Source organism: Streptomyces sp. NPDC097981, from assembly GCF_040302565.1.
Lineage (GTDB): Bacteria > Actinomycetota > Actinomycetes > Streptomycetales > Streptomycetaceae > Streptomyces.
Map to the genome: position 1 here is coordinate 165151 of NZ_JBEORW010000010.1, position 45964 is coordinate 211114.

Annotated in this window: 31 protein-coding genes and 3 pseudogenes; 19 read left to right on the plus strand and 15 right to left on the minus strand. The window is 74.4% G+C overall.

Annotated elements, in window-relative coordinates; translation table 11 throughout:
• The first annotated feature begins 239 nt into the window (after nt 1–239).
• Entirely contained in the window at nt 240–1379 is a 1140-nt protein-coding gene (locus ABTY04_RS12850) for a hypothetical protein (protein WP_352213387.1), read from the plus strand.
• A 40-nt stretch (nt 1380–1419) separates the two neighbouring features.
• Here ABTY04_RS12850 and ABTY04_RS12855 read toward each other — a convergent pair whose 3' ends face one another.
• Both ABTY04_RS12855 and ABTY04_RS12860 read right to left on the minus strand, forming a co-directional pair.
• Nucleotides 1420–2097 carry a class I SAM-dependent DNA methyltransferase gene (locus ABTY04_RS12855; RefSeq protein WP_352213388.1) on the minus strand — a complete coding sequence of 226 codons (678 nt, stop codon included), beginning with the start codon at nt 2095–2097 and terminating at the stop codon, nt 1420–1422.
• Between the two features lie 11 nt (nt 2098–2108).
• Complete coding sequence (locus ABTY04_RS12860; protein WP_352213389.1) at nt 2109–3656, minus strand: IucA/IucC family protein; 1548 nt, start codon at nt 3654–3656, stop codon at nt 2109–2111.
• Between the two features lie 111 nt (nt 3657–3767).
• Between ABTY04_RS12860 and ABTY04_RS12865 the strand changes: the two genes are divergently transcribed.
• The 4 genes and pseudogenes from ABTY04_RS12865 to ABTY04_RS12880 all read left to right on the plus strand — a co-directional run.
• Nucleotides 3768–5447 (plus strand): IucA/IucC family protein, encoded by a 1680-nt coding sequence (locus tag ABTY04_RS12865; RefSeq protein WP_352213390.1) that lies wholly within the window; start codon nt 3768–3770, stop codon nt 5445–5447.
• Nucleotides 5448–5918: 471 nt separating this feature from the next.
• Nucleotides 5919–6524 (plus strand): dihydrofolate reductase family protein, encoded by a 606-nt coding sequence (locus ABTY04_RS12870; protein ID WP_352213391.1) that lies wholly within the window; start codon nt 5919–5921, stop codon nt 6522–6524.
• Between the two features lie 589 nt (nt 6525–7113).
• On the plus strand, nt 7114–8043 hold the full coding sequence (locus ABTY04_RS12875; RefSeq protein ID WP_352213392.1) for a SigB/SigF/SigG family RNA polymerase sigma factor: 930 nt from the start codon (nt 7114–7116) through the stop codon (nt 8041–8043).
• A 179-nt stretch (nt 8044–8222) separates the two neighbouring features.
• Nucleotides 8223–8478: pseudogene (locus ABTY04_RS12880) on the plus strand (hypothetical protein); the annotation flags it as partial.
• A gap of 24 nt (nt 8479–8502) precedes the next feature.
• Here the strand turns inward: ABTY04_RS12880 and ligA are convergent.
• Complete coding sequence (gene ligA / locus ABTY04_RS12885; RefSeq protein ID WP_352213393.1) at nt 8503–10560, minus strand: NAD-dependent DNA ligase LigA; 2058 nt, start codon at nt 10558–10560, stop codon at nt 8503–8505.
• Nucleotides 10561–10895: 335 nt separating this feature from the next.
• Here ligA and ABTY04_RS12890 point away from each other — a divergent pair, with 335 nt between their 5' ends.
• The gene (locus ABTY04_RS12890; protein WP_352213394.1) at nt 10896–14147 is read left to right on the plus strand and encodes a TIM-barrel domain-containing protein; all 3252 of its coding nucleotides are present in this window, start codon (nt 10896–10898) and stop codon (nt 14145–14147) included.
• A gap of 30 nt (nt 14148–14177) precedes the next feature.
• Here the strand turns inward: ABTY04_RS12890 and ABTY04_RS12895 are convergent, their stop codons facing one another.
• Complete coding sequence (locus tag ABTY04_RS12895; RefSeq protein WP_352213395.1) at nt 14178–14750, minus strand: DUF6817 domain-containing protein; 573 nt, start codon at nt 14748–14750, stop codon at nt 14178–14180.
• A 179-nt stretch (nt 14751–14929) separates the two neighbouring features.
• On the opposite strand from ABTY04_RS12895, the gene ABTY04_RS12900 reads away from it, so the two are divergent.
• Entirely contained in the window at nt 14930–15838 is a 909-nt protein-coding gene (locus tag ABTY04_RS12900) for a LysR family transcriptional regulator (protein ID WP_352213396.1), read from the plus strand.
• On the opposite strand, the pseudogene ABTY04_RS12905 reads toward ABTY04_RS12900, so the two are convergent.
• The 3 genes and pseudogenes from ABTY04_RS12905 to ABTY04_RS12915 all read right to left on the minus strand — a co-directional run.
• A pseudogene (locus tag ABTY04_RS12905) lies at nt 15821–17074 on the minus strand (MFS transporter); the annotation flags it as partial. The gene ABTY04_RS12900 and the pseudogene ABTY04_RS12905 overlap by 18 nt on opposite strands.
• Before the next feature lie 47 nt (nt 17075–17121).
• A complete protein-coding gene (locus ABTY04_RS12910; RefSeq protein ID WP_352213397.1) occupies nt 17122–17751 on the minus strand; it encodes a TetR/AcrR family transcriptional regulator in 630 nt (209 codons plus the stop codon).
• 55 nt (nt 17752–17806) lie between these two features.
• The gene (locus ABTY04_RS12915; protein WP_352213398.1) at nt 17807–18928 is read right to left on the minus strand and encodes a M20 family metallopeptidase; all 1122 of its coding nucleotides are present in this window, start codon (nt 18926–18928) and stop codon (nt 17807–17809) included.
• Nucleotides 18929–19101: 173 nt separating this feature from the next.
• On the opposite strand from ABTY04_RS12915, the gene ABTY04_RS12920 reads away from it, so the two are divergent.
• The gene (locus ABTY04_RS12920; RefSeq protein ID WP_352213399.1) at nt 19102–19344 is read left to right on the plus strand and encodes a DUF6158 family protein; all 243 of its coding nucleotides are present in this window, start codon (nt 19102–19104) and stop codon (nt 19342–19344) included.
• 13 nt (nt 19345–19357) lie between these two features.
• Here the strand turns inward: ABTY04_RS12920 and ABTY04_RS12925 are convergent, their stop codons facing one another.
• Both ABTY04_RS12925 and ABTY04_RS12930 read right to left on the minus strand, forming a co-directional pair.
• Complete coding sequence (locus ABTY04_RS12925) at nt 19358–19519, minus strand: DUF6126 family protein (RefSeq protein WP_352213400.1); 162 nt, start codon at nt 19517–19519, stop codon at nt 19358–19360.
• Between the two features lie 207 nt (nt 19520–19726).
• On the minus strand, nt 19727–21061 hold the full coding sequence (locus ABTY04_RS12930) for a helix-turn-helix domain-containing protein (protein ID WP_352213427.1): 1335 nt from the start codon (nt 21059–21061) through the stop codon (nt 19727–19729).
• 186 nt (nt 21062–21247) lie between these two features.
• Here ABTY04_RS12930 and ABTY04_RS12935 point away from each other — a divergent pair, with 186 nt between their 5' ends.
• Nucleotides 21248–22603 carry a M64 family metallopeptidase gene (locus ABTY04_RS12935; RefSeq protein WP_352213401.1) on the plus strand — a complete coding sequence of 452 codons (1356 nt, stop codon included), beginning with the start codon at nt 21248–21250 and terminating at the stop codon, nt 22601–22603.
• 205 nt (nt 22604–22808) lie between these two features.
• On the opposite strand, the gene ABTY04_RS12940 is transcribed toward ABTY04_RS12935, so the two are convergent.
• On the minus strand, nt 22809–23960 hold the full coding sequence (locus tag ABTY04_RS12940; protein ID WP_352213402.1) for a serine hydrolase domain-containing protein: 1152 nt from the start codon (nt 23958–23960) through the stop codon (nt 22809–22811).
• A 297-nt stretch (nt 23961–24257) separates the two neighbouring features.
• Here ABTY04_RS12940 and ABTY04_RS12945 point away from each other — a divergent pair, with 297 nt between their 5' ends.
• From ABTY04_RS12945 to ABTY04_RS12965, 5 genes are all read left to right on the plus strand, one after another.
• Nucleotides 24258–24461 carry a hypothetical protein gene (locus tag ABTY04_RS12945; RefSeq protein ID WP_352213403.1) on the plus strand — a complete coding sequence of 68 codons (204 nt, stop codon included), beginning with the start codon at nt 24258–24260 and terminating at the stop codon, nt 24459–24461.
• 83 nt (nt 24462–24544) lie between these two features.
• Entirely contained in the window at nt 24545–25618 is a 1074-nt protein-coding gene (locus tag ABTY04_RS12950) for a GNAT family N-acetyltransferase (protein ID WP_352213404.1), read from the plus strand.
• Nucleotides 25619–25949: 331 nt separating this feature from the next.
• A complete protein-coding gene (locus ABTY04_RS12955) occupies nt 25950–26969 on the plus strand; it encodes an isopenicillin N synthase family dioxygenase (RefSeq protein WP_352213428.1) in 1020 nt (339 codons plus the stop codon).
• Between the two features lie 192 nt (nt 26970–27161).
• Entirely contained in the window at nt 27162–28346 is a 1185-nt protein-coding gene (locus ABTY04_RS12960; protein ID WP_352213405.1) for an alpha/beta hydrolase family protein, read from the plus strand.
• Nucleotides 28347–28423: 77 nt separating this feature from the next.
• The gene (locus ABTY04_RS12965; protein ID WP_352213406.1) at nt 28424–28957 is read left to right on the plus strand and encodes a GNAT family N-acetyltransferase; all 534 of its coding nucleotides are present in this window, start codon (nt 28424–28426) and stop codon (nt 28955–28957) included.
• Nucleotides 28958–29012: 55 nt separating this feature from the next.
• Here ABTY04_RS12965 and ABTY04_RS12970 read toward each other — a convergent pair whose 3' ends face one another.
• Genes ABTY04_RS12970 through ABTY04_RS12980 form a run of 3 tightly spaced genes read right to left on the minus strand, consistent with a single transcriptional unit; the run spans nt 29013 to nt 30728 of the window.
• Nucleotides 29013–29660 (minus strand): hypothetical protein, encoded by a 648-nt coding sequence (locus tag ABTY04_RS12970; RefSeq protein WP_352213407.1) that lies wholly within the window; start codon nt 29658–29660, stop codon nt 29013–29015.
• Between the two features lie 52 nt (nt 29661–29712).
• Nucleotides 29713–29997, minus strand: a complete 285-nt coding sequence (locus ABTY04_RS12975; RefSeq protein WP_352213408.1) for a hypothetical protein — start codon at nt 29995–29997, stop codon at nt 29713–29715.
• Nucleotides 29994–30728, minus strand: coding sequence for an HNH endonuclease family protein (locus ABTY04_RS12980; protein WP_352213409.1), 735 nt, complete (start codon nt 30726–30728; stop codon nt 29994–29996). Before ABTY04_RS12980 ends, ABTY04_RS12975 begins: the two co-directional genes overlap by 4 nt.
• 217 nt (nt 30729–30945) lie before the next feature.
• Here ABTY04_RS12980 and ABTY04_RS12985 point away from each other — a divergent pair, with 217 nt between their 5' ends.
• The 5 genes from ABTY04_RS12985 (at nt 30946) to ABTY04_RS13005 (ending at nt 44138) form a co-directional block, all read left to right on the plus strand.
• Entirely contained in the window at nt 30946–31815 is an 870-nt protein-coding gene (locus tag ABTY04_RS12985) for a DUF4132 domain-containing protein (RefSeq protein WP_352213410.1), read from the plus strand.
• Nucleotides 31812–36806, plus strand: coding sequence for a DNA-binding protein (locus ABTY04_RS12990; RefSeq protein ID WP_352213411.1), 4995 nt, complete (start codon nt 31812–31814; stop codon nt 36804–36806). The genes ABTY04_RS12985 and ABTY04_RS12990 overlap by 4 nt, the downstream gene beginning before the upstream one ends.
• 140 nt (nt 36807–36946) lie before the next feature.
• Nucleotides 36947–38110: an ATP-binding protein gene (locus ABTY04_RS12995; protein ID WP_352213412.1), complete on the plus strand. Its 1164-nt coding sequence runs from the start codon at nt 36947–36949 to the stop codon at nt 38108–38110.
• Nucleotides 38107–42282, plus strand: coding sequence for a DUF5682 family protein (locus tag ABTY04_RS13000; protein ID WP_352213413.1), 4176 nt, complete (start codon nt 38107–38109; stop codon nt 42280–42282). Before ABTY04_RS12995 ends, ABTY04_RS13000 begins: the two co-directional genes overlap by 4 nt.
• Nucleotides 42279–44138 (plus strand): hypothetical protein, encoded by a 1860-nt coding sequence (locus ABTY04_RS13005; RefSeq protein WP_352213414.1) that lies wholly within the window; start codon nt 42279–42281, stop codon nt 44136–44138. Before ABTY04_RS13000 ends, ABTY04_RS13005 begins: the two co-directional genes overlap by 4 nt.
• A 222-nt stretch (nt 44139–44360) precedes the next feature.
• Here ABTY04_RS13005 and ABTY04_RS13010 read toward each other — a convergent pair whose 3' ends face one another.
• Both ABTY04_RS13010 and ABTY04_RS13015 read right to left on the minus strand, forming a co-directional pair.
• Entirely contained in the window at nt 44361–45512 is a 1152-nt protein-coding gene (locus tag ABTY04_RS13010; protein WP_352213415.1) for an oxygenase MpaB family protein, read from the minus strand.
• Nucleotides 45513–45743: 231 nt separating this feature from the next.
• Nucleotides 45744–45964 (minus strand): annotated as a pseudogene (locus ABTY04_RS13015) (hypothetical protein); the annotation flags it as partial.

Here is a 45964-nt window from a genome sequence, read left to right on the forward strand (position 1 = left end):
CGCAGACTGGCCGTCCGGACGCCGGCTGGGGAGCCGTCCGGGCCGTCATGCGCACCCTTGCCGGCATCCACGGTGACGAGGGCGTCCGTCTTGTCGTCCGGTTCGACTGCTGACCCCCGCATCGGATGAGGCCGCGGGCCCGCCCGGCACCGCATCGCGGCAGCGTAGGCGCCGTCCCGGTGAGGCGAATCCGATCACCGGGGCTGCGACGGGGGTCGTGAGGTGAGTACGGTCTGCCCATGCAGACCGACGGAGCCGGCAGGCAGCAGCGAGGGCACGTTCTTCTCATAGCGGGCGACGCCGCCGTGCGGCGACGCGCCGTTCAGGTCGCGCCCAGTGCGAATCTGGCCGCGCTCGGAGTGCTGCCCGTATCGGCGCTGCTGAACAGCCAGGTCCCCACCGACACCACGTACCTCGACGGCGCCCGGGATCCCAACACCGTGCTGATGCGGCTGCGCGCCGCCGCCGCGAGCCCCGGGCCGCTGCTCGTCTACCTCTCGGGGCGGCTCACCCTCGACCGCCGCGGGCACCGCCTCCACCTCGCGCTGGCGGGGACCACGGCCTCCACCGTCCGCTACACGGCGCTCCCGTGGGACTGGCTGGGTACCGAGCTCGGGGCCCGGACCGCCGGTCCGACCACGGTGGTGCTCGACCTCGTCGCCGACAAGTCCGCCTGGCCGGTGCTCCAGGAGTACGGGAGCCTGCCCGCCCCGCCCTCCGCCGAGGTGTACGGGGTGGTCGTTCCGCCCGCCTTCGCCGGCGGAGCGGACCGGGTGAGCGCGTACACCCGCCACTGGATCGACCAGCTGCGCCGCAGCCCCACCCGCCCCGCCGACCTGCACCTGCACGCCTTCGCCGTCGGAGCCGCCGCCCTGCCGCCCGGCACCCTCGTCCTGCCGGCGATGCGCGAGATCGCCGCGCCGGCCGCTGCCCATGCCCCGGCGCCGGCGGAGCTGGTTCCGGATCCCCGGCCGCACATCCACGCCCTCGCCTCCGGCGGACGGCACCAGGAGGCGGCCACGCTCGCCCAGGCCTGGGAGCAACACGTGCTCCAGACCCACGGGTCCACCTCGCCCGAGGCCACCCACTGGGCGGAGATCCGCGCCGACCTCGCCAGAATGGCCGGAAACTACCGGTCGGCGACCCAGCTCTGGATCAACGCAGGGCGCACCCGCCTGGAGCACCAGCCGCCGGACGCCCCCGAGGTCCTCGCGGCCGCGGCGGGCGCCCTCTACTGCTGGACCCAGCTCAAGGACCAGGCGGCGGCCCGCGACGCCGGCCCCGAACTCGTCCGCCTGCTGAGCGCCCTGCCGAGCCTCGAACCGAGACTCCTGCGGCTGACGCAGCAGCGGCTGGAAGTACTGGAGGGCAGCCGCTAGCTTGATCTTTAACGTCCGACGTCGGACGTTAAAGATCAAGCTAGGCGCCGCCGCCCGTGTCCCGACGGGCCTTGCGGGCCAGGAGGAAGCCCTGGGGGGACTTCTCGTGGCCCGCGGGCTGCCGGACCAGGCGGGCCACCTCCTCCAGGCCGGCCCCGGTGAGCAGGTCCGCGATCAGCTCCGGCGCGGTCCGGTAGACGTCCAGGTCGACGGGGTGCCCGTACGCGTGGTCAAGCCGGATCTTCTCGTCGCCCGCCTTGAACGCGATCAGCACGTGGCCGCCCGGCGCGAGCACCCTGGCGAACTCCGCGAACAGCGGCGGCAGATCCCCCGGCGGGGTGTGCACCGTCGAGTACCAGGCCAGCACTCCGCCGAGCACCCCGTCCGCGACGTCCAGCGCCGCCATCGAGCCCACCTCGAAGCGCAGGCCCGGATACATCCGCCGGGCCACCGCGACCATCGCCGGGGACAGGTCGACACCGAAGGCCCGTACGCCGAGCCCGTCCAGATGGGCCGTCACCCGCCCCGGGCCGCAGCCCAGGTCCGCGACCGCCCGGCCCGCGCCGCCTTCGTCGCGGCGCACGCACTCGGCGAAGGCCGCCAGCATGGCCCGGTCCAGCGGTCTGTCCGCCAGCTCTGCCCGCAGGAGCCTGGCGTAGTCGACGGCGACGGCGTCGTAGGACGCCCGAACGGAGTTCAGGTACGAGGTCTCCTTCATGCCCTGTGACACTAGCCCGCCCGCCCCTTCCGGTCCGCCCCGGTCAGCGGATTGTCCAGCTCCGCCCACTGGTCGCCCGGAATTCCCGGGCTCAGCCGCATCAGTGTCAGGGCCTTGGCCGGCAGCGGCGCGCCGAGCAGGGCCTCGGTGTCCGCGGTGGCCGGGAGGCCGGCGGCCTCGGCCAGCGCCTCGCCGAAGGCCGCGGCCGAGCCGGCGGTGGCGCCCAACGTCCCGGTCAGCAGGGAAGCGAACAGTTTGCGCCGCAGCAAGGTCACGTCGTCGGTGATCAGCCGGCCCGCGAGGGGCGGTACCGGCAAGCCGTGCCGGGCGAGCCGCTCCGGGCTGATCCGGATGTCGGCGAGATCGCGGTAGACCAGCCGCAGCGGGGCCCCGGACGCGGACAGGACGACGAGGAGGTTCTGGCCGTGGGCCTCCAGGGCCACCCCCAGGTCCAGCACCCGCAGGCACACCGACAGCGCGAGCCGGGCGAACTCGGCCCGCCAGGACGCCGAGTGCGCGAACGGCGACAGGGCCAGGGCCGCCACCGGCGCGACCCACTCGCCCGCCGCGGCGTCCGCGTACACCTCGGGCGGCTCGCGCAGCACCGCCGCCAGGTCCGGGCTGTGCGCGGTCGCGGCGCCCAGGGTGCGGGTGATGTGGAGCCGCCCGTCCAGCCGCTCGGACAGGGCCTGCGCGAAGGCGGACACCGCAGCCGCCGTCTCGATGGAGTAGCCGGACATGTCCCGCACGGAGGAGGTCAGCCGGGTGCTCAGCGCCGTCTTGACATGTGCGCCGCCCGCCACGGGGGAGAGGGTGCGCAGCGCCATCAGGGGATGCGCCGCGAAGCCGGGGCGCAGCGCCGCCGGCCCCCGGACCGTTTGTTTCAGGACGTGTTCCGCCTGCCACGGGTGCACCGGCAGCAGGATCCGGCCGTCCTCCCTCAGCTCGGCCGGCCAGACGCCCGTGACCAGGCATTCCTGCGCCCGTACGGCGACCAGCCCGAGCTCGACCACCGGCCGGTGCTCCGGCGCGTACGCCAGCTGCTCGGCCACCGAGAAACCGGGCCGGGAGCGGCAGTTGGGGTGGTACGGATGGCCGTCGACGACCGTCTGCTCCCACTCCCAGGCGGCGTGCGGAGCCGCATCCCCGGGGGTCGGCTGCCCCGCCCGGGACAGCGCGAGCGAGGCGGTGCTGTCGTCCAGCTCGGCGGCGAAGGAGTCCCCGTGCGGTACCCCGAGCGCCGCCATCAGGCGTCCGGCGTGCCGGTACGGGGTGCCGTCGAGCAGCACCTCGGACACGTACGGGACGGTCGCGTACAGGTCCGGCAGCGGTCCCTCCAGCCGTCTGCCGCCGCACAGCAGGAGCGCCAGGGCGCCGGGCCCCCGCTCGCGGCGCTCCACCCACGGCAGCGGTTCGAAGGCCAGCGCCCGCCACAGCCGGGTCAGCACGGCGGAGCGGGCGCCGTCGAGCGCGGCGCTGTAAGCGGAACTGAGCGCGGGGCGCACCTCGGCCAGTTCGGCGGACACGGCTTCCTCGGCAGGGGAGGCGGGGAGGTTCATGCTGGGGTCCAGGGCCCTGTTCCTCTCACGGGTGACGTGGTGATCACGTCATCATCGCGGATACTGAAGATCACGGCCGGGGGTACGCCCTGCGAACTCCCGGCGCATTGGATGGACCGAATGGAATCCGTGGACCTCAACGCCGCAGCCGACGCCTACGCCGCCACCCCCTTGTTGAACTGCCTGCTGCGGGAGGCGGCCGATCCTGCGGAGGCGTCCGGCGATGCCTCGGAAGGGCGTGTCCACCGGCTGCGCGGCAGCGGGCGGCTGCTGCGGGTGCGGGGCGGGCGCCGGCCCGTACACCCCGAACTGCGCACGGCGGAGGGCTGGCGTCCGCTCACCCACACCGAGTTGGTCAAACTCACGGCCGACGAGCTGCACCAGTACACGGGCGTGCCGAACGACGAGCTCCCGGTCGAGATCGCGGACAGCCGCGAGGCCGTCGCCGCGCTGCTCGCCGTCCGCGCCGCGGCCGCGCTCCCGCAGGACCCGTACATCCTGTCCGAGCAATCCCTGATCACGGGACACCCGTACCACCCGGCCCCCAAGGCCCGGGGCGGCGCGCCCGCCGCGAGTTGGCTGCCGTACGCGCCGGAGGCGTACGCCCGGTTCCCGCTGCTCTTCCTGGGGCTGCGCGAGGACCAGGTCGTCGAGGAGGGCGGGCCGGCCGCCGCCGACGCGATCGACTCGCTGGCCGGACTGCTCGACGGCCCGTGCCCGCCCGCCGGATACCGGTTGCTGCCCGCCCATCCGTGGCAGCTGGACCTGGTCGCCGGCTCGGCGGCCGTACGCGCGGCCTTCGCCGACGGGCGGCTGCTGCGGCTCGGCCCGGGGCGCCGCCCGGCCTGGCCGACGGCCTCGATCCGGACTCTGTACATACCCGGTGAGGGCGAGGGCGAGCGCGGGGGTGAACGCGTCCGTGACCGGGACGGCGATCTCTTCGTGAAATTCAGCCTCGACGTCCGGATCACCAACGACGTGCGTCGGCTGTGGCGGCACGACCTGCTGAAACTGCGCCGCACGGACGCCGCGGTCGAGGCCGCTTTCGCCGCTCTGCGCGGCTCCGGGTCGAACGCCGCCTGGCTCGCCGACCGCGGCTACCGGACCGCCTCCTTCGCCTTCGAGGAACTCGCCGTCCTGGTCCGCGACGGGCTGCACGCACAACTGGAGCCGGGGGCCACCCCGCTGGCGGCCGCCGCGCTCGCCGAGGGCTTCCCGGGCAGCCCGCTGGCCGCGACGACCGATCCGGCCGGCTGGTGGCGGGCGTATCTGCGCCATGTCGTGCCGCCCGTACTGGACTTGTTCGCCCGCCACGGCGTCGTGCTGGAGGCTCACCTGCAGAACAGCCTCGTCGCGGTGGACGCCCGGGGCATGCCCGTACAGGCCCTGTTCCGGGACGCGGAGGGGGTGAAGCTCCTGCCGGACGTGGAGCGCGCGGCCGCGTGGCAGCGGCTGGTCTACTGCCTGGTGGTCAACCACCTGACGGAGGTGGCGAGGGCCCTCGCCGAGGCGCACCCGGACGCGGCCGCCGCGGTGTGGCCGGCGGTGCGCGAGGAGTTCCTGCGCTACGACGCCGAACGCGGGCTTCCCGAGATCGCGGAACTCCTCTCCGCCCCTGCCCTCCCGGCCAAGACGAACCTGCTGCTGCGCTGGACCCGCGCGGACGGCGCGGACGCGCGCTACGTCCCGCTCCCGAACCCGCTGCCGGCCCAGGTCGTGTCGTCACAGCAGCGCCGGCCCGGGGGGCACCCCCCGGCGGTGGCCGGGGGAGGGACTCTGACGACAGGCTAGGGCCGTCGGAACGGTCGAAGCCGACCCGGCGGGGCCGGCTTGCTCCCGGTCCCCGGGTGGTGGCGGTCCTCGGCGGCTTGGGCCGGACTCGCGACGGCAGCCATGCCGAGTTGGGCGCGGTGCCGGCCGCCAAACGTGGTCGCGGTGGACCCGTCACCGGGACGGGCCGAGCTCGCGGCCGTTCCGGAGGTCCATGCGACGGCGCGGAGCGGCCTGTTCGGCAACCCGGACCTGCGGCCCGGGCGGTGCGCCTGGACCGGCACGGAGCCGGTGATACTCAGGAGTGCACCACGCCGGATGGATGCGGATGCCGATGTCCTGGGCGGCCTGGGCGAAGGGCCGCATGCGAGGGCGAGTTCCGGCGTGTGACCCGCATCACTGCGGCAATAACGGCTCGGAGCGATGAGTTTGCAGCCGCGTGGCCGTCTACACCCGTGTACACCGACCGAAGAAGAACGGGGAGCAGTTCCCATGCGCATCGTGATCAGTGAGTTCATCAGCCTCGACGGCGTCGTGCAGGCCCCGGGCGGCCCCGAGGAGGACACCGACGGCGGCTTCGCCCACGGCGGCTGGTCGCACCCGTTCTTCGACCCGGAGGTGATGGGCGCCGCCATCGGCGAGGCGATGACCAAGTCCGAGGCCCTGCTGTTCGGGCGCCGTACGTGGCAGACGATGGCCGCGGCGTGGCCCGAGCGGGCCGGTGACCCCTTCGCGGACCAGATGAACTCCATCAAGAAGTACGTCGTGACCCAGACGCTCGGCGAGGACGAGCTGACGTGGGACAACACCACGGCTATCCCCGGCGACAAGGCCGTTGCCCGCATCCGGGAGCTGCGCGAGACCGAGGGCGGGGACCTGGCGGTCCTGGGCAGCCCGACACTCGCGCGCACCCTGCTCGGCGAGGGACTGGTCGACGAACTCCGGCTCATGATCACGCCGGTGCTCCTCGGCGGCGGCAAGTCGATCTTCCCCGAGGACGGCCGGATGCGCACGCTGGAGCTGGTCTCCACCGTCACCAGCGGCACGGGCGTACACGTCAGCACCTACCGTCCCGCCGGAGCCGGCGCCCAGGCCTGAGCGCTGCGGCTTCCGATCCCGGCCTCCCGGGTGCGATCCGGCCAAGGCGGGTCGGGAGGCCGGGCTTCCGCTCATCGAGAGGCATGGATCAATCCGGCGGCGACCGGACCGTTGTCCGCCTCCACCGCGAGCAGGGTCCGTCGGGGGAGACCCTCCGGCGCGCCGTCACGTACCGCTGCCCCCGCGCGGTCGCCGAAGCCCCCGAACTCGCCGGCCACCGCGACCGCCCGGCGGCGCCTTTCCCGCCTGGGACCGGCTGACCTTCCACCGGGACCGTGCGGTGAGCGGGTTCCGCGTCACCTGAGGCGTGCCTGCCCGTCGGGCGGCCGCGCTCAGGACCGCCGGGCTACGTGCGATCTCCAGATCATCCGGCTCAATCCCCTCCGAGTGCGCAGGTGGAATCCGACCTGCCGGTCGCGCGCGTGCGGATAACCCGCGCGTGGACGTGCGCGGGCGTACGTGCACACGCGCGCGGGTAAGCGGACGGCCGCATTTCCGGCAATTCTTGACGTATAAGATGAAAGAGACCACCATCTACGGCAGTCAAGGTCCCGCGCCGCAAGCCGACAAGCCCAAGGAGCGAAACCCCATGCCCGCCCCTGCCCCGTCCTCCGCTTCCGAAACCACCGCAGCCGTCCCCCGTCCGTGCCGAGGCCACCAGGCCGCCCGGATCGCGGACCTGCCGCGGATCGAGGAGCCGAGGGAGGTGGCTCCCGCCGATGCGAGGGAGCTTTCGCGGGTGTTCTTCCGGCGGCTGCGCGAACTGTCCGAGGGCACGCCGGAGTACCAGTACGTCCGCAACGCGCTCATAGAGATGAACACCTCACTCGTGCAGTACGCCGTCCGCCGCTTCCGTACCCGGGGTGACGCAGGCGACATCGAGGACATCGTCCAAGTCGGCACCATCGGCCTGATCAAGGCGATCGACCGGTTCGACCCGGCCCGCGAGAACGAGTTCGCCACCCTCGCCATGCCGTACATCACAGGCGAGATCAAACGGCACTTCCGCGACACGTCATGGGCCGTGCGCGTCCCGCGCCGGCTCCAGGAGATGCGCGTCGACATCGCCAAAGCCAAGGAAGAGCTGACCACCGCGCTCGACCGCTCGCCCACGGTCGCGGACCTGGCCCGCCACCTGTGCCTCTCGGAAGAGGAGGTCATAGAGGGTCTCGTCGCCGCCAACGGCCACACCAGCGGCTCCCTGGACGCCCCGCACGCGGAGCACGGCGACGCCACGGCCGTGAGCCACACCCTCGCCGACGTCATGGGCGAGGAGGAGCCGGCCCTCGAACGGGTCGAGGACATCCAGACCCTCGCGCCACTGCTCGAACAGCTCACCGACCGCGAACGCCGGATGCTGCGGATGCGCTTCGGCCAGGAGCTGACCCAGGCCCAGATCGGCGCCGCGCTCGGCATCTCGCAGATGCAGGTCTCGCGCGTGCTGACCCGCCTCCTCGCCCACCTGCGCGCCTCCATGCTGGAGGACCCGGAGCCCGAGCCCCGGACCGCCTCTGCGTGAGGTGAATCACCTCGGCGTTCACCCCGGAACGCCCTGGGCACCCGCGGATCCGGATCGGACCCTTCCGTCGGTCGTGACGCGGCCGGCGCGGGCGGATCCCGTACCGCGCCACGGTCTCCCGCCCGGCCCCGCCGGCCGGGCAGACCGTACCCGGTACGACCCACGAGGTGTATGCGTCCATGCTCCAGGCCGAACGCGTCCACAAGGTGTTCGGAAGACGACCCGGCGCCTGCGGTCCGCGCGCTCCGCAGTGGCACCGGCCGCGACGAGCTGCGCGCCGACGGCACGACGGCCGCTGTGACCGACGCCTCATCCAGCGTCGGGCCCGGCGCGATCTTCGTCGTCATGGGTCTGCTCGAAAACGCCGCCTGCGGGCTGGAGGTACAGGGCGTCGCCCGCGCCGAGCGCGAGCGCCGAGCCGCCGAGGCTCTGGAGCCGTCGCCCCGCCGCCCGGACCGCTCAGCTGCTGAGGAACGCGGCGATCCGCTCGGCGAACGCCTCCTCGCCGAGGATCTCGATGCCCGCCTCCTCGGCCTTGGCCACCTTGCTGCCCGCCCTGGCGCCCGCCACGAGCAGCGTCGTCCGCCCCGATATGCCGCTCGCGGACTTCCCACCCGCCCGCTCGATCAGCTCGCGCACCTTGTCCCGTGTGTCATACGCCGCCAGCGCACCCGTCATCTTGCCCGTGACCACCACGCTCTGACCGGCGAGCGGACCCTCCTCTCCCGCTTCGCCGGCGGGGCGCTCCGCCTGCGGCTCGGTGAGGTTGACCCCGGCCGCGGCCAGCTTGTCGATGACCGCTCCGAGCTCCGCGAGCTGCGCGACGATCCCGGCCGCCTTGGTGTCCCCGACCAGTTCGACCTCCGTCATGGCGGCGGCGTCGGCGGCCCGGATCGCCTCCATCGTCCCGAAGTGGCGGGCGATCCGCCGGGACATGCCCCGCCCGGTGCCGACGACCCCGAGCGCGCAGAACACCCGGGCCAGCGGCCTGCCCTTCGCGGCTTCGATCTGCTCCAGCAGCTTCACGGCCCGCTTCTCGCTCCCCGCGGCCTCCGCGAGCTCCGCGTGGTCCAGCCCGAACAGGTCGGCCACGTCCCTGACCCGGCCCCCCTCGACCAGCGCCCGTACGTACGTCTCACCCAGGCCGTCGATGTCCAGCTGGTCGCGCCCCGCGGCGTACAGGATCGCGGCGATCCGCCCGCAGTCGGCCGGCTGCGCGCACCGCCACCGCTCCTGGCTCCGGTCGATCTCCCCCTGGCAGCCAGGGCAGACGGCCGGCGGATCGATCGGCCGCTCCTCGCCGGTGCGCAGCTCCACCACCGGGACCTCGATCCGCGGGATGATGTCGCCCGCCTTGTAGACGGTGACGGTGTCGCCGATCCGCAGGCCCCGGCGCTCGATGTCGGCGGGATTGTGCAGCGTGGCGTGGCGCACCACCGAGCCGTCTATCTCCACCGGTTCCAGCACGGCGGTCGGCGCCAGCACGCCGGTGCGGCCCACCGCCCAGGTCACGTCGAGCAGCCGGGTGCGCCGCTCCACCGCCGCCAGCTTGTAGGCGGTCGCCCAGTGCGGGTGGCGCGAGCCGGTCCCGGCCGCGGCCTGCTCGGCCAGGGAGTCCAGCTTGACCACGATCCCGTCGATCCCGAAGGGCAGCCCGGCGCGCAGTGCCGCGATCCGGTCGACCTGCTCCTGCACCTCGGCGGCCGTGGCCACCACCGTCAGCCCCGCGGGGGTCGCGGCGGCCGTCTGGACGCCCGCCTCGGCGACGAAGGCCATCACCTCCGCATGGGTGGTCCCCGGCAGCGCCGCGCCGTCGAGCTCGACCGCCCCGAACGCCCAGAACGTCATCTCCACCGTGTACGGGCGGCCCTTGGCCCGCAGGGTGCCGGCAGCACCGTTGCGCGCATTGGAGAACGCCCCGGCGCCGTGCGCCGCGCGTATCTCGTTGGCCCGCTCGAACTGGGCCGTCGTCAGCAGGACTTCGCCCCGCACCTCGAAGGAGGCGTCGGAGGCCAGCCTCTCGGGCAGTCCGACGATGGTCCCGATCGCATGGGACACGTCCTCGCCGCTCGTCCCGTTGCCCCGGGTGACGAGGCGGACCAGCCGGCCGTCGCGGTACCGGGCCGCCAGCGAGGCCCCGTCGAGCTTCGGCTCGACCACGTAGCCGCCCGCGACCGGCGCGCCCAGCCGGCGCACCACCGAGGCCTCCCAGTCGAGCAGGTCCTGCGGGTTGAACGCGTTCGCCAGCGAGAGCATCGCCGCCGTGTGCGCCACCTCCCCGGCCGGCAGTGCGCCCCCGGCCACCTTGCCGGTCGGCGAGGCCGGGTCGATGTGCTCCGGGTACTGCTCCTCGTAGGCCTGTATCAGGGAGACCAGAAGGTCGAACGAGGCGTCGTCGAGCGGCGAATCGCCGGACCCGTAGTACGCGGCAGAGGCCCTGATGGCCGTGCCGATCGCATCGGCGTACTCGTCACGGGTGGTGAGGGCGGGACCGGCAGGAGCGGTGGTGATCGTCATGCACCGATCCTCGCGCAGGGGTCTGACAACGCCCCCTGGGCGGCCGGGAGCCCTGACGTCGTGAACGGCGTCGGACACACCCTCGTACGCACCGCCCCGGTCGGCGAGCAGGACCGGTTGGTGATCGGCGGCGGGCAACCCGGCTCTGGACCCCGTCGTCAGGGAGCGGATCGTCTGTGCGGCCGGATGACGGGGTTACCTGAAGGATGCTCAAAGCTGCTTGATTGAAGACTACTTCGAGCAGCATTCTTCAAGTGATCTCCACGGGCCGCTATCTTGCCAGGCGCATGCCAAAGCGGTGTGTCCGTTGTCCGGACCGCACGAGGAGCTGCCCCATGAGACTCATCCGCATCCCCCGCCGCACCCGCACCCGCACAAGCACCCGCACCCGGCCGCACCCCCACGCCCGCACCCACAAGACGGCGACGCGGCAGCGCGCCTCCATGGCCGCGCTGCTCGCCGGCGCCCTCGCCGTGGCGGGCCTGGCCGCCGCCGGCCCGATGACCCCGCCGGCCGCTGCGGCCCCGGCCCCCGCCACGGCGGGCAACGCCACCGGCCTCACCCGGGCCGGGAACACCTTCACCGTCACCACGTCCGGCCGCGCGAAGGCCCGCGTGGTCGTCGCCCGCGCCGACATCTTCCGCCTCTGGATCTCGCCCGACGGCGCCTTCAGCGACGACCCGGCCGGCTCAGACCTCGCCCAGACCACCGATTTCGGCCCCGCCGACGCCGCTTTCACCGACGCGGGCACGTACTACCGGATCACCACCGGCGCCCTGAACATCCGCGTCAACAAGACGCCCCTGCAGTTCTCCGTCTACCGCGCCGACAACTCCACCCTCGTCTGGCAGGAGACCCAGCCCACCTCCTGGAGCGGCACCCAGACCACCCAGTACCTGGCCCGCGGCGCCGACGAGCAGTTCTACGGCACCGGCCTGCGCCTCGGCGAGTGGGCGCTGCGCGGCAAGACCGTCCCCGTGGCCGTCGACAACAAGTGGCGCGAGAACGACAACGCCAGCCCGGCCCCCTTCTACATGTCCACCAACGGCTACGGCGTCATGCGCAACACCTGGGCTCCCGGCTCGTACGGTTTCAACGCCCCCACCACCCTCACCCACGACGAGAAGCGGTTCGACGCCTGGTACTTCACCGGCGACTCGCTGAAATCCGTGCTCGATGCCTACACCGACGTGAGCGGCAAACCGTTCATGGCCCCGATGTGGGGCCTGGAACTCGGCAACGCCGACTGTTTCAACGCCTCCAACCCCGACTACCAGGGCGACCACAACCGCCTGCGCCACCAGACCACCCCCGACGTGGCCGGCTATGCGGCGGACGCCCGCGCCGCCGACATGCCCTCGGGCTGGTTCCTGCCCAACGACGGCTACGGCTGCGGCTACACCGCGCCGCTCAAGTCGACGGTGGACGCCCTCAAGGCCAAGGGCTTCCAGACCGGACTGTGGACCTCCACCGGTCTCGGCTCCATCGCCGACGAGGTCGGCACCGCCGGCACCCGAGGCGTGAAGACCGACGTGGCCTGGATCGGCGGCGGCTACAAGACCGCGTTCACCGGCGTGCAGCAGGCCGTCGACGGCATCGAGAAGGACTCCGACGCCCGCCGCTACGTGTGGACCGTCGACGGCTGGGCGGGCACCCAGCGCAACGCCGTCGTCTGGACCGGCGACACCAACGGCACCTGGGACGACATGCGCTGGCACGTCCCCGCCATCGCCGGCGCCGGCCTGTCCGCCCTCAACTACGCCTCCGGCGATGTCGACGGGATCTTCGGCGGCAGCCCCAAGACGTACACCCGCGACCTGCAGTGGAAGGCCTTCACCCCCGCCTTCATGACCATGTCGGGCTGGGGCGCGACGAACCCGTCCGCCGGCTACCAGGACAAGCAGCCGTGGCGCTTCACCGAGCCGTACCTCTCCATCAACCGCAAGTACCTCCAGCTCAAGATGCGGCTGATGCCGTACCTGTACACCATGAGCCGCACCGCGCACGAGAGCGGCGTGCCGAGCACCCGCGCGATGGTCCTGGAGTACCCGGACGACCCGGTGGCCCGCGGCAACCTCACCAGCGGCCAGTTCATGGCCGGAGACTCCTTCCTCGTCGCGCCGGTCGTCTCCGACACCTCCGTCCGCGACGGGATCTACCTGCCCGCCGGGACCTGGACGGACTACTGGACCGGGAAGACGTACGCGGGCCCGGGCTGGCTGAACAACTACCAGGCGCCGCTCGACACCCTGCCCCTCTTCGTCAAGGGCGGTGCGATCGTGCCGATGTGGCCGCAGATGAACCACACCGGTGAGAAGCCCGTCTCCACCCTCACCTACGACATCCACCCCCGCGGCAACTCCTCCTTCAGCCTCTACGAGGACGACGGGATCACCCGCGCCCACCAGTCCGGCGCGTACGCCCGCCAGCAGGTGGACGTCACGGCCCCGGCCGCCGGCGCCGGCACGGTCACCGTCTCCGTCGGCGCCCCCACCGGCAGCTACACGGGCAAACCGGCCGCCCGAGGCTACGAGTTCAGCCTCCACGTGGCCTCGGCGCCGGGCACGGTGACGGCGGACGGCGCCGCCCTGGCCCGCCAGACGTCCAAGGCCGCCTACGACGCGGCCGCCACCGGCTGGTTCTTCGACTCCGCCGACCGCGGCGGAATCCTGTGGGTCAAGTCCGGTTCGAAATCCGGTGCGTTCACGGTCACGGCCACCGGCACCTCCGTCCCGGCGGCCGACCCGATTCCGGTCACGTCCGCGCCCGTCCCGCAGTCGGCATGGACCCTGCTCTCCGCCGACAGCCAGGAGACCGCCGCCGAGAACGGCGCGGCGGCCAACGCCTTCGACGGCAAGGCGGAAACGATCTGGCACACCGCCTGGTCCTCGGGCACACCGGCGGCGCTGCCGCACGAGATCCGCATCGACCTCGGTGCCCGCTACGCGGTCGACGGCCTCGGCTACCTGCCCCGCCAGGACGGCGGCGTCAACGGCCGGATCGGCGGCTACGAGGTCTACGTCTCCGACAGCACCGCCGACTGGGGCTCCCCGGTGGCGACCGGAACCCTCGCCGACACCGCCGCCGCCAAGTCCGTGCCCCTGTCCCCGAAGACGGGCCGCTACCTCCGCCTCAGGGCCCTGACCGAAGCCGGCGGCCGCGGTCCCTGGACCAGCGCCGCCGAGATCGGCCTCACCGGGCGGGCCGCCCCGCTCCCGGCCGACGCCACCCTCGTCAGCGCGGCCTCCGCCCGCTGCGCGGACCTGCCGTACAGCGCCACGGCGCCGGGCACCAAGCCCGCCCTGTACACCTGCCACGGCGGCCCCAACCAACGCTGGACCCTCCAGGCCGACGGCCGGATCACCGGCCTGGGCGGGGTCTGCCTCGACGGTACGAGCGCCTCCCGGGTCACCGTCCAGACGTGCGGCGCAGCCGCCGGCCAGACCTGGCAGCCCGGGCCGGACGGCAGCCTCCGTACGCTCGGCCAATGCCTGGCCCCGGTCGGCGCCGGCACCGCGAACGGCACCGAACTCACCCGGGCCGCCTGCGACGGCAGCCCCGCCCAGCGCTGGACCTTCACGCCCTGATGTTCCTGATGCCCTGGCGCCGCCCGCGGCTCAGGGCGTACCGCCGAGCACGGCCTGGCAGTCCCGCCAGGCCGGCTCGCTCAGCAGCCCCCGCAGCCGGGTGAACACTGCGAGGAGGCCCGGCCCGTGGGCCGTACGGAACGCGGGGTCGATCCGGGCGAGGTCGAGCTCGTTCGCCGCGGACAGCTCGGCGAAATCCCGACGCGACCACCGGCCGGGGGAGTGGACCTGCCCGGTGAACCGGTCGCGGAACGCCGCGGGGACCGACTCGTCGGCGCCGAGCGTCGGCCAGGAGGCCGCCCGGTCGCAACTGGCGTAGAAATAGACGATCTCCTCGGCCTCGGCCCCGATCGCCGCCGCCAGATCGGCCCGCCGGCCGACCGGCAACAGGGCGGTGGCGAAGCCGTCCGTACCGTAGAAGGCGTGGCACAGGCCCGCGAGCCGGAGCGCCGGCCGGGCTCTCCACGCCCCGAGCTGCGCCTGAACGCGTTCCAGGTGTGCGAGCAGGGTGCCGCCCGGGTGGTCGAGGTGCGCGGCGCCGAGCTCTCGCAGCAGCGCGAGGGCACGCGCCTCGCGCACCTGGGTCTGCGTCGGTACGGGCACGGGCGTGGTCCTTCCGTCTTGGGTGGGTCGACACCCGTCCCTGCCTGCACCGGGGTCCGGACCGTGGCGCAGGCGGGGACGGGTTGCCGCCCTGGGGCCCCGCATTGATCTTGATCCACCCGTAAACCCAAGTCAATCCTCTGATTTCCTATCAAGATCCAAGCTGTAGCTTGGACCTCATGACTCTCGACGATCTCCGCGTCTTCGTGGCCGTCTGCCGGGCCGGCAGTCTCAGCGCCGTCGCCCGCGACCTCGGCTGTACCCAGTCGGCCGTCAGCCAGCACATCCGGCGCCTCGAAAAGCAGACCGGCACCGTCCTGCTGGAGCGGCACGCCCGGGGCGTCGTCCCCACCGCGGCCGGCCGCATCCTCCAGGCGGCCGCAGCCGACGGCATCGCCGGCCTCGACGGCGCCCTGCGCCGCCTGGACGACCTCGTCCGCGGGGACACCGGCTCGGTGCGCATCACCACGGGCGCGACGACCGTACGGCACTTCATGTCCGAGGCGGTCGTCGGCTTCCGGCGCCGCCACCCCCGGGTCAGCCTGGAGTTCCAGACCGAGAACTCCAGCCGCAGTTGCTTCGACGCACTCGCCGCCGACGACCTGGACCTCGCCTGGATCACCATCGGGCGGCCCGTGCGCGGCATCGAGCAGCGTCCGGTGATGGAGCTGCCCTGGGTGCTGGCAGTCTGCGCCGACGACCCCCTCGCCGCCCGGACCCGCATCGATCCGGAAGATCTGTCCGGCATCCGCCACATCCGGCTCCCGGAGAATTCCGCGTCCCGCGCCCATCTCGATGCCGCCTTCGCGGAATCCGGCATCCGGATACGGTCCGACACCAGTGTGGCCGACTGGGACACCGCCCTGCTGCTGGCCGAACTGGGGCTGGGCCACGCCGTCGTGCCCGCCCTGCCCGGCTGGCGGGTCCCCGGATCAGACGGCCCGCTGCGCCTCGTCCCGGTCCCGGCGCTGCCCCCGCTCGCGGTCGGCTGGGCCGTCCGCCGCTGGGAGGCCCTGGCCCCGCTGGCCCGGGTCTTCGCCGACGACGTCGCACGCAGCTGCACGGCGCGCGCCGCGCGGCAGCAGTGAGGCGGGCAGCAGCCCCAGGGCGGCCAGTGCCGCCAGCGCGAACAGAGCCGTCGGCGAGGCTCCCGCGCCCGCGGCGACGGCGATGCCGAGGGTCGGACCGACGTTCATCGCGGTCTGCTTGAGCCCGCCGACGACCCCGGCATAGCCGGGCGGGGCGTCCCCGACCACGGTGCCGGTGGCCGTCACCATGACGGCGGCGAACCCGGCGCCGAGCACCGCGAACGCCGCCATGACCCACGGGCCGGACCACGCACCCAGCCCGCCGACCCCGAGGACGACCAGGCCCGTACCGGTGAGCGCGGTCCGGCGCGGCCCGTACCGGCGCAGCGCCGCCCCGGCCAGCGGCGCTCCGGCGACCATGCATCCGGTCAGCGGCAGCACCAGCAGGCCGGTGGCGAGCGGATCGAGCCCCCGTACGTCCTGGAGCAGGAAGGTCACCGTGAACAGCGCCCCGAACATGCCGCCGGAGATGGCGAGCAGCAGCGCCATCGAGGCCGCGACCGGCCGGGACCGAGCCACGGCGGCCGGTACGAGGGGCTGCGCGGTGCGCCGCTCGTACCGTACGAGCGCCACCGCGAGGGCGGCGGCCCCGCCCAGCCCGAGCAGCGTCGGCGGCGCGGTCCAGCCGTGGGCGGGTACGCCGGCCAGCGCGTGCACGAGTACGGCGAGGCCCGCGGCCAGCAGGGCCGCGCCCGCCAGGGCGGGCCGCCCCGATCCGGTCCGGGGCGGCGCGGGCACCCGTACGGCGAGGGTGAGTGCGGCGATCGCGAGGGCGATCGGCACGTTCAGCACGAACACGGAACGCCAGCCCGCGTGCGCGACCAGCACGCCCCCGAGCAGCGGGCCGGCCGCGGCGGCCACCCCGATGGCACCGGTCCGGAAGGCGACCGGCCCGGAGAGCCGGTCGGGCGGGTACGCGAGCCGCAGCAGCGCGAGCGTCGCCGGTTGCAGCAGGGCCCCGAACACCCCCTGGGCGGCGCGCAGGGCGATGACCCAGCCGATCCCGGGCGCCAGCGCGATCCCGGCGGACGTCGCGGCGAAGCCGAGCACGCCGGTGAGGAGCAGCCGCGCGTGCCCGTACCGGTCGCCGAGGCGGCCGGCGATGACGAGGAACGCGGCCACGGCGAGGAGATAGGCGGTGCTGGTCCACTGGACCTGGGCCACGCCGGCCTCGAAGTCGTGGCTCAGGCTGGGCTGTGCCATGCCGAGGACGGTGCCGTCGAGGGCGACGAGCATCGCGCCGCCGACGCACGCGAGGAGTGCGATCCGCTGTCCGGGCAGGCTCACGGGCGGTCCGGCCCGAGGTGCGCGTCGAGGGCGGCGTCGACGAGCCGGCCGACATCCTCCCGGTCGGCGTCCGCCCGGCGGGCATCGCCGAGGACGAGGGGCAGGCTGCCCCAGGCCCACAGCTGGGCCACGCCGTGCAGATTGGCCCACAGCGCGGCGGCGGTGACCTCGGGGTCCCCGGAGGCACGGCAGCGGGAGACGAGCCCGACGAGCAGGTGGAACAGGGGGAGGGTGGACTCGCGGAGTTTCGGCGGCTGTTGCCCGGTGTCCTCCTGCCCCTCGCTGTCGAGCAGGTCGTGGCGGAACATCAGCTCGAACATCCCGCGGTGCTCCAGCGCGTAGCCGACGTACGCGCATCCCAGTGCCCGCACCTGCTCGCGCGGCGAGGCCGCGTGTGCCGTGGCGGCCGCGAACCGGCCGCCGAGGTCGGCGAATCCGCGCCGTGCGATGGCCGAGAGCAGGGAGTGGTGCGTGGGGAAGTGGCGCCGGGGGGCACCGTGCGACACCCCGGCCCGGCGGGCGATCTCGCGCAGGCCGAGGGAGGCGGTTCCCTCGGTCAGCACGAGGTCGACGCCGACGTCGATCAGCCGTTCCCGGAGCGGGCTCTCCTGGCTCTCCTGGTCCATGGGCCATGTCTACCAGTGGTTCGTAGACACTGTCTACTCGCGTTGGCGGTGCGGTTCACGCAACGGCGTCCACGGTGCTCGTGTGCTGGATCGCGCGCACCAGTCCGGCAACGAGGTTCGCCCGCTCGGCCATGGCCTCGATGACGATGTACTCGTGGTCGGCGTGGGCGCCGCCCCCGACTGCTCCCAGGCCGTCCAATGTGGGCACGCCCAGCGCGGCCGTGAAGTTGCCGTCGCTTCCACCGCCGACCGACCGGCCTTCGAGGCCGGGGAGCAGCCGCTGTGCGATGGCGAAGAGACCGGCCGACGCCGATTCGGGCATCGGGGGCCGGCCGACGGACCCGTGGACCGAGATCTTCGCCCCTTCGAGATGCGGAGCGAGCGCGGCGAACGCGGATTCGATGCGCTCTTTCTCACCGGCCGCCTCGACGCGGACGTCGACGACGACGGTCGCCTCCGCGGGTACGACGTTGTCGAGGGTTCCCGCGGATGCGACGGTCGGGGTGACCGTCGTGCCGATGCCGGGCCGGCCGAGCGCCGCGATGTCCAGGACCTGGTGTGATGCCTCGATCAGCGCGTTGATCCCGGCTTCGGGTTCGAGGCCGGCGTGCGAGGCCCGGCCCGCGACGGAGACCTGGAACGTGCCGCAGCCCTTCCGGCCGGTCTTCAGGGCTCCGCCGTCGGCGGCGCCTTCGAACACCAGGACGGCGCCGCAGGCAAGGGCGCGTTCCTCGATGAGGGCCCGGGAGGAGTGGGAACCGACCTCCTCGTCGGCGGTCACCAGGATCTCGACGCCTGACAGGTCGTCGAGCGCCGCCAGGCCGTGTACGGCCTGCACCAGACCGCCGAGCATGTCGAAGACCCCGGGGCCGGTCGCATGCCCGCCTTCGACCGCGAACGGACGGCGTTCGAGGGTGCCGAGCGGGAACACCGTGTCGTGGTGACCGAGGATCAGCACCTTGGGATCACCGCCGGCCGACCAGTGGACGTGCGGCCCGGCCGCGCTCTCGACGAGGACGGCCTGCCCGCCGAGGCGGCTCTCGATCACGGCGGCGACCGTCTTGGCCGATGCGCTCAAGGCGTCGAGATCGCGCGATGGAGACTCGATTTCGACGAGTGTCCTGAGGTCCTCGATCATCGCGTCGATAGTCACATCGACGGTCTTGCGCATCGTCATGGCGCAAGCGTAGCGGCCACGCCGCGGCGGAAGGCGCGGCCCCGACGGCGGGCTCCGCCCGGGCGTGGCGGCGGCTGCGGCCGGTCCGGGCGCACTGGGATCCCGGGGAAATCCGGTGGCCGGGACGAAAGAGCCGCCGGAGGGGATGATGGTGTGGAGGAGGTGTACGGGCCATGGCGGAGCATGACGGCGGTCCGACGGCGGGGAAGCTGGAGGAAGGCAAGCTGCTCAAGGAGCTGGAGGCCATCCACCGGACCCGCCACGAGACCCTGCTGTACGGGTCGGACGAGGCGCTGGTCACCCACACCCAGCGGATGAACGAGCTGGAGCACGAGTACGTACGCCGGCACCCGCAGCGCGCCCAGACGGCGGGGCGGACCCGGTCGGGTGCGCGCGCCCGGACTGGCGAGAGCTGAGGGGCGCAGGGCGTTACTTCTCGGCGTGCTCGCCCAGGTAGAACAGCAGCCAGATGAACCCGGCGAACACGTGCGTCCCGAAGATGTAGAAGAACGCGCGCAGGGCGACACCCTTCCCCTTCCACTCCTCGTGCTTCGCCTCCGCGGAGGCGCGGTGTTCGGTCTGGTCGGCCACGGCGGATCTCCGTTCGGGGGCGGGCGGCGGGTGGAGGAACAGCGTACGCGGGTCCCGGAACGCCGATGGCCACGGCCTCATCCGGTCCTCCCCTGCCTCGTTCGAGACGTATGTGTTCCGGTTGAGGCGGGGGAAGCTCAGGCGATACCAGGGGGGCGCGGCGATCATGCCGTCACCGCCCGCTCGGCGTCGGCGCGACCGCCCGCGTCAGCGCCTCGGCGGTGACGCGGGCGCCGGGCCCAGCGTGGTGGTGCCCGGCGCCGCGCGGTGGCCCAGGCCCGTGCGGTACGCGTCCAGCGCGGCCTCGATCCGGCCCGTGCGCCGCAGCAGGTCGCCCAGCAGTCGGCACAGATCCGCAAGATCTCCGCTGGCCCCGCTGCGCTCCAGCAGGGTCAGCGCCTGGACGTAGTGCTCCTCGGCGGACTCGGTCTCCCCGCGCTCCTCGGCCATGAGGCCGAGGAGCCGGTGCGCTCCGCCCGCATGCACGGCGCCGTGGCTGTCGCCCAGCTCCAGCAGTCCGGACAGCAGCTCGGCGGCCTCCTCGCAGCGCCCGAGCCGGCGCAGCACATCGGCGAGCTCCACCTCGACCTGCGCCGTGTACAGGGCGGCCCGCCGTGCGGCGAGGATGTCCCGGGCGGTGCGCAACTCGGCCTCCGCCGCGACGAGATCACCGTTCTGCGCCTGTACGTAGCCGCGCATCCAGTGGCAGTGCGCCAGATCGGTCCGCAGCCGCAGCTGCCGGTAGATCGCCTGCGCCTTGGCGAGCGAGGCGTCGGCGTCGGCCGGCCGCCCCGCGGTGAGGAAGGTGCGCGCGACCTGTCGGTGCATCCCCGCCACCAGCGCCGGATCGGCCACCTGCGGAGCCAGGGCCAGGGCCAGTTCGGCGGCGTGCGCGGCGCGGGCGTGGGCGCCCATGTCGATGTACGGGCCGATCACGGCGGCGTAGAGCAGCACCAGCGCCTCGGGGTCGGCCAGCCCGCTCGCGCCCAGCTCGTCGATGGTGGATTCCAGCAGGTAGCAGGCATAGCGGAGCTCCCCGGCCAGCAGATGCGCGACGGCCCGGCCGCGGATCGGGCGGGCGCGGCGGGGGAGCGGCTCGTCGGCCAGCAGCCGCTCGGCCGCCTCGAAGTGGTCGATGGCGTCCGGCAGTTCCCCCGATTCCAGGGCGCAGTCACCGAGGCCGAGCAGCGCCTCGGCCCGCTCCGCGTCGAGGCCGAGCCGTTCCGCGTCCGCCAGCAGCTGCCGGTAGCGGACGGCGGCCTCGGAGGCGGCGCCGTCGGCCAGCGTCTGCTGGGCGTCGGTGAGGGCCAGCCGGAGCTCGGTGGCCAGGTGGGCCGGGCGCCCGGTGGCCAGCTCCTCGTACGAGGTGCCGAGCCGCTCCGCCAGGAAGCGCAGCGCCGTCTCCGAGGGCCGGACCTTGCCGGACTCCAGGGTCGAGATGTATGCGGAGGTGTACGAGGGTTCCGCCAACGCCCTTTGGGTGAGCCCGCGTTCGGCGCGCATGCGCTGAACCCTGCGTCCGATCTCGGCCGGTTCGTCCATCAAGTCCCCCAGGTTGCTCCAACTCCCCATGGTGCAGGGGCGGCAGGCCATTGCGCACGTCCCGTGCGCGCCCTAATTTAAGCATCCGGTTCAGCGCACTTAACCGCGTGCTTAACATCCGCCTTCCGTCTTCCGCCCGGCACCCTCCGCCCAGCCTGCCGGCTTCCTTTCCCCGGGGAGAACTCCATGGACGCGTCCCTCCGCTTAACGCTGCGCGCAGCCTTCGCCGCGGCCTGTACGACGGCACTGCTGCTGGCCGGTGGCCCCGGCGGCACGGCGGCTGCGGCACCGCCTCCGATACCGGTGAAGACCGGGACCGAAGTGGAGATACCCGGGCCGCAGGACGGCACGGCCGCCGGATCCGGCCACACCCGCGTCCCTGCCGCCGGACGGGCGAGGAAGGCCCCGCAACTGTCCGAAGCCGAGCGGGCCGCCGACGGCGAGGTCGCCGAGATGGTCGACAACGGACCGACCGCCGACCGTCTCGACATCGTCGTCGTCGGCGACGGCTACACCGCCGCCGAGCAGGACCGGTTCCACGCCGACGCCCGGGCCAAATGGGCCGAGATCACCGCCGTCGAGCCGTACTCCACGTACCGGAACCTCTTCAACGTATGGACGGTCGACGCCGTCTCCCACGACTCCGGAGTCTCCGGCGACCCCACGCCGGCCACCGTCCGCGACACCGCCCTCGGCTCGTACTTCTGGTGCGAGGACATCGAACGGCTGCTCTGCATCGACCAGCCGAAGGTGGACGCGTACGTGGCGAAGGCGCCGGCGGCCGACCTGGTCCTGGTCCTCGCCAACAGCGCCAAGTACGGCGGGGCCGGATACAACGAGCCCAGCCCCACCCTCGGCTACGAGGGGATATCGACCGCCTCCGCGGGCAACGCGAAGTCCGGCCAGGTCGCCATCCACGAGACCGGCCACTCCCTGGGCAAGCTCGCCGACGAGTACTTCTACCCCGGCACCCCCGGATACGAGAAGTACGAAGGCCCCGAGCCCGCCGAATCCAACACCTCCACACTGCCCGCCGACCGGATGGCCGCCGAGCAGGCCAAGTGGTACCGCTGGCTCGGCGAGCAGTCCCCCGACGGCGGCACGGTCGGCGCGTACGAGGGCGGCGGCTACTATGTCACCGGCCTGTACCGGCCCACCGACGGCTCGATCATGCGCGTGCTCGGCAAACCCTTCAACCTGCCCGGCACCGAGGCGATGATCGCCGGCTTCTACCAGCACGCGAAGCCCGCCGCCGCGCTCGCCCCGACCGGCCGCACCCTGCGGCTGCGCCACACCGCGAAGGTCTCCGTACCCCGGCTGGCCGGTGCGGACGGCCGCCAGATCGACGTCCGCTGGTACCTGGACGGCCGGGAACTGAAGCGGTTCGCGGGCCGGACCGAGGTCGCGGTGTCCGAGCTGTGGCTGTTCGACCTGCGCACGCACAAGCTGTCGGTCACGGCCGAGGACCGCACGCCCTCGGTCCGCGCCCCGAAGCTCGCCCGCAGCCTGAAGTCCACGGCCGACTGGAGCGTCCGCCTCTAGAGCGCCCATCGAGTCGTGGTCAATGGGCCCGCATCGTCGGCGGCATCAACAAACAGCGGGCGGCACTCCCGGTCGGCGACGAGGTGGACTCTGCCGGTCCGCCCGCCCCTCGGACGTCCGGGCAGGGCGGCTTTCGACCGCAGTTTGTGCCGACGCCGGATACGTCGTCGCCCCGACTGCTGCCGCAGCCGCCCCCCCCGGCGGCTCAGGCGCCGGCCGCGTACGTCCAGAACTCGCGCATCAGGGCGGGCGGGGTCGGGCTGGTCAGCTCCAGCTGGGTGAGCAGGATCGAGACGGCGCCGGTGGCCGGGGTGATGTGGGCCGCGGTTCCGGTGCCGCCGATCCAGCCGTACCGCCCCGGCACGTTCCAGGGGTCGCGGGACGTGACGTCCACCGAGCCGCCGAACCCCCAGCCCTGGCCCTCCAGGAACAGGCCGGCGCCCGACCGCTGGGCCGGGGTCAGCCAGTCGGTGGTCATCCGCCGCACCGAGTCCGCCGACAGGAGCCTGCCCCGGTCCCCGTCCAGTGCCCCTTCGGCGAGCATCATCCGGCCGAAGGCGTACCAGTCGTCGGCGGTCGAGACCAGGCCGCCGGCGCCGGAGGGGAAGGCGGGGAGGCTGCTCCACTGCCCGTGGGGGGCATCGACCTCTTCGGGGCCGCCTTCACCCGCGCGGTAGCAGCTCGTGAACCGGCCCAGGTCGGAGGCCGGGACCTCGAACCCCGTGTCCGGCATGCCGAGCGGTTCGAAGATCCGCTCGGCCAGGAACTCGGGCAGGGACTGCCCGGAGACCCGGGCGATCAGTACTCCCAGGATGTCGGAGCAGGTGTTGTACAGCCAGGCCTCGCCCGGCTGGTAGAGCAGCGGAATCCGCGACAGCGTCGTCATCCACGCGTCCGGCGCCGCGACCCGCTGCGGCTGCGGCGGCCCCTGCTTCAGTTCGCTGAACAGCAGGCCGACCGCCGGCAGCGAGAAGTCGGACGGGAACCCGTACCCGGCGCGGAAGGTGAGCAGGTCGGACACGGTGATCGGGCGGGCGGCGGGCACCACGTCGTCGACCGGACTCGTCGGCGTACGGACCACGACCGGCGAGGCCAGCTCGGGGAGCCACGGTGCGACCGGATCCGTCAGGGCGAACCGGCCCTCCTCGACGAGCATCATGACCGCCGCGGCCGTGACGGGTTTGGTGAGCGAGGCGATACGGAAGATCGAGTCCCGGACCATCGGAGCGGTGCCCTCGACGTCGGCCGAGCCGACGGCCTCGACCTCCACCCGGTCGCCGCGGGCCACCAGGCCCACCGCGCCGGGCAGTGATCCGCTGCTCACGTGCGGTTCCAGGATGTCGCGCAGGCTGGTCATCACTTCACCTCTCCCGATGTACCGGCCGGCCGGCCCGGCCACTCGGAAACCAAGACTCCCGCAGCGGCGCGGATTCACCGGCCGGACGCGCGGCGCGCGTCCGGACAGGTCACCACCAGTAGGCGGGGTACCCCGGGGCCTTGTGCCGGACGCGCGAGGCGGCTCGAAGCAGGGTGATCAACCGCCGCCTCGGCCTGGCGCCCGTTCCGGTACGGCCGACGCAGACCGGCCACGACTCGATCCGCAGGTGTGCGAGGGCGGTCTCGGGGGAGGGATGCGCATACGGGAAGGACGACCATGACGAAGTACTCCGAGGACGCGGACGCACCGGCGGAGCACGGCCCGGTGGCCGAGCCCGTCCCCGCCTCCACCGCCGTGGAGGGCGGCGAACCGGCCTGTCTGCTCCACCTGGTCTGCCCGGACTGCGGACGGCTCGCCACCGCACGGGACGCCCGGTCCTGCGCACGCTGCGGCAGCCCGCTGCCGGACGCCGGCCCCTGACGGCCCCCGCGGCGCCGACGGCCCGGCGGTCGTGCCGGATATCCGCTGGCCCGGGCGCGGGTGGCGACCCTAGGGTTCCGCCCATGACGATCATGACCTCCCATGCCGTGGACCGATCCGTGTCCCTCACCGCACAGGCACTGCGGGGGGTGGCACACCTCGACTGGTTTGCCCCCGCCGCCGGGCTGGAGTGGAGCTGTTACGACACCGCCGTCCACATCGCGGGCGATTTCACCGCGTACGCCGCCCAGCTCACCGGGCGCGCGACCGGCGGCTGGGTCCCGTTCGAGATCAGCGCGGACCCCGGCACCACCCCTGACGGCGTGATCGAGATCATCGAGGCCACCGGAGGCCTGCTGTCCGCCGTCGTGGCCGCCGCCCGCCCGGGGGACCGGGCCTGGCACCCGTACGGCACGGCGGGCGCGGACGGCTTCGCGGCGATGGGCGTCGTCGAGACCCTGCTGCACACCCACGACATCCTGAACGGCCTGGGCGTCCACGACTGGGAGCCCGACCCGGCCCTCTGCGAGCAGGTCCTCGACCGGCTCTTCCCGCAGGCACCGCGCGGTACCGCCGCCGCCTGGCCGACCCTCCTGTGGGTGACCGGCCGGGCCGGACTCCCGGACCTGCCCCGCCGGCCGGTCTGGCGCTGGTACGCCGACCCCGTCGCGGCGGGCCGCGTCGTCCTCTGCGAGATCTCCCCGCAGGTCGCCGCCGATCTCCACGCGGGCGGCACCGGCGGATTCGCCTGGGCCGGGGACGGCCCCGGCGAGGGCACCCGGGCCGCCTCCGGGATGGTGGCCAAGGCCAGGGAGGCGGGCACGCACCGCCCGGGATGGGGCGCGTACGCCATCGTCCGCACGGACGACCGGCGCGCGATCGGCGGTATCGGTTTCCACGGCGCCCCCGACGCCGACGGGAACGCGGAGATCGGCTACGACCTTGTACCGTCGGCCCGCGGCAACGGCTACGCCACCGACGCGCTGAACGGCCTGGCTGCCTGGGCCTTCGGGCAGCCCGGCCTGACCACGCTGCACGCCTCGGTCGATGCGGACAACGCCCCCTCGCACGGCGTGGTCGGACGGGTGGGCTTCGAGCGGACCGGCTCCACCGAGAACGGGGGCGTCCGCTACGTCCTGCGGGCCCCCCGGGGCTGACCGCGCCCGGGAGGCCGTGACCGACGGGGGAGCGGGCAGGTGGCCGCAGTCGGTGACCCAATTGTGGGAGGAGACGCGGTCGTTCCACTCCCACGGGATGCTGCCGGCCGAGCCGTTGTGGAACGTCACCGGCCTGCGGCATCCCGCCCCGCCGGCCGTCCGTGCGGGCCACACCGACATCGTCGGCCCGGTGGTGTTCAGCCCCGGCGGACGGACCCTTGCCGGCGCGGGCCGGAGGCGCAACGGCGGCCGGAGCGTCCGTAGCCCCGGCGGACGCCGGGGCGATAGCCTCGGGACGGACGCCCGACACCGGCTCGGAAGGCAGGTCCCGATGGCGAGTTCCGTGAATCCGGTGGACCCTTCGCGTTCTCCGGCGCACTCCGGATCCCCCCGCTCGCAGATCCCCGTGATCGACCTAGGGCCGTGGCGGTCCGGCGGACCGGGGGCGCGTGAGCGCATCGCCGCCCGCGTCGACGAGGCCCTCCAGGCCGCCGGGTTCCTGCTGATCACCGGGCACGGGGTGGACCCGGAACTGCCCGCGCGGATCCGGGAGGCGGCCAAGGAGTTCTTCCGGCTGCCGGTGAAGGCGAAGGAGCCGTACGCCGTCGCGGTCGGCGGCCGAGGCTGGCTCGGCCCGGGTGCCGAAGCCAACAGCTACGCGGAGGGGGCGGCCTCGCCGCCCGACCTCAAGGAGTCCTGGTCCTTCGCGGCGGACGAGCCCACGGGCAACCCGTCCGTGGACGCCGAGTGGTTCCGCCCCAACGTCTGGCCGGCCGAGGTGCCCGCGCTCCGGCCGCTGGTCGTCGAGTACCTCGCCCGGATGCGGGCCCTGTCCGACGAACTGCTGGAGCTCCTCGCCACCGCACTCGGCCTCGCCACGGACCTCTTCACCCGCCACACCGGGCACCCCACCTGGGGGTTCAACCTCAACTGGTACCCGGGCACCGACGTGCTCGGCGAACCCCTGCCCGGCCAGTTCCGCATCGGGGCGCACACGGACTTCGGGACGGTCACGGTCCTCGACCGCCAGCCGGGTTCGGGCGGGCTCCAGATCCACACCGACGCCGACGGCTGGCAGGACGCCCCGTACGACCCGGCCGCGCTCACCGTGAACATCGGCGACCTGATGGCCCGCTGGACGGGGGACCGCTGGCGCGCGGGCCGCCACCGGGTGCTGCCGCCGCCCGCGGACGCACCGGCCGAAGAGCTCGTCTCGCTGGTCTACTTCTACGAATGCGACCCGCACACCCGGGTGGAGTCGCTGCCGGCGCCCATCGGCCGGGTGGTGCACGACCCCGTGGACTCCCACACGTACCTGCGGGCGAAGCTGGACTCGATCGGCGTGTCCTGAGGCCGGTGCCGGGCCGGCCCGCAGGACGCGACGCGGCACGGCCCGGCACGGCGTGGCACGGCTCCACACCTCCGGAGGAGGGGAAGGCGCCGTCTCCCTCCGGAGGGGGAACCGGCACCCTCCCCCCGGGGGAGGCCCCGTTCCTCCTGCGAGGTGATGATCGGACAGCGGCATCCGGATAGGTTCGATCCCATGAACCGACGCCGAACTGCCGCTTCCCTCGCCTTATTCGCACTCCTCCTGCCGCTGCCGCTCGCCGCCGCGGGCACGGCCGCGGCCGCCACGCCGACGGCCGCCTCCACCGCCTCGGACACCCGCGCGGTGCTGCCGGAACTCCCGCGGCCCACCGGTAAGTTCGCGGTCGGTCAGCAGACCCTGCACCTGGTCGACCGCAGCCGGACCGACCCCTGGGCCGGGTCCGGGCCGCGCGAGCTGATGGTCACCATGCGCTACCCGGCCCAGCGCGGTACCGGCGGTCCGGTCCGCCCCTGGCTCACGCCCGAGGAGGCCCGGCTGCTGCTGGCCGACCGGAAGCTGGACAAGGCCGTCGCGGTCGAGAGCCTGGTCGGGGCCAAGGCCTACGCCCGGTCCGACGCCCGCCCCGTGGCCGGCCGGTACCCGCTGATCGTCCTGTCTCCCGGATTCACCGTCCCGCGCGCCACCCTCACCTCCCTCGCCGAGGAGCTCGCCTCCCGCGGCTATGTGGTGGCTGCCGTGGACCACGCGTACGAGACCTCCGGGACGGCCTTCCCCGGCGGGCGCGTCCTGACCTGCCTGGCCTGCGAGAAGGCCAACAGCGAGGCGGGCCGCAAGCAGGTCGCCGACAACCGCGCCCGTGACGTGTCCTTCCTGCTGGACCGGATCACCGGCCGCCACCCGGCCTGGCATAACTCCGGCCTCATCGACCAGAGCCGGATCGCCATGGCCGGGCACTCCATCGGCGGCTCCGCCGCGGTCGCCGCCATGGCCACCGACCCGCGGATCCGTGCCGGGATCGACATGGACGGAGGGCTGTTCTCGCCGGTGCCCGCGTCCGGTCTCGGCGGCCGGCCGTTCATGCTGCTCGGCGCCAAGGACTCCCTCCCCGGTGGCACCGGGACCGGAGAGGACAGCTGGGACTCCAACTGGAAGCGGCTCGACGGCTGGAAGCGCTGGATCACGGTCGACGGCTCGAACCACTTCACCTTCACCGACTGGCCCACCATGAGCGACCAGCTGGGACTGCCCCCGCTGTCGCCGCTGCCCGGTGCCCGTTCGCTCGACCTGACCCGGCGCTACGTCGGCGCCTTCTTCGACCAGCACCTGAAGGGCAAGCCGCAGCCGCTGCTCGACGGCCCGGACCCCGACGCGCCGGAGGTCCGCTTCCACACCCCGTGAACCTCGGCACGGGGGCGGGGAGGGTACGGCGGGCCACCCGATTACCGCTGGTCGGCGGTGTTCGGCAGGATGGGGGCATGACCGAGATCCGCACCCCCCGACTCCTCCTCCGCCGCTGGACCGACGACGACCTCGTCCCCCTGTCGGAGATCAACGCCGACCCGGAGGTGATGCGCTGGATCGGCGACGGCTCCACCCTCGATCCGGAGCAGACCGCCGAGGACATCGAGCGCTGGGAGGAGGAGTGGGACGAGGAGGGCTTCGGCCTCTTCGCCGTCGAGCTGCTGGCGTCGGGCGAGCTGATCGGGGTGGTCGGGCTGACCGTGGCCCGGTCCCCGCAGGAGGTGCGGGACTTCGTGGCGATCAGCTGGCGGCTCGGCCGGCAGTACTGGGGCCAGGGCTACGCCTCCGAGGCCGCGCAGGCCACCTTGGAGTTCGCCCTCCAGGACCGCGGCCTCGACCGGGTGATCGCGGTGAACCGGGCGGGCCACGAGGAGTCCGAGAACGTGATCCGCAAGCTCGGCATGGTGCACGACCTCGACACGACGGACCCGGAGCACGACCACCTGCTCCAGGTGCACAGCATCGACCTGACGGAATACGAGGGCTGACCCCGGATGCCGCCGGCTCCGTCCGCAGGCCCCGGACTCCTGCCGGGGGCCCGGGTCAGCGGCGGCGGAACCAGCGGCGCCGCGGGTCCTCCGGCGGGCCGAACGGCGGGAAGGCCTTGAAACGGTCCTCCAGCACCACCGTCGGGACGATCCGCCGCAGCGCGCCGCGGACCAGCGTCAGCGGGTGGTCGGGGAACTCTGCGTCCCACTCCTCCAGGTCGGCGACGTGGTACGGCAGTCCGCCCTGGACGTCCGGCCCGTACGGATGCGGGCGGAAGTAGTTCTCGTGGCCCACGCGGGCGCCGACCACGGCCTCCCGCATCCCGGTCGTGCCCCGCTCGCCCGCCTGGACCTTGACCACCGTGCTGCAGGTCGCCTTCGGCACGGTCCACGAGCCGAGGAACACCAGCCCGTGCTGGGTTTCCGGCCGCCGGACCTTGATGAGCTGCCGGACGGCCGGGACGGAGTCCACCTCGCCCGGCACGGCCTCGATCAGACCTGCGCCCGCCCGGGCGACGGACCGGGCGAGGTCGTGCCGGAGCCGGTCGGTGTCGTGCAGCGGCGCCGGCAGGTCCGGGACCAGGGGGAAGAAGTGGACCGAGAGGACGATTCCCTGCTCGTCCGTCCAGACCCCCTGTTCGCGCTCGGTGAAGCCGGTGAGGTCCATGCCGGTGATCGGCGTCGGTGTGGATATCGGTGTCATGGCGACCATGATGCCGATCACCGCGGGCCGAACGGCGGGCAGGCCCCGGCGGTCAGCCGGGAGCGGTTCGCGGGGCCTCGGCGGCGTGGCCCGAGCGGATCGCGGCGAGCGTGGCGGCATGGACGGCGGCCGCATCGCCGCGGTCCGGGACCGGGCTCCCCGTCAGCGTGTACCACTCCTCCGCGTCCGTGTACTGGATCTCGATCCGGACCAGGCCGCCCGCCACCGCCGTCGTCCGCAGGGTCAGAGGGCCCGTGATGACACCGACTTCGTCGGTCATCGCCCCGCCGGGCCCGGCGGTGACCCGGTCCTGCCACTGCTGCTGCCGTCCCGTCATGCCGCGCAGGTGTCCAGCATCGTCGAGAGCATCTTCTTCTCCGGTTCGGTCACGGTCAGGCCGTAGGCGGATTTCACGGTGGTCCAGGCCCGCCCGTACTGGCACCAGCTGGACTTGTCCGGCGGCTGCCACAGGTCGGGGCTCTGGTCGCCCTTCGACCGGTTCGCGGCCGCGGTCACCGACAGCAGCTGAGGATGGGTCAGGTCGTTGGCGAAGGCCTTGCGCTGCGCGGCGTCCCAGCCGGCCGCACCCGAGCGCCAGCCCTCGGCGAGCGGCACGATGTGGTCGATGTCCATCTTCGACGCGTCGGTCACCACCGTCCCGTCGTACAGGCTCCTCCAGGTGCCGGAGACCGCCTTGCACTCGGAGTCCTGGACCACGTCCTTGCCGTCGCGCTTGAGGACGACCTCGCGGGTGTCGCACTTGTTGCCCTGCTCGGCCCAGTGCGTGAACTTGGCCCGGCTGTAGCCGGCCATGGTGCCGGGCGGCGCGACCTTCAGCGCGGCCAGCCGGGTGCGGGCCGTACCGGCGTCGGCCATGCCGGGCAGCACGTCCCCGGCGGCGGGTTTGCCGTCCGTGCCACCCGGAACGGAGGGCGATGTTCCGGCCGGCGCCGGCGGCGCCGGCGGCTTGGCGTCCTTGCCCGTCGTGCCGGTGCCCGAGCACCCGGCCACGGCCAGCAGCGCCGATGCGGCCAGGGCCGCACCGCGCACACGTATCTGACGTCCCATGAACCCACCCCGAGCCGGCTCCGCACACTGTCCGGGGAAGACTACCCAGAACCGGACATTCAACCGACCGCGCACGCGCCGGCGCCGAGGAGGGGCCCCTCGCGGGGCGTTGTCAGTGGCTCTCGCTAGTCTCCCGGCATACCGCAGCTCAGGGGGTCTGTTCCCCCTGGTCGACGCTGCGCGCATCCGGATCGGGCAGGCGGAGGGGCACGTACTGATGGCATGGCTGGCGGCGGGCGAGGGGTACGAGATCGCCCTGGTGGAAGGGAAGGTGGCGGCGCGGTCCGCCACCGGCCGTACGGCGGGACGGCAGTTGAAGTCGCTGCCCAAGGCCCTGCGCGACCATCCCGAGGTGGACCGGCTGCGCCGGCTCGCCGAGTGGCTCGACCGGCACGAAGCCGCCTGCACGGCCCAGGTGGACACCTGGATGGTGTCCTCGCTGCCCGTGCCGACCGCGCTGCTCGCCCGGGTCTGGCCGGACGAGGCCTGGCAGAGCGCGCTGCGCGACATGGCCGTCGTCGGCGACGACCCGGACGAGGTGGGCTTCCTGCGCGACGCCACCGCGTCCGGTGAGCTGAAGGTGGTCAACCTGGACGGCGAGACGGTACGGCTCTCCCCGCGCACGGTGACGCTGCCGCACCCGGTGCTGCTGCCCGACCTGGACGACGTACGGGACTTCGCGGCCGAACTCGGCATCGTCCAGCGCGTCGAACAGATCCACCGGCCGACCTGGGAGAAGCCCGAGGAGCCAGCGGCAACCGCCACCGAGGTACGGGACTACGCGGGCGGGGTCTTCCCGAACCGGTTCGCCCTGGCGGCCCGGGCGACGAGCCTCGGTTACCGGGTCTCCGGCGGCTACGCGACCTGCAAGGTGCGCGACACCGGGCGGGGTACGGAGGCGGCGGTCTGGATCGGCGAGCCGTACTACGACGACGAGACGACCACCGGCGCCCTGAGCTGGCACGACGAGAACGGCCGGGCGGTGCGTCTGACGGAGGTCGGACCGGTCGCCTGGTCCGAGGGAATGCGAATGGCCGCGGCGCTGTACGCCGGGCGCAAGATCGAAGAGGGCGGGGACGCACGATGAGCACCACCACGACAGTCGACACGGCGAGCGGCACGGCGGCAGCGGGCACCGCGCCGGCCGGCACGACGGCCCCCGCGGTCGCGAACGAGGCCGAACTGCTCCTCAAGGCCGGTGCCGTGCTGCCCCGCGGCACCGAGGGCGCAGGCCCTTCGGCCGTCGACCTGACCGCACGCACCTACCGCCACCCCGCCCTCGCCGACGACCGCGTCGTCGTCCGGCTGGCCGCGGCCGAACTGGGTCCGGCCGAGGACCTGGCCGCCGGCTTCCTGGGACTCGTACTCGACGAGGGCGAGCCGCCCGTGGTCGGCCTCGGCCAGCGCCAGGCCCTCGGCTTCCCCGAATGGGTCCTCGTGCACCACCCGCAGGACGGACACCACGCCCTCGCCGTCGTCCCCGAACTCGACCGGGTCGCCCGCCAGGCCAAGACCAAGCCCAAGGCCGCCCTCGACGCCTGCCACGAACTGGCCGGCCGGCTCGCCGCCGCCGTCCCCCACTTCCTGCCCGTCTTCTACGAGCAGGCCGCCCGCATCTTCCTCGCCGTCGAGAACACCACCTACGCCGCCCAGCTCTTCGGCCGCGCCCGGACCAGCGAGGCCCAGCACGGCCTCGCCGTCGACGAGGACCGCCTCGATGCCGTCTTCCTCGAATTCGCCCTGGCCGGCGCCCTCCCGGTGAAGGTGCTCACCGGATACGCCAAGGAACTGTCCGCCCGCGTCAGCCCCGCCGAGGCCCACGAGCGCTTCCGCCGCCTGTGCGTACGCCGCACCGCGGGCGGGCTGCCGCCCTCCGCGCAGGCCGCGACCGAGCTGCGCCGCCTCGCCAAGGCCGCCGGTCTGACCGGCACCGAGGCCGAGCAGGAGTACCTCGCCGAGCTGCTCCCGCTGCCCGCCACCCTGCGCGCCGCGTTCGGCTGGTGGAAGGCGCACCGCACGGCCCTGGTCGCGCTGGCCCGCCGGGTGCCCGCCGTACGCGGCACCCTGCTCGGGCTGATGCCGCCCGGCGGCGGCGACGGCGAACTCTCCGAGCTCTGGCTGGGCCTCCTGGAGGAGTCCGGCGCCACCGCCGGGCTGGTCTCCGGCGAACTGCCCGCCGAGCAGCGCTGCGCCGACGGCGCCGCCGGCTGGCTGGAACGCTTCCACGCCGCCCGGCACACCGGCTGGGGCGCGCGCCCCACGCTGCCCGCCCTGCTCGACCTCGTCACCCGCGCGGCCGGCCGGCTGCGTACCGAACTCGCGCAGCCCGGCCGCGAAGCAGGCCTGAACGTGGGCGTCCAGGACGCCGACCTGCTGGACCTGCTGCTCTCCCTCGACGTGCCGGTCACCGACCCCGAGCCCGATCCGGCCTCCCGCCGGCGCGGCGACCAGCTGAACCTCGCCGGCTGGGCAGGCTCCGACGAGCGGCGGGACCTGCTCGCCATCGCCGCCGACCAGCGGTTCCGGCCCGCCTTCCGGCGGGCCGCGTACGGCCTCGGCGGCGACGGCTCCTCGGTCGACGTCGTGCGCCTGCTCGCCGCCTCGCCCGGCGGCCGCCCGATGCTCACCGAGTGGATGCACGATGTGGCCGGCGCCTCCACCGCCGCAGGCCTGCCCGGCCTGCCCGACGCCATCCGCCGGCTCACCTGGCTGCCCGCCGAGGCACTCGAACTCGCCCGCGAGGAGGTGTCCGCCGCGGCCGCCGCCGACCTCGGCGAGACCCTCGCCCGTACCCTGCGCGCCGGCCTCTTCGAGGAACTCGCCTGGCCCGCCTGGGAGACCGCGGTCGCCGAGCTGACGCCGGGCCGGGGCGGGCAGGGGCTGACCGTCGTCGAGGCCTGGCCCCATCTGATCGTCGCCAACTCCACCCAGGTCCGCGTCATCGACGCCGAATCCACCGTGCTCACCCACGACCTGCGGGCGCCGAGCGGCAACTCGCACCGGTACGGATTCCACTACGTCGACGGCGAACTGCTCGTCTTCTGGTCCTCCCACTGGGGCGGCGGAGGCGTCGAGGGCTACTGGCACACCGCGCCCGGCAGCGTGTTCACCCTGGACTTCGAGGGCAACCACTGGAACCTGCGCTCCGACGAGATCAGCCTGCCCCTGCCGGGCGGGGGCCGCGCCACCGGCGGCGGCGTCCTGCACGCGGGAGACACCAGGCTGCCGGGCGAGCGGCGCCTGCTGTCCGACGGGACCTCGTACTGGGTGTGGCAGCGCCGCGACCAGGAGAACGACGGCGGCTGGCGCGAGTACGACCCCGTCAGTGGAGCCCTCGGCCGCCGCTCGCAGCCCGGCTTCCTCGCCGACGCGCTGCGCGCGCACCCCGGCGACAACACCGTGGCCGCCCAGTCCTGCTGGCTGCGGCCCGCGCCCGCCGTCGAGGACTCGGTGCTCGGCGCACCCGTGGACGGCCTGCTCGGCTGGCGTGCCGTACGCGTCCCCGGCCAGGGCTGGCAGGCCTCCGACACCGCCGGCCGCGCCGTCGTCGTGCCCGAGGGCACCGAGATGCCCGTCGCGGCGCTCACCTTCCCCGGCGACGAACGGCCCCGCGCGCTGACGCACCGCTGGCGCGAGCTCAGCATCAACGACCCCGACGGCGTCGTCACCGCCCAGTCGCGCAGCGACCACCGCACCGCCGCCTTCGCCACCGGCAGCGTCGAACTCCCGCCGCTTCCCTTCTGGTACGCGCTGCGCCCGCGCGACACCGAGGGCTCGGCCGCCCTGCGCGCGGCCGACCGCGTGACGATCGGCGCACTGCTCAAGGCGGCCGCCGCGGCCGAGACGGCCACCGAACTGCCCGACCTGGTACGGGCGGCACTGCCCCGGGTCACCTCCCCGCAGTTGATCGGCGGCATCGTCGAGGTGCTGCGCTTCGCCCTCACCCAGCAGCAGGCGCTCGACGGGGTCGCCGCGCGGCTGGACCCCGACACGGGCGCGGCGGCCGACCGGCAGCCAGAAGGCCCCACCGACGAACTGATCGCCGACGCACTGCACGGGCTCATCGGCGCCGGGTACTACCGTTGGGGCACCCAGACCGACGCCGTCCACTGCTACCTGGGGGCACTGGCCCGGGCGGCGGCGGACCCGGACGCCGCCGAGGTCCCCGGCCGGCTCCACTTCGACCTGCCCGCACTGCCGTACTCCGCCCTCCCGTTCACACCGCTGCTGGACCAGCCCGCGGCCGTCGCGTACCGGGCCGTCGCCGTCGGGACGACCGAGGAGCAGCGGGCCGCCCTGTGCACCGTGCTCGGCCGGGTGGACGCGCTCGGCCTGGCCTCGGCCGAGGGCTCCGCCGACCGCTGGCGCCGGGTCCTGGTCCACCTCGACCAGCGCCATCTGCGCACCCCCGACGGCAACGAGCGGAACACCTCGCACCGCAGCCTGCTCCCGCTCGGCGGCGGAGCCGTCCTCGGCCTCACCGAGCACTGCGCATCCGTTTCCGACGGACACGAGTTCGGAGCGCTGCTGTACGACCCCACCGGCCGTTTCGCCGTGCCTGGGCCCTACACCGTGCGCGGCGACGCCCCGCTCGGCGACCGGGAGCGCGGCCCCGGCTGGCTGGCGGCCTTCCTGACCGAGGCCGCCGAGCGCGGCCCGGCGCCGTTCTTCCCCGAAGCCGCCGACGAGTTCGCCCGCCTCACCGGCGTGTCCGGCACCCAGGCACGGCTGCTGCTGGCCGGGCTGCCGAACATCGACAGCTACGAGCACCACTTCCTGCCGGCCGACCTGCGCACCGCCCTGGGCGTCAAGGCCGCCGACGCGAAGCACGCCCGGACCGAGCTCAGGGCCCTCGACGGCGAGGTGCGGCGCGCGGTCGTCGCCGCGCTGCTGCCCGCCGACCCGGCACGGCTGTGGACCGAGGGCCCGGACGTGGCCGCCGCCGCGCAGGAGTGGAACCGTCGCGTGGGCCCCCGTACGCCCGTGCCCGAATGGCTGCTCGCCGAGGCCACCCGCGCCGTGCGGAGCACCTGGACCATGCACCGGGCCCTGCCCGCGATCCTCCAGGCCGACGCGTCCCGGCCGCTCGGCGTCGACGTCGCCTGGGAGGTCAAGGGCGACCACGTCGAACCCGGCGAACCGGCCACCGAGCCCTTCACGACGGCCGTCCTGACCGGCGCGCTCGCCCTGACGGCCTGGATGGCCCACCGGCTGCCCGCCGGGGACCCCCTGCGCTCCGCCCTGCCGCCCGCGCTCACGGCCGTACGGCAGCGGCTCGCGGCGCCCGGGCTGCTGCTCGAAATCGGGTACTACACCAGCCTCCCCGACTTCCGGAAGGCGGCGGGCACTCCGACCGAGACGGGCGAGGGCTACGAGCGGTACGGCGCGGTGGTCATGGCCACGCACGACGACCGGCCCAAGCCGGCGCTGCGCCCGGCCCTGCTCGACTCCACCGGCTCCGACCCGTACCTGCCGGCGCTGCGCGGCGACGACCAGCAGCCGTCCCAGGCGGAGACTGCGCTGCGGGCCGCCCACGACCCGCGCTTCGCCGCGCTGCTCGCCGACCCGGGCGCCCCGGCGGCCGGCGACGTCGACAAGGACGGCACGTGGTGGCCGCAGGACCCGGGCCGCTCGGTACCCGAGCTGGTGGCGGAGGTCTCCGAGGTGCACGGCCTGGGCGCGGACGCGGCCGCCGTGTACCTGACGCTGCTCGCCATGCCCGACCCCACCGACCGCAACGTGGCGCGCTGGACGGGCTGGAAGCCGGCCCGGCTGAAGGCCGCCCGCACCGAGCTGGCCGCCACCGAGCTGGTGGTGACAGCATCCCGGACCCGGGCCGGACGCTCGCTGTTCCTGCCCGGCGGCTGGTCCGAGATGTCCTCGCCGGTGCTGCCGGTGGAGCTGTGGAAGCTCCCGATGTACGGGCTGGCCCCCGGCGGGCGGCCGGTTCTGGGGGTGCTGGTGCCGGACGAGCCGGCCGCGGACCTCTACCGGCGGGCCTGGCAGCGGGTCCGTGAGGGCGACGTACCGCGCTTCGAGGCATTGAAGGTCAAGCGCACCCGCCCGCGCCGTCGTTGACCCCCGGGCCGGCCCCGGCGCGGCGCACCCGTTCACGGGCGCGCCGCGCCGCCCGGGCCGGCCCGGCCCCACCGCCATCCCGCAGGTCCCCGCACCCCGGACCCTTTTCCCGCACCTCCCTCCCGAAGGACACGAACGTCATGACCGTGACCGAGACATCCGCCCCGGTTGCCACCCGGCAGGCCCTGCCCGCCGAGGAGCGGTACGCCTCCGAGCTGGCCTTCCTCGCCGCCCAGGACACCGGCCCCCGCCCGCCCGGCTGGGCGCTCACCCCGCGCGCCGTCGTCACCTTCGTGTGCGGCAGCGACGGCGTGGAACTGGCCCTGCCGGGGCGCCGCCGCGCCGGACTCCCGGCCAAGCTGGCCATCGCCCCGAAGTTCGTCGGCGAACGCGCCCTGGTCGAACGCTGCGTCGTCACCCTCGCCGGCGACCGGGGTCTGCTGCTCACCGGCGAGCCCGGCACCGCGAAGTCGATGCTTTCCGAGCTGCTGGCCGCCGCCGTCTGCGGCACCAGCGCGCTCACCGTGCAGGGCACCGCCGGCACCACGGAGGATGCCTTCCGCTACGGCTGGAACTACGCCCTGCTGCTCGCCCAGGGCCCCACCCCCCAGGCGCTCGTCGACTCCCCGGTGCTCTCCGCCATGCGGACCGGGCGGGTGGTGCGCGTCGAGGAGATCACGCGGTGCCTGCCCGAGGTGCAGGACGCGCTGGTGTCGATCCTGTCCGACCGGCGCGTCAGCGTGCCCGAACTGACCGCCACAGAGGACGCGGTGGTCTCCGCGGCCCCCGGATTCACGGTCATCGCCACCGCCAACCTGCGCGACCGCGGAGTCTCCGAGATGTCCGCCGCCCTCAAGCGGCGCTTCAACTTCGAGACGGTCGCACCGATCGCGGACGCGGACGCCGAAGCCACGCTGATCCGCCGCCAGGCCGTGGCGGCGGTGCAACGGGCGGGCGCGGCGTTCGGTGTGGACGACGCGGTCCTGGACGCGCTGGTCACGGTCTTCCGGGACCTGCGCAACGGACGCTCGGCGGAGGGCTGGGACGTCGAACGCCCCGGTACGGTCATGTCCACCGCCGAGGCGGTGCAGGTGGCGGCCTCGCTGGGGGTGGCCGCGGCGTACCTGCCGGGCGGCGACGTACTGGACCTGCTGCCGGGTCACCTGCTCGGCGTGGTCCGCAAGGACGACCCGGCCGACCACGGCCGCCTCCTGGGGTACTGGGACGGCCCGGTCCGCCGCCGCGCGGAAGACGGCTCGGCGATGTGGCGCCGCCTGTGGGACCTCCGCGGGAGCCTGCGATGACCGGACCGAAGCCGCCCGCGTCGGCTCCGGGCGCCGGGAGCGAGGAGCCTGCCGTCCCCGCCGACCCGCACGGGGATGCGGCCGCCACCGGCCGACGGCCGGTCGCGCCGGCCGTGCACGCCGATCCGCCGCCGGACACGGGCACCGCGGCCGGCCCGGGCAGCGGTGCGTCCGCGGCGGCGCCGGCGGCCGGCGACCCGCGGATCGCCGTGGATGCGCTCGCCGCGTCGCGGGCACCGTACCTGCTGGGCGTACGCCACCACAGCCCGGCGCTGGCGGCGGTGGTTCCGGCACTGCTGGACGCTTCGGGGGCGGAGGTGGTGTGCGTCGAGCTGCCGGTCGACTTCCAGCCGTGGCTGGGGCATGTGGCGGACCGGGAGACCGTGGCCCCGGTCGCCCTGGCGGGCACGGGCCGGGACGGCAGTCTGGCGTTCTACCCGTTCGCGGACTTCTCCCCGGAGCTGGCCGCGATCCGCTGGGCGCGTGAGCGGGGCGTCGAGGTGCGCTGTTGCGACCTCCCGCTGTCCGACCCCGGCTGGACCCTGCGTCCTGCGGACCAGGACGCGGCCGGGGCCGGGGGCCGGTCTGCCGGCTCCGTGACCGCGGACCGGGCACCGAGCCGGGCCGCATCCACGACGACGGCGGCTGTCGCCGCGCGTTCGGATGCGCCCGAAGGCGGGGAACCCGCATCGCGTCCGGTACGGGACGGGGCACCGGGCCGGACCCCGTCCGCGACGGCGGCATCCGCCGCGGGGCAGGTCCCGTCCGGGGGCTCGGCCCGGTTCCCGGATCCGGGCACGGATGCGGCCGGGGCTCAGGTCCGGAGCGGCTCCCTGCGGGCGGCCCCGGCGAACGCGTCGGGCACGACCCCGGGCCGGCGGTCCTTCGCGGATGCGCTGACCGCTTCGGGCAGCGGCCGCGACGGTGACGACCTGTGGGACCGGGCCGTGGAGGTACTGGCCCCCGGGTGCGCGCCCGAAGCCGTCCGGCGGGCCGCCCTCGGCGTGGGCTGGGCCCTGCGCCAGGACGGCCCCGTCCCCGCGACCGACCTGGCCCGCGAAGCCCACATGCGCGACGTCGTCAACGCCGCCGCGTCCGGGGGCCGGAGAGTTGCCGTCCTCATCGGCGCCTTCCACGCCCCGGCCCTCATCGGTGCCGTACCGGCCCCCGAGGGCCAGGGCGGGGCCGAGGCCGCCGGGGCGGACAAGGGGCTCGCCGCCGCGGGCGTGAGCCGTGCCCCGGCGTCCGGCGACACCGCCGTGCCCGTTGCCGAGCCGGCCGGGGCTTCGGGCGCAGGTACGGGCACGGGCTCCGGTGTGAGTCCTGACTCGGGCGTCGAGGACGCGCCGGTACGCGGTCCCCGCGCGGCGGCCGTTCCCGGGCCGCGCGCGGCCGGCTCCGCGGAGGAGCCCGTGACCTCCCTCGTGCCCTACTCCTTCGACCTGCTCGACTCCCGCTCCGGCTACCCCGCCGGCATCCGGGATCCGCTCTGGCAGCAAGCCGTGCTGGGGGCCGGCGGGGACCCCCGGCGGGTGCGCGACGCCGCCTCCGTCGCCATCACCGGCATCTGCCGGGAGCTGCGCCGCGCCGGGCACACCGCCGGGACCGGCGAGGCCACCGAGACGCTGAGGCTCGCCTGCGACCTGGCCGTCCTGCGCGGCCTCCCCGCACCCGGCCGGGGCGAACTCCTCGAATCCGTCACCACCGTGCTCGGCCAGGGCGAACTCCTCGGCCGGGGAAGGGCATTGGCCCGGGCCCTGGAGGCCGTGCTCGTCGGCACGGCCCGCGGCCGGATCACTCCGCACGCCCCGCGTTCCGGACTCGGCCCCTCCGTCGAGGCCGAGCTGGCGGAACTTCGGCTGCCGGGCCCCGAGGACCCCGCCTCCCGCGAGGTCCGCCTCGATCCGCTGCGCTCCCCGCTCGACCGGCGCCGCGAGGTCCTGCTCCAGCGGCTGGCCGTCTGCGGGGCCTCGTACGGGGATCCCCTCGACGTGGCCGCCACCGGCGACGGCACCGCCCTCGGCACCAAGTGGCGGCTGGCCTGGACGCCTTCCGTCCCGGCCCGCCTCGACCTGGCCGGCGTCCGCGGCGTCACCGCCGCCCAGGCCGCCGCCGGGACCCTGCGCGACACCGCCCGCCGCGCCGCCGCCGACGGCGGTCCGACCCCGGCCCAGGTCCTCACCGGTCTGGCCGCCGCCGCACGCTGCGATCTGCCCGAGCTGGTCGACGTACGGCTGGACGAAGCCGCCGAAACCCTTCCGCAGACGGCGACCCTGCCCGAACTCCTCGCATCGCTCGACCTCTTGGAGGGGCTTTCCCGCGGGCATTTCCCCGGCACGTCCGACGGCTCCCGCACGGCCGCCGCCGCACTCACCGGCCGGCTGCTCGAAGCCGCCGTACGCTCCCTGCCCGGTCTCGCCGGCAGTGAGGACGACGCCGACGCCCGCGCCCTCGTGGCCCTCGCCGACCGGGCCGCCACCCTGCACCTGGGCCTGCGCATGGACACCGCCCTGGCGGAACTGGCCTCCACCGCATCCCCGTTGATGCAGGGAGCGGCACTGGCCGTACGGGTCCTCCTCGATCTCGATGCGGCCGCCGGCCTCGGCGACCGGGCCGCCGGATGGATCGACGGCGCCGCCACCCCCGACGCCCGGCGTTCCCTCGCCCGCCGTCTCGGCGGCGTCCTGGCCGCCGCCGGACCGCTGCTCCAGTCCTCCTCGGCCGCCCTCGTCCCCGTCCTCGACCGCATCGACGGCCTCGCCGACCAGGAGTTCCTGGACCGGCTCCCGGCCCTGCGCGGCGGCTTCGACGTGCTCGCCCCGGCCGCCCGCGACCGGCTGCTGGACACCGTCACCGAGCGGCTCGGTGACCGCCCCGACCTGTCCCTCGACGCACCGCCCGCCTTGCTCGCCCTCTGGGCCGCCGCGGACGCCGCCGGCGCCGCGGCGCTCAAGGACCTTCCGCTGCCGGCCCGGGAGTCCCGGGCCGCCGAACCCGGCCCTGAGCCGGACGCCCCCGAGCGGGCCGTACCCGCGCCCCTCATCGGCGACCGCCGGCTGGCCCCCGCCGACCGGTGGCGCCTGCTGCTCGGCCGCCAGCGCGACCGGCTCCCCGCCGGCGCACGCCGCTACGCCCACGCCCTCGACGAGCTGTACGGCAACAGCCGGGGCGAGGGCTCCACCGACCTCGAAGGCGGCCGGGGCAGCGGCGGCGGCCAGGAGCCCTCGTTCCCCACGGCCCGCGAATGGTCGCAGGAACTCGAAGCGCTCTTCGGCGCCGACGTACGCGAGGAAGTGCTCGCCGACGCGGCCGACGCGGGCCGCGCCGACGTGCTGAGCCAGCTCGACCCGGCGTCCGTACGCCCCTCCGTGGAGCTCCTCGGCTCGGTGCTGTCGCTGGCCGGCGGCATGCCGGAGGCCCAACTCGCCCGCCTGCGCCCCCTGGTCAGGCGGCTGGTCGACGAGCTCGCCAAGGAGCTCGCCACCCGGCTGCGCCCGGCGCTCTCCGGCCTCACCACCCCGCGCCCCACCCGCCGCCCCGGCGGCAGGCTGGACCTGGCCCGGACCCTGCGGGCCAACCTCGCCCAGACCCGCCGCCTCGACGACGGCCGGGTGGTCGTCGTCCCGGAGCGGCCCGTGTTCGGCACCCGGACGAGCCGGGAGGCGGACTGGCGGCTGATCCTCGTCGTCGACGTGTCCGGCTCCATGGAGGCCTCGGTCATCTGGTCGGCCCTCACGGCCGCCGTCCTCGGCGGCGTGCCGACGCTGTCCACTCACTTCCTGGCGTTCTCCACCCAGGTCGTGGACCTCACCGACCGGGTCGAGGACCCGCTCTCGCTGCTGCTGGAGGTCCGCGTCGGCGGCGGTACGCACATCGCCGCCGGCCTGGCCCACGCACGCTCCCTGATCACCGTCCCGAGCCGCACCCTCGTCGTCGTGGTCAGCGACTTCGAGGAGGGCGCGCCGATCGGCGGACTCCTCGGCGAGGTCCGCGCGCTGGCCGCGTCCGGAGCCCACCTGCTGGGCTGCGCCGCACTCGACGACGCCGGCGCGCCCCGGTACTCGGTCCCGGTCGCCCGGCAGCTCGTCGCGGCCGGCATGCCGGTGGCCGCCCTCAGCCCGCTCGCCCTCGCCCGCTGGGTGGGCGACCGCCTCCGTGGAGAATCCCGTTGAGCACCGACCTCCTTCCACCCGTCGCCCCCGAGGTCCTCGCCGAGGCCGTCGAGAACCTCACCGCCCGGCTCCGCAAGAAACTCGACGCCGCCATCGAGGGCTGCGCCGCCGGAGCCGCCCGGGCGGACGACGGGAGCGTCACCGTCCGGTTCGGCGAGGACGCTCTCGTCACGCTCCGGCCGGGCCCGCCCGGAGCGGTCACCGCAGCCGAACAGGCCACCTGCACCTGCCTGTTGGCGCCGCGCTGCCTGCACCGGGCCGCGGTGCTCGGCGCGGCGCCGCTCGCCGACGCCGCCCAACTGCCCACGCCCGAGCCCGAGCCCGAGCCCGAGCCAGCCATCGGTCCGGACTCGGGTGCGGACTCGGGCCCGGACGTGGCGTCCGCCGCCCCTCCGCACGCGCCCGAACCCGGCCCGGACCCGCTCACCCCCGCCCAGCTGGGCGCCGCCGCCGCGCTCTGGCAGGCCGCCGCCGAGGCGCTCGCCGCCGGTGTCACGGCCGGCGGGGCGGTGGTCCAGGCCGAGCTGCTGCGGGCCGCCCACACCGCCCGCCTCGCCGGACTGCCCCGGGCCGAGGCCGCCACCCTGCGGGTCGTACGGGGGCTGCGCGCCGCCCGGGAGCGCAGCGGCGCCCACCGGCTCGCCGACCTCACCGGAGCCTTCCACGCACTCCTCCGCACCGCCGGACTCCTGGCCTCCGGTACGGCCGGCCCGGCACTCACCGGCACCGCACGCCGTGCCTACGCGTCCGGCGGCAGCCTGCGGGTGTACGGCCTGTGCCGGGAGCCGGTCCTCTCCGCCACCGGATACGGGGGAGTGGTCACCCACCTGGTCGCCACCGACGGCGCCCGCCACTCGGTCTCCGACGTCCGCCCCGGCGGCCTGGCCCGTGCCCGCGGCGCCGGCTCCGCCTCCGTGGCCCTCGGCGGAGCCGCCCTCGACCACGCGGGCCTCGCCCGCGGGGGACTCCGTATCGCCGGGGCCACCGTCTCCGCCGACGGCCGCCTCGGCGCCGGACGCGGGGTCCGGGCGACGCCGCTGCGCGGAGTCGCGTGGGACGAGGAGCCGGCCGCCGCGCTCTTCGCCCGCCCGGCGGCCGAGACCGTGGCCACCCAGCTCGCCGAGCGGGACACCGACCCGGACGGAGCCGCACCGGGGCTCCTCGGCTGCGAGGTCACGGTCGTCGGCGCGGCCGGCGAGGACCTCCTGGTCCGCGAGGCACGAGCGGGCGCGCCGCTGCTGCGGCTGCGCGCCGCCCACCCCCACCCGGAACTGGCGCACACGGCGAACCTGCGCCGTATCGCCGCCCATCCCGGCCTGCTGATCCGCGTCCTGGGCCGCCCCGACCTGGACCGGGCGGCCACCCTGCGTCCCCTCGCCGTCGGGCCGGTCCCCGGCGCGGAGTACACCCTGCGCCTTCCCGAGGAGTGGCTGGGCCGCGCCGACCTCGGCTACGACCTGCTCCAGGGGAGCCACTTCCCGCCCCGCACCGCTGCCGCCCCGGAGCCGGCCCCCGCCCCTGCCCCCGACGCTGCGGACCTGCTGGCCGACTCACCGCTGTGGCGGGTACGCCGACTGCTCGAAAGCGGGATCGCGGGCGGCCGGCGCGCCGTCGCCGAGGCGGCGCGCACCGCCGAGCCCCTCACGTCGTACGGACCGCTGCGCCGGGCCGGTTTCACCGCGGCGGCCGAGCTGGCCACGGCCCTCGCCGCCGAGGCGGACCGCCGCCCCCGCGACGCCTTCGGCCGCCTGACGGACCCCTCACCCGACGCGTACGCCTGGGCCTGGCTGGCCGCATCCACCCATCTGGCCGCGGCGGAACGCTCGCTGGTGGCCGCGTCCTGGAGCAGCCGGTAGCAGCCGGTGGCGGCCGGTGGCAGGCGACGACGGTGAGGAGGACGGTACGCAGGCGACTTGAACGTGCGCGGCAGCATGGTCCGGATCCCGGGCGGAACGTTTCCGAGGGGGTCGGCCGACTTCCGTCCCGAGGACCGGCACGCCGAGTCGTCCCGCCGATCGTCCGGCCGGTCCGGGAGGACCGGCCGGACGGCCGGTGGATCGAGCCGTGGTCTCCTGCGGTCAGCGGTTGTCGTGGAGTTCCTGGTGCATCTGGGGCTGGTCGTCCTGGTCGTGGGTCAGGGCGAACTTCTGGATCTCGTTGAACGCCTTCGAGGCGACCCCGACGATCTCCTCGTACGGATTGACGCCGACGGTCTCCTTGGCGGCGCCGCCGAGCAGGCCGCCGCCGACGCCGCTGACCAGGCCGCCGCCGGCGGACAGCGGGCCGGCGGCCGCACCCAGGATGCTCTTGGGCAGGCCGGCCATGTCGGCGTACTTGTCGGTCAGGGCGTGGCGGACCATCGCGATGAACGCGTCATGGACGCCCGGGGGGTAGAACTTCTTGTAGAAGTCGGTGGCCTGCTTGGTCATGAAGACGCCGTCGTCGGTCTTCTTCCACTCCTTGTCGCGTACCTGGTTCCACAGCGCCTCGACCACGTCGGGGTCCTTGGGCAGGAGCCACTTGTCGTCCGTGCCGAGGTAGTGGTTGACGTAGTGCCAGGCGCACATGAACCCGCGCGCGTCGTCCTTGGAGACGTCGAGGCCCAGGCGGTCCATGGCCTGGAGGATCTGGGTGGAGAAGACGCAGGCGGCGCCGGTGGTGTACTTCTGGGACACCGGCTCGCCCCACTTGGCGTAGTCCCACTCCCCGCTCTTCTTGTGGAGCTGGCGTACGGAGGCGTGGACGAGACGGACCTTGGTGACGTTCGCGGCGAGGGTGCCGTCCCGCATCGCGTTCTTGTTGCCCATGTCGATGAACAGGCGGGAGGACTGCGACAGGCGCCGGCCCGGCCCCTCGACGCCCCCCAGACGGCCGGTGGAGCGCAGCGTGAACGCACCGGTCGGGGAGAGGTAGGTGCCGATCAGGCCGACGGTGCCCTGGAGCATGGACACTTCGCCGTGGTGGTGGGCGAAGAAGCTCTCCGCGGCCTTGGCGTCCGCCTCCGACCAGTCCGGCGGCGCCGCGGCCTCCTTGAGGAACTCCGCCAGCCGCGGCGGCAGTTCGGAGAGGTCCTGGCCGGGCTTGAGCGTGCCGATGGTACGGAAGAGGGCGTTGACGCCGTCGATCTCCTTGTTGTCGATCAGGTCGGAAACGAGTTGGTCGGCCTTCGGGTCGCCGACCTTGCTGGCCGCTTCGAGCTCTGCGGCGATCGTGGCTGTCGTCAGTCCCACGGGTGGACTCCCATCACGGGTTCGCGTACGGGTCCACCGCCACGGCGCACCGAGTCGGCCGGCACGAGGGCGGTGGTCCGGCCTCGTGCGGCCGGGCAGAAAGGATCGTTGCGGCCTGCCCTGGCGCGCCGTAACCCGTGCACCCCGGAGGATCGTTTCCGCCTCACCTGTACGGAATACCTCTGACCTGCGGAAACGATCCATCGGGCGCGAGCCGGACCGGTCGGCGGATCACGGGCGTAGCCATGCGTCGAGCGCTGCGAAGTCCGCGGGCGTGAGGCCGAAGCGGGGGTCCACGCGCTGGAGCATGGCCCGGCCCGGGTGGTGCGCGGCCACCCAGGTCCGGTCGGCGGCGGTGATGGAGAGTCGGCTTGGGGCGCGGTACCTGGATCCCTCCGGGCCCGTTTCCCCAAGCCGCTCACCGAACCGGACGTGCCCGTTTCCGAGCATCC

Bases quoted from the DNA above. Each gene is read 5' to 3' on its own strand.
- ABTY04_RS12850 (WP_352213387.1), top strand. From the start codon at position 240: ATGCAGACCGACGGAGCCGGCAGGCAGCAGCGAGGGCACGTTCTTCTC.
- ABTY04_RS12855 (WP_352213388.1), bottom strand. From the start codon at position 2,097: ATGAAGGAGACCTCGTACCTGAACTCCGTTCGGGCGTCCTACGACGCC.
- ABTY04_RS12860 (WP_352213389.1), bottom strand. From the start codon at position 3,656: ATGAACCTCCCCGCCTCCCCTGCCGAGGAAGCCGTGTCCGCCGAACTG.
- ABTY04_RS12865 (WP_352213390.1), top strand. From the start codon at position 3,768: ATGGACCGAATGGAATCCGTGGACCTCAACGCCGCAGCCGACGCCTAC.
- ABTY04_RS12870 (WP_352213391.1), top strand. From the start codon at position 5,919: ATGCGCATCGTGATCAGTGAGTTCATCAGCCTCGACGGCGTCGTGCAG.
- ABTY04_RS12875 (WP_352213392.1), top strand. From the start codon at position 7,114: ATGCCCGCCCCTGCCCCGTCCTCCGCTTCCGAAACCACCGCAGCCGTC.
- ligA (WP_352213393.1), bottom strand. From the start codon at position 10,560: ATGACGATCACCACCGCTCCTGCCGGTCCCGCCCTCACCACCCGTGAC.
- ABTY04_RS12890 (WP_352213394.1), top strand. From the start codon at position 10,896: ATGAGACTCATCCGCATCCCCCGCCGCACCCGCACCCGCACAAGCACC.
- ABTY04_RS12900 (WP_352213396.1), top strand. From the start codon at position 14,930: ATGACTCTCGACGATCTCCGCGTCTTCGTGGCCGTCTGCCGGGCCGGC.
- ABTY04_RS12910 (WP_352213397.1), bottom strand. From the start codon at position 17,751: ATGGACCAGGAGAGCCAGGAGAGCCCGCTCCGGGAACGGCTGATCGAC.
- ABTY04_RS12915 (WP_352213398.1), bottom strand. From the start codon at position 18,928: ATGACGATGCGCAAGACCGTCGATGTGACTATCGACGCGATGATCGAG.
- ABTY04_RS12920 (WP_352213399.1), top strand. From the start codon at position 19,102: ATGGCGGAGCATGACGGCGGTCCGACGGCGGGGAAGCTGGAGGAAGGC.
- ABTY04_RS12930 (WP_352213427.1), bottom strand. From the start codon at position 21,061: ATGGACGAACCGGCCGAGATCGGACGCAGGGTTCAGCGCATGCGCGCC.
- ABTY04_RS12935 (WP_352213401.1), top strand. From the start codon at position 21,248: ATGGACGCGTCCCTCCGCTTAACGCTGCGCGCAGCCTTCGCCGCGGCC.
- ABTY04_RS12940 (WP_352213402.1), bottom strand. From the start codon at position 23,960: ATGACCAGCCTGCGCGACATCCTGGAACCGCACGTGAGCAGCGGATCA.
- ABTY04_RS12945 (WP_352213403.1), top strand. From the start codon at position 24,258: ATGACGAAGTACTCCGAGGACGCGGACGCACCGGCGGAGCACGGCCCG.
- ABTY04_RS12950 (WP_352213404.1), top strand. From the start codon at position 24,545: ATGACGATCATGACCTCCCATGCCGTGGACCGATCCGTGTCCCTCACC.
- ABTY04_RS12955 (WP_352213428.1), top strand. From the start codon at position 25,950: ATGGCGAGTTCCGTGAATCCGGTGGACCCTTCGCGTTCTCCGGCGCAC.
- ABTY04_RS12960 (WP_352213405.1), top strand. From the start codon at position 27,162: ATGAACCGACGCCGAACTGCCGCTTCCCTCGCCTTATTCGCACTCCTC.
- ABTY04_RS12965 (WP_352213406.1), top strand. From the start codon at position 28,424: ATGACCGAGATCCGCACCCCCCGACTCCTCCTCCGCCGCTGGACCGAC.
- ABTY04_RS12970 (WP_352213407.1), bottom strand. From the start codon at position 29,660: ATGACACCGATATCCACACCGACGCCGATCACCGGCATGGACCTCACC.
- ABTY04_RS12975 (WP_352213408.1), bottom strand. From the start codon at position 29,997: ATGACGGGACGGCAGCAGCAGTGGCAGGACCGGGTCACCGCCGGGCCC.
- ABTY04_RS12980 (WP_352213409.1), bottom strand. From the start codon at position 30,728: ATGGGACGTCAGATACGTGTGCGCGGTGCGGCCCTGGCCGCATCGGCG.
- ABTY04_RS12985 (WP_352213410.1), top strand. From the start codon at position 30,946: ATGGCATGGCTGGCGGCGGGCGAGGGGTACGAGATCGCCCTGGTGGAA.
- ABTY04_RS12990 (WP_352213411.1), top strand. From the start codon at position 31,812: ATGAGCACCACCACGACAGTCGACACGGCGAGCGGCACGGCGGCAGCG.
- ABTY04_RS12995 (WP_352213412.1), top strand. From the start codon at position 36,947: ATGACCGTGACCGAGACATCCGCCCCGGTTGCCACCCGGCAGGCCCTG.
- ABTY04_RS13000 (WP_352213413.1), top strand. From the start codon at position 38,107: ATGACCGGACCGAAGCCGCCCGCGTCGGCTCCGGGCGCCGGGAGCGAG.